Raw genomic sequence first — 55,033 nt, 5'->3', positions numbered from 1 at the left:
TCGACTTGCATGTGTTAAGCACGCCGCCAGCGTTCGTCCTGAGCCAGGATCAAACTCTCCATGATATATGGAAGAGCGTTTGGCTCTTGTTTATTGATTGGTATTACTCATTGTTTGACGTTCTATATAATAGAACCTCGCACGTTGGCGTTCATTCAGTTCATTGTTCAGTTTTCAAAGGACATCGTTGCCATCGCTTCATCGCGACGACTTGTATATCTTACCAAACTCCGAGAAGTCTGTCAAGCCCTGATTTGAACTTTTTTCAATTCAATCAGTGCCGGTCCGCTAAGCGAACTCATACAGACACAACAAAACAAACCTATCGTTTCTTTCGTCCGTCTCAGTACAGCTGGTTCCTATATAATAGCATTTAGCTTGCAAAATGTCAACACTATTTTTCTAACAGGGAAAAATAACGGTGGATATGGCAGGCCAGGAAGACCGTGAACCGCTGTTCCCAGTCAGCCAGATCATAGGGAATGAGTTTCTCCGCCTTGTGGATGCGATAGGCTACGGTATTGCGATGAGTGTAGAGCTGGGCCGCCGTTCCCTTCAGGCTGCCATCGTGGCAGAGATAGGCTTCTAGCGTTTCGTACAAACTGGACCGGTGGCTTTCATCATAAGCCAGCAAGGCTCCCAGGGCCCGGTCGTGGAGGACGCGCAGCACCCGGTCATCGGGCTGGGAAAAGAAGAGGGCATAGGCGCCGAGGGCTCCGAAATAGCACCAGGACTGCTGATGGAGACGGGCCCATACCAAAGCCTGCTGCCCCTGGTGGCAGCTGTCTGGCAGGGATTTCAAGTCAGGCGCCGTCAGGCCCTGGCCCGTCACCAGGCGGTCATGGCCTTTGAGCCAGGCGACGAGTGCTGCCGGCAGCGTTCCCTGCAGGAGCAGGACGATTGTGTCCTTATAAGGAAATATAAAGTATGGCTGGTCCAGCCCGTTGAGGAAGGACTTGCTGTCAGCCAGAAAATCGGCATCGCCATCGGCGCCGGCCAGGACCAGTGCCGTATACGGCCCCTCGTCCTGCCAGCCCGTCAGGGCCAGTTCAGTCAGGACCGACGACCCCTGGACGCCGAAGAGGAATTCCTTCCACGCCGTAATGGCCCGGTATTCTTCACGGTTGGTCAAAAAGAGGGCCGACAAGAAGGATTGGGTAATGTCGGCCAGGCGCACTTCCCAGGGCATGGTGAACAACGGGAAGGCCGCTTCCTCACAGCGTTCTTTCAAGGCTTCCGTAATATCCGACGGCAAGAGGTACTTTCCCGTATTGACGACCAGCCCGGCCGCATCGGCTGCCAGCAGGGCATCAACAAAACGTTCCAGCCAATGCGGGTCGCCGTGGCTGGCCAGGCCCGTCGTGAAGATGAAGGCGTGAGGCCGCAAAAAAGTGCCATAGTCGGCATCTTCCATGACCTGCACCCAGGCCACGTCGCGGCTCAGTCCCTGCCGTCCGGCCAGGAGGTCCAGTTTATATTTGTTTTCATCCTGCCTGTAAAGTTGAGCGATGGATAGAGACATGGGACTCCCTCCTTTGTGTCGTCAGCACAACATCATATTTTTAACTTTGGTTTCCCAGCTTCTTGTTGTTTTTAATAGTAAAACGTATAATAAGCGTATCGTTTAAGATTATCCATACAAAGTCTTTCATAAAGCACTCACCAAGGCTTTGTATCTTGCATTGATAAGGGGGAGACATTATGTTAAAAGATGAATTACCGAAAATCGTTACCCAGACCGTTCCCGGCCCGAAAGCCGCTGCCGTCCTGGCCCGCCGCCGTCAGGCCATCCCGGATGCCATCGGGACCATCTATCCGACAGTCATCCAGCGCGGCGAAGGCGCCATGTTTGAAGACGTAGACGGCAACTATTTCCTCGACTGGGTCGGCGGCGTCGGCGTCCTGAACATCGGCTATTCCCAGCCGGAAGTCGTCAAGGCCGTCCAGGACCAGGCCGGGAAGTATTTCCATGCCATGGCCAACATCGTCACCCATGAAGGCTACGTCGCCCTGGCGGAAAAACTCAACGCCATCGCGCCGGTCAAGGGCGACAAGAAACGCTCCTTCTTCATCAACAGCGGCGCTGAAGCCGATGAAAATGCCGTCAAAGTCGCCAAGGCCTATACGAAACGGCCGAACATCATCGTCTTCTCCGGCGCATTCCACGGCCGCACGCTCATGACCATGGCCATGACGGCCAAGAAAGCCTACGCCCGCGGCATGGGCCCCTTCCCGGACGGCGTCTATCGGGCCGAATTCCCTTATCTCTACCGCAAACCGGCTGGCATGAGCGATGACGAAGCCCTGGAATTTTACCTGAATTCCCTGAAAGAAGTCTTCATGTACGCTTCGCCGGCGGAATACGTCGCCGCTATCGTCGTCGAACCGCTCCAGGGCGAAGGCGGCTTCATCCCGGCTCCTATCCCCTGGATCAAGGCCCTGCGCAAAGTCTGCGACGACAACGGCATCCTGCTCATCGCCGACGAAGTCCAGACCGGCTGGTGCCGCACAGGCCGCATGCTGGCGACGGAATACTGGAAAGAAGCCGGCTGCCCGCCGGATATCATCGCCACGGCTAAATCCATCGGCGGCGGCGTGCCTCTCGGTGCCGTCGTAGCCCGCGAAGAAATCATGGAATCCGTCCCGGCCGGCGTCATCGGCGGTACTTTTGGCGGCAACGCCCTGGCCTGCGCTTCGGCCCTGAAAGTCATCGAAATCATGGAACGGGACCATTTGGCCGACCGGGCTTTGGAAATCGGCCAGAAAGTCTGCGCCCGCTATGAACAGTGGAAACAGAAATACGACGTCATCGGCGACTACCGCGGCTTAGGCGCTATGCTCGGCCTGGAATTCGTCCACGACAAAGCCAGCAAGAAGCCCTATCCGGAACTGGTCACAGCCGTCATCAAAGAAGCGGCCCAGCACGGCCTGATCATGGAAAACTGCGGCATTTACGACAACGTCATCCGCTTCCTCTGCCCGCTCGTCGTCACCGACGCCCAGCTCGATGCCGGCCTGGACATCCTGGAACAGGCCATCATTACCTGCACGAAATAATCAGTATTTCTCTCCCATGACATCGAGGGCGACCATGGCCATGGCCTTGGCGCCCGTCAATGCCTGCATCTTGCCCAGGTCGCTGCCAGCGGCTTGGGCAAATTCTTTCGTATGGGCATTGATGTCGTAGCCGATGCAGATTTCCGGCTGGCTGACCCGCGTAATTTGGCTGACATTGCCTACGTCCGTCGAGCCTTCGGCATAGTCGTCGTCGCGGACGCCGAATTCTTCGTAGAGCTGGTTGAAGGCGTCGGCAAAGTAAACGTCCATCCTGGGGTCATTGATCATATTCTTATAGAGCGGTTCATAATGGACCATTTCCACTTTCGCTCCGTGTGCGTCGGCGACGTCACGGGCGATTTTTTTTATGTCCGGCAGCATCTTGTCTTCCAGGTATTCCACTTTCAGGGCCCGGATGGTCGCCTTGAGGACAGCCTGGTCAGGCACGATGTTCGGCGCCGTACCGCCTTCGGTGATGATGGCGCCGATGATATGGCGTTCGGTCAAGGTCTTTTCATAGGCCTTCAGGCGGCCATAGAAATCGACGAGGGCATCGAGGGCATTGACGCCGTGGTAGGTCGCATCGGCGACGTGGGCCGCCTTGCCGAGGAAGGTGAACTGCATGGGGTGCGTCGCATAGGACGTGCCGCCGATATAGGTCTTATCCGTACCGGGATGGACGATGACCGCCGCGTCCAGGCCGTCGAAGACGCCGTGTTCGCTCATATAGACTTTGCTGCCGACGGTCTCTTCGGCCGGACAGCCGTAGACGTGGACCGTCGCCTTGTCGCCGGCCGCTTTGGCAAAGGCCAGGGCCGCGCCAACGCTCATGGCGGCGATGAGGTTATGGCCGCAGCCGTGGCCGATTTCCGGCAGGGCATCGTATTCGGCCAAAAAGCCCATCTGAAAAGGACCGTGGCCGCAGACAGCGTGAAAGGCCGTCGGGAAAGCGTCGGCGACGGGATTGTCGATGGCAAAGCCGCGGTCCTGCAGGATTTTTTTCAGCGTCGCCGATGCGAAGACTTCGTTCATGCCCGTTTCCGGGTGGTCGTGAAGGCTTTCGGCAATGCCGTAGATGACCGGTTTCAGTTCATCTACATAGCGGCAGGCCTGGTCTTTCAAATCTTTATATTCCATGAGAATCTCTCCTATCCAAATTACAGCAGCGTAAAGCGTACGCCGTCCAGGCGGGCTTCGAGACCGGCCATCTGGCCCAGGGGCAGCCAGGCGTTGTCGGCACCGTGGCCGAAGGGCAGGCCCATGACGGCCGGTTTGCCCCACTTGCGGGCATAGGCCTGGAGGACTTCTTTCACCGTCCATTCATAACGGGCGCCTTCGTCAGGGCCGCAGTGGTGGAATTCGCCGAAGGCGATGGCCTGGACGCGGTCGATGAGGCCCGATTCCTCGAACTGGCAGAGCATGCGGTCCAGGGCATAGGCCTCTTCCCCGACTTCTTCCAGACAGAGGATGGCTCCGTCTGGCGGATCGATGGCATAAGGCGTGCCCATGAGGACCGACAGGAGCATCATATTGCCCCCGGCCAGCGGACCCGTGACGGCACCGGGGACGAGGGTTTCCGGCTGGCAGCCCGGCGGCAGCGGCAGTTCCCGCGCTTCATAGGGATGCTGCAGGCCGTAGGCGAACTGCTCTTTCGTATATTCCGAGGCATTGCGGCCCAGGGACATGACCATAGTCCCGTGGATGGGACAGAAGCCGCAGCGCTGGAGGAAGGCCGTATGCAGGGCCGTAATATCGCTGAAGCCGACGAACAATTTGGGATGGGCCGCAATGAGCTTATAGTCCAGCAGCGGCAGGATGCGCGTCGCCCCATAGCCGCCGCGCAGGCAGACGATGGCCTTGACGGCGTCGTCGGCAAAGGCTTCGTTGATATCCCTTGCCCGCAGCCGGTCGGGGCCGGCCAGATAACCGTCAAAGGCAGATACGGATTTCCCGATTTTCAATTCATAGCCGAGGGACCGCAAGAAGGTGAGGCCCTTGGTCACATCGGCACCGGCCAGGGCTGACGACGGGGCAACGACGGCGATGGTGTCGCCAGCTTGCAAAGGTTCTGCATAGGTATACTCCATAAGGCTACTTCCTTTCTGATTCATCGATATAGGCTTTCTTGAAATCGACCAGTCCCAGCGGCGACCAGTGGTAGCCCCTGATATAGGGCTGGGCCACGTAGGGCTGGGTCGTGTAGTACAAGGGGATGATGACGCAGTCGTCGAAGAGCATCTGTTCCGCTTCGTGGAGATAGGCCATGCGCTGTCTTTCGTCGTTGCTGGCCTTGGCTTTGGCAATCAATGCATTATACGCCGGGTTGTGGTACTGGGCGTCATTTTCGTCATCGGCAAAGACGTCGAGGAAGGTCATGGGGTCGATGTAATCGGCGATCCACGACGCCCGGGCCAGCTGGTAGTCGCCTTGGGCGCGGGTGGCCATGAAGACTTTCGATTCCTGGTTGGTAATATTGACGTCGACGCCGAGGTTTTCTTTCCACATGGCCTGCAGGGCTTCGGCTATAGCCTTGTGCATTTCATTGGTATTGAAGAGGAGCGTCACTTCCGGCAGCGGGTGCTGGTCATCGTAACCGGCTTCCTTCAGGAGCTGGCGGGCTTTGGCCGGGTCTTCGGCGATGAGGTTCCCCCCTTCCTTACGGAAATCACGGCCTGTGGCCTTGTCCTTCAGTCCCGGCGGGACCCAGGCGTAGGCCGCTTCCTTTTCACCGCGGACGATGTACTTCATCAGTCCCTGGCGCTGGACGGCCAGGGCAAAGGCCTTGCGGACGCGGACGTCGTCAAAGGGCTTCTTCTGGACGTTGAAGACGTAGTAATAGGCGCCGAGATAAGGTGCAATCTTATAGAGGCCCATCTGTTCCAGCCGTTCCTGGTCGGCCGGCGGCGGTTCGACGGTCATGTTGGCCTGATTGCTTTCGACCAGGGTCAGGCGCGTCGCCTGGGAATCGCTGATGGGGAAATCGAGGTGGTCCAGGATGACCGAACCGGCATCCCAGTAGCGGTCGTTCTTGACGACTTCGATTTCACTGGAATGGTTCCAGGAAACGATTTTATAGGGGCCGCTGCAGACCATGCCGTCCGCATCGGCAGCCCACGTATCGGGCTTGGCTTCGACGAGCTTCCTGGGGACGGGATAATAGCAGTGGAACGCCGTCAGGTTGAGGAAATACGGCGTCGGTTCCTTCAGGCGGACGACCAGGGTCCGGTCATCGACGGCTTTGACGCCGACGGCATCGGCCGAGGCCTTCTTATTGAAATAGTCTTCGGCCTTGTCGATACAAAAGAGCATATAGGCATTTTCCGAAGCTACGTCGGGATCGACGACGCGCTTCCAGGAATATTCGATGTCGCCTGCCGTAATCGGCGTGCCGTCGCTCCATTCGATGCCCGGCCGCAGGTGGAAGGTATACGTCTTGCCATCCGGTGAGATATCCCAGCTTTCGGCCAGGGCCGGCTGGGGTACATCGTCATCGTCGAGGCGGGTCAGGCCTTCAAATATCTGCAGTTCCACATTGCTTTCGACGAGGGCCGTCGTCATGGCCGGGTCCAGCCGCGACGGTTCCGCTTCCAGGACGTAGCTGACCGTATCGGGGTGCTGGATGCCGCAGCCGCTGAAGAGGACGGCCGTCAGCAGGCAGCTCAGGAGTAAGAGTAATTTCTTCATCGTCTGCCTCCTCTCGCATGATGGCAGGCGACGAAGCGGTCGTCTGCGACCTGCCGGAAATGAGGCACGTCGATGCGGCAGACTTCATCGGCGTAGGGACAGCGGGGATGGAAGACGCAGCCCTTGGGCAAGTCGAGGGGGCTCGGCACTTCGCCGCAGACGATGGTCCGGCGCCGGTAGTGCGGGTCCGGCCGGGGCACGGAGGCGATGAGCATCTGAGTATAGGGGTGGAGCGGGTCGTGGAAGACGGCGTCGCCCGGCCCCAATTCGACGAGGCGGCCTAAATACATGACGCCCATGCGGCGGCTCATGTGATGGACCATGGCCAGGTCATGGGCGATGAACAGATAGGACAGGCCCCGTTCCTGCTGCAGGCGCTGCATCATGTTGACGATCTGGACCTGGACGGACACGTCGAGGGCCGAAATAGGTTCATCGCAGAAGACACATTCCGGGTCGACGGCCAGGGCCCGGGCGATGCCGATGCGCTGGCGCTGGCCGCCGCTGAATTCATGGGGATAGCGCTGGGCCGCTTCAGGCCGCATGTCGACCTGTTCCAATAAGGACGCCACGCGCTGACGCCGCTGGCTGTCGTCCTGACAGAGATGGTAGTTGCGCAGGGGCTCGCTGATGATGTCCTCGACGGTCATGCGCGGGTCCAGCGAGGCATAAGGGTCCTGGAAAATCATCTGGACGTGGCGGCGATAGTCGCGGCCCACAGCGCGGTCGGCAATGTCCCTGCCCTTATAGGCAATGGATCCGCCGGTCTTGGCATATAAGCCCAGCAGGGTCCGGGCAAAAGTCGATTTGCCGCAGCCCGATTCGCCGACGAGGCCGACCGTCTCGCCCTGGCCGATGGTCAGGGACAAGTCGTCGACGGCGGTCAGGGTCTTCTTGGGCCGTCCCAGCCAGTCCCGCTGGACGACGAATTGTTTACTGATATGTTTGGCTTCGATGAGGTTCATGGCAATGCCTCCTTGGCCGCGGCGGCCTGGGCCAGCCAGCACGTGTAATGATGGCCCGGTCCGGCTTCTTCCCGCGGCGGCGCCGCCGTCATGCAGGCCTTCATGGCCTGGGGGCAGCGCGGATAGAAACGACAGCCCTCGGGCATGTGGAAGAGGTCCGGCGCCTGGCCGGGGATCCCGGTCAGGGCTTTATCCTTCTGGGCCGGGTCCGGCAGTGACGCCAGGAGGCCCTGGGTATAGGGATGGGCCGGGCGGTAGAAAATATCATCGGCCGTCCCCTCTTCGACGATGGCGCCGGCATACATGACATAAATGCGGCGGCACATCTGGGCGATGACGCCGAGATTATGGGAAATGAGGACGACGGCCATGCCCAATTCCGCCTGGAGGCGCTTGAGGACATCCAGGACCTGGGCTTCTGTCGTCACGTCAAGGGCCGTCGTCGGTTCGTCGGCAAAGAGGAGCCGCGGCGAACAGGACAGGGCCATGGCGATGAGACAGCGCTGGCGCATGCCGCCCGATAATTCATGGGGATATTGATGGAGCCGCTTTTCCGGCGACGTCAGTCCGACGGCTCTGAGCAGTTCCAGGGCCTTGGCTTCACAGGCTTTACGGCCCAGGTGCTGGTGCAGGGCGATGCCCTCGCAGAGCTGGTTGCCGATGGTCAGGACGGGATTGAGCGACGTCATGGGGTCCTGGAAAATCATGGCCATGTCGCGGCCGCGCAGGCGGTTCATCTGCGTTTCCGACAAGGGGATGACATCGCGGCCGTCCCAGAGGATCTGGCCGCCAGTATATTCCGTCGCTTCAGCCGGCAGCAGCTTCATGGCCGCCTGGGACGTGACGGATTTACCGCAGCCCGATTCGCCGACGATGCCGACGGTTTCGCCGGGATTGACGGTCAGCGATACGTCGTGGACGGCTTCCAGCAGTCCCCGGTAAGTATGGAAAGAAATGGTCAGATGGCGTACATCTAATAAGGCTTGCATTAGCGTCCCTCCTTCTGGTTCTGCGGGTCCAGGGCGTCGCGCAGGCCGTCGCCGAGGAACATGAAGCCCAGCATGGTGATGCACAGGGCCAGGGCCGGGAAGACGAGCTGGAACGGGAAGGAGCGCATACTATTGATACCTTCTGAAGCCAGGACACCCCAGCTGGCCATGGGCGCCGATACGCCGAGGCCGATGAAACTCAGGAAGGCTTCTGTAAAAATCGCGTCGGGAATGGACAAGGTCAGGGTGACGATGATCGGCCCGACGCAGTTGGGAATCATATGACGGCAGAGGATATGCCACGTCGACGTCCCGCAGGAGCGGGCGGCCATGACGTATTCCTGCTGCTTCAGGCTGAGGATCTGGCCGCGAACGATGCGGGCCATGTTGAGCCAGTAGGCAATGCCCAGGGCCAGGTAGATGTTGAGCAGGCCCGGCTTGAAGACGACCATGAGCAAAATGACGTAGAGCAGCATGGGAATGGAATAGAGGATGTCGACGATATGCATCATGATCTGGTCCGTCCGGCCGCCGACGAGGCCGGCAATGCCGCCGTAGATGACGCCGATGAAGACGTTGATCAGGCTGGCGACGAGGCCGATGGACAGGGAAATGCGGGCGCCGTAGAGGACGCGGACGAAGAGGTCACGGCCCAGGGAATCCGTACCGAACCAGTGCGCAGCCGACGGCCAGGCATTGGCTGCCGTCAAATCCTGGTCGGCATAAGTATAGGGCGCCAGCCAGGGGCCGGCAATGGCCAGGAGGCTCATGACGACGACGATGGCCAGGCCCCATAAGGCCAGGCGGTTCTTCTTCATCTGCCGCCAGCCCCGGTCGCGCAGGGTCTGGGGCGGTACATAGGGTTCCGTCCGGTCAGCAGCCGTAAGCGGTGTAAAATCCATCATCAGCCCTCCTTCTTTCCATCCATGGTGATCCGCGGGTCCAAGAGCGGATAAATGACATCGATGAGTAAATTCATCATCATGATGAGGAAACTGTAAAAAATCGTAATGCCCAAGATGACCGTATAGTCGCGGTTATAAATGCTGGTGACGAAGTGGCGTCCCAGGCCGGGTATGGCGAAAATCGTCTCGACGATGAAGCTCCCCGTCATGAGGGCCGCTGCCAAAGGGCCGATATAACTGACGACAGGCAGCAGGGCGTTGCGCAGGGCATGGTGGCAGATGAGGGACCGCGTGCCGATGCCCCGCGACCGGGCCGTGCGGATATAGTCCTGTCCCAGGGCATCGAGCAGGCTCGACCGGGTCAGGCGCATGATAAAGGCCGTCGGCTGGGCCGCCAGGGCCAGGGCCGGCAGGATGACGTAAGCCGGCCCCTTCCACAGGGCCGCCGGCAGGATGGGCCAGGTAAAGGCGAAGAGCTGGATGAGGACCGCTGCCAGGATGAAACTGGGCACAGAGACGCCCAGGGTGGCGCCGACCATCATGGTGTAGTCGATCCAGGTATTCTTATACCAGGCCGCGGCCATGCCGGCCAGGACGCCGGTACCGATGGCCAAAAAGAGGCTGATGAGCCCCAGCTGGGCCGATACGGGAAAGGTTTCGGCAATGATATCGTTGAAGGTCTTGCCGGGATACTTATAAGAAGGCCCCAAGTCGAGGACGGCTGCATGGCGGACGTAATCGACGTACTGGGACCATAAGGGCTCGTCAAGGTGATATCGGGCTTCGACGGTTGCCATGACGGCCGGCGGCAGCTTCTTTTCCTGCGTAAACGGGCCGCCTGGGATGGCATGCATGAGGCCAAAAGTAATGGTGATGATCGCCCATAAGACGACACAAGCGCCGGCCAGGCGCTTTGCAAGGTACATGGCCAATTCAGGTTCCTTCCTTTCCAACATAGATATTATTCATTATAAGGCTGTGTTCCCATCGTGACAAGTTGTAATTCCCGAAAAGGCGGCGTATAATAAGAAGTTAGCACGTTAACAATCCATACGAGAAAGGTGATCGCCGTGAACTGGAAATTCTGTCTGGCCATTCTGACCTGCAACGTCGTCTTCATGTCTTCAAGCTATACCATGCTCATCCCCTTCCTGCCCATGTACCTGACGCGGGAACTGGGCGTCGATGCGGCCTCGGTCAACATCTGGTCCGGTGTCGTCTTTTCGTCGACCTTCCTCATCAGCGCCATCATGGCGCCTATCTGGGGACGCATGGCCGACCGGCGGGGCAAGCGGCTCATGGCCATCCGCGCCAGCCTGCTCTTATCGATCAGCTATTTTCTCGGCGGCATCGTCACGTCGCCGCTGCAGCTGACGTTCATGCGCATGTTCCAGGGCTTCGCGTCGGGCCTGTGGCCGATGGAACTGGCCATCATGACCATCTATGCACCGCCGAAGAAATTGGGCATCTGCCTGGGCATCATGCAGGGCGCCCTGACGGCAGGCGGCATCATCGGCCCCCTCTTCGGCGGCATCCTGGCCGAAGCCTTCGGCATGCGCATGTCCTTCTTCCTGGCAGCCGGCGCCCTGTTCCTCAACTTCGTCGTCCTAGTCTTCTTCATCAAAGAACCGCCGACGGATACAGCCGCAGCGGATACGGCCGCAGCCGGGGCAGAAGGCGAAAAGGTCAGCCTCTGGAAGATTCCCGTCATCCGCCTGATGCTGGTCAGTGCCGCCCTGGTCCAGGTCGTCATCCTCATCGTCCAGCCCATATTGACGACATACATCTCCCACCTGGCCGGCGAGCTGGACAACCTGGTCTTCATTTCAGGCCTCATCTTCTCACTAGGCGGTTTTTCCAGCGCCATTACGGCACCGCTCTGGGGGCGCTTCGGCCAGCATCACGGTTTCGTCAAGGCCCTGCGCCTGTCCCTGGTCCTGGCGGGGATCTTCTTCTTCGTCCAGGCCATCCCGGACACGCTGTACGCCTTTGCGGCCAGCCAGTTCGCCATCGGCCTCTTCTTCTCCGGCATCTATCCGTCTATCAACGCCATCCTGGCCGAAAAGACCAGTGCCAGCATCAAAGGGCGCGTCTTCGGCCTGATGTTCTCAGCCCAGCAGGTCGGGGCCATGGGCGGCCCCATCCTGGGCGGCGTCATCGCCACCTTCCTGGGCATGAAATACGTCTTCCTGGCAGCCGGCGCCCTGCTGCTGTTCATCAGTATCGCTGTCCAGCGCAAAGCCCGCCAGCTCCACGAAGCCTAGCCCCGCGTGCCGCGGTTATGGGTGTAATTGGGCAGGAGCTTCGGCGACAGGATGTCGTCATCGACGCGGGCTTCTGCCCGTTCTTCGTCGAAACGGCGGACGTGGTCCAGCGTCCCTTTCCCAGTATGGGCCGTCTGGCTGTAAGAAGCCGCTTCCGTCCCGGCAATGCGGCCGAAGACGATGATATCCAGGAGACTGTTGCCCATGAGGCGGTTCGTCCCGTGGATGCCGCCGACGTCTTCGCCGGCAGCGTAGAGGCCGGGTATCTTCGTTTCGCTCTTGGCGCCGATGCAGATGCCGCCATTCTGGTAATGCAGGGTCGGATAGACCAGGATGGGCTGCTTGCGGATATTGATGCCGAATTTTTCATACATGTGGATCATGGCCGGCAGGCGCTTTTCCATGGTCCCTTCGCCGTTGATGAGGTCGACCATGGGCGTGTCGAGCCAGACGGCCGGCCCGTGGAGGGCATAGACGCCCTTGTCCCGTTCCTGACATTCGCGGATGATGGCCGCAGCGACGACGTCACGCGTTTCCAGGGGATGGAGGAAGGCTTCGCCGTTCTTATTGACCAGCATGGCCCCGAGGGAGCGGACCTTTTCCGTCACTAAAGCGCCGTAGATCTGCGGCGGATAGGCGGCGCCTGTCGGATGGTACTGGATGGCGTCGGCATAGATGAGGGGCACGCCGGCACGGTAGGCCATGACCAGGCCGTCGGCTGTCGAACCGTAGTGGTTGGACGTCGGGAAGCCCTGGTAATGGAGACGGCCGGCGCCACCGGTTGCGATGATGACGCTCTTGGCGCGGACGACGTGGTATTCCCGGGTATCGAAATCGTAGAGGACGGCACCGGCCGCCTTCCCTGCTCCGTCGAGGAGGAGTTCCACAGCCGGTGAATATTCGACGACGTCGACGCCGGCATTGCGCACTTCGTCGCGGAGGACGCGCATGATTTCCGCCCCTGTATAGTCGCCGCAGGCGTGCATACGCTTGCGCGACGTGCCGCCGCCATGGGTCGTGACCATGGAGCCGTCGCTGTTCTTGTCGAAGAGGACGCCCAGCGAGCTGAGCCACTGGATGGCTTCCGGCCCGTGGAGGACGAGTTCGGCCAGCAGTTCAGGCTTGTTCTTATAATGGCCGCCGCCGATGGCGTCGAGATAGTGGGCCGCCGGCGAATCGCTTTCCTTGTCGGCTGCCTGGATGCCGCCTTCGGCCATGCCCGTATTGGCATCGCCTATGCGCAGTTTCGTCGCCATGAGGACCTTGGCGCCGTGCCGGGCCGCTTCGATGGCAGCCGCCGCACCGGCGCCGCCACCGCCAATGACCAGGACATCCGTTTCGAACTGGATATGGTCCAAGTCGACGTCGGCCGTATCCATGCGGCTCTTGCCCAGCAGCAGGGCGGCCAGTTCCTTCGGCACTTTATCGCCTTTATTGGGGCCGACAGTCAGGACGGCAAAGCCTTCTTCATGGTAATCCGGATGGTACTGGCGCAGGAGTTCCCCCTTCTCTTCTGCCGTAAAGCGCGGCAGTTCTTCAGATAAACGGATATTCCGCGTAGCTTCGACCCGCGCCTGGGAAGCCCGCATTTCTTCTGTATAAATCATGATCGTCCCCCTATTTCTCAATATCCCGCGATTCATATAAGCGGCGCAGTTCATCGTCACCGGCTGCCATCAGATGCTGGACGTCGGCCACGAACTGGCCTTCCCGGATGGCCTGGACGCGCTGGTCCAGGTGCTTGCTCTTCTTGGCGATGTACTTGCCCATGAGGCGCCGTGCCAGGAGGCCGACGGCACCGTGACTGATCTTGGCCGGGCAGCTGGCAGCGCAGATGTTGCAGCAGACACAGCGGAAGGATTCCTTGGCACAGCCGGCATAATCACCGCGCTGGGCCAGGGCGATGTACTTCATGACCTGGATGCCCTGGGGACAGTTCCGCGTACAGGCGTTGCAGTGGATGCAGTTGTAGATTTCCGGATAGAGCTGGCCGACGACGTTGCCGGCTACGGGCAGGTCGTCCATATCGTAGGTTTCTTTCTTGATGGGAAACGATTCCAGGCGGCCGACGCACATGCCGTCTTCGACCTTCGTCTGGCAGGCCAGGGCCGAATGAGTCTCCGTCTGGCCCTGCAGGCGGTAAACGACGGCACAGGCCCCGCAGAACCCGCTGCGGCAGCCGCAGCCGCGGACCAGGCGGAACCCGGAATATTCCATGGCCCGCATGATCGTCAGATCTTCAGGGACCGAAAACTTCTTGCCCAGTAAATAGACCGTTACCATTTTCATAATGATAAAAACTCCTTTGTGAATGAATGGCAAAAGGGCTTGTCGTACACGACAAGCCCTTTTTTAGTTGCTAGTGGCTAGTTGTTAGCGATTACTCCAGTACTTCCAACAGGCAGTCACCGCTGATGATGGCCTGGCCTTTGGTGGCGTAGATTTCACCGACTGTGCCGTCGATAGGCGACGTGATGGTCGTTTCCATCTTCATGGCTTCGGTAACGACTAAGGGTTCGCCTTTCTTGACTTTCTGGCCCTTGGTGACCAGGACTTTGACGACAGACCCGGACAGGGTTGCGCCGATGTCGCCGGCTTTGTCGGGGTCAGCCTTGCGGCGGGTGACGGTCTTCATGTCGACGCTCTTATCCTGGACCTGGATTTCGCGTTCAGCACCGTTGAACATGAAGGTAATCGTGCGGACACCACTGTCATCGGGATCGCTGATGTTGATGAGGGTGATGATGAGGTCCTTCCCTTCTTCGATTTCAACGTGGACTTCTTCGTTCTTCTTCATGCCGAAGAAGAAGGTCGGCGTATCGAGGACGCTGACATCGCCGTATTTCTTGACCGTTTCGTTGAAGTCCTTGAAGACTTTCGGATACTGGCAGTACGCGTTGATGTCTTCGTCTTCGTGTTTATAACCGGCATCGGTCAATTTCTTGCGGATAGCTTCGAAATCGACAGGAGCCAGGCTCTTGCCCGGGCGTTCCGTAAGGGGTTTCTTGCCTTTCAGGACGATCTTCTGGAGTTTTTCCGGGAAGCCCTGATAAGGAATGCCGATGCGGCCTTCAAAGAATTCGACGACAGACTGCGGGAAGTCGAGGACGTCGCCTTTATCATAGACATCCTGTTCCGTCAGGTTGTTCTGGACCATGAACAAGGTCATGTCGCCGACGACTTTCGACGACGGCGTAACTTTGATGATGTCGCCGAACATCATGCTGACCGTGTGGTACATCTTCTTGATTTCGTTCCAGCGGTCGCCGAGGCCGACGGCTTTGGCCTGCTGGCGCAGGTTGGAGAACTGGCCGCCCGGCATTTCATGCTGGTAGACTTCCGTGTTCGGATACGCATCGGCTTTGTCGACGCCCTTATAGTACGGACGGACAGTAGCCCAGTAACGGGACATTTCTTCCATGGCATCGACGTCGATGTCGGGCTGGCGGTCCTTGCCGCTCAAAGCGTAGTACAAGGTGCTCATGCTCGGCTGGCTCGTGCCGCCGGCAAAGGCGGAATAAGCGACGTCGACGATGTCGACACCGGCGTCGATGGCGCGGTCATACGTGCAGATGGCGTTGCCCGAACCGTCGTGGGTATGGAGATGGATAGGCAGGTCGACGGCATCTTTCAGGGCCGATACCAGGCGGTAAGCGGCTTCCGGTTTTAAGAGACCGGCCATATCCTTGATGGCGATGATATTGGCGCCGGCATCCTGCAATTCCTTGGCCATGTTGACGTAGTATTTCAGATCGTATTTATCGCGGGCCGGGTCGAGGATATCGCCAGTGTAGCAGAGGGCGACTTCGGCGAGCTTGTTGTTTTCGCGGACGGCCTGGATCGTGCCATACATGTTGTCCAGGCTGTTGAGGCTGTCGAAGACGCGGAAGACGTCGATGCCGTTCTTGGCCGACAGGTCGATGAAGTTCTTGACGACGTTGTCGGGATAGCTCGTGTAGCCGACGGCATTGGCACCGCGGACGAGCATCTGCAAGAGGATGTTCGGCGCTTTCTTGCGCATCTGGCGCAGGCGGACCCACGGGTCTTCATAGAGGAAGCGGTAGGCTACGTCGAAAGTAGCGCCACCCCAGCATTCATAGGAGAAGAGGTTCGGCAGTTTCTTGGAAGCTGCTTCCAGGACGCGGAGCATATCGATGGAGCGGACGCGTGTCGCAAACAGGGACTGATGGGCGTCACGCATGGTCGTATCGGTAAAGAAGACTTTCTTCTGGTCTTTGATCCACTGGGAGAATTTTTCCGGTCCCATGGCATCGAATTTCTGCTTCGTCCCATCCGGATACGGGCCGGCAACAGGCGTCGGCAGTTCCAGGGCTTCAAATTCCGGTTTGTCCTGATGGCCAGCGTCGGCATAACCGTTGATGGTCGTATCGCCGATGTATTTGAGGAGCTTCGTGCCGCGGTCCTGGACGACGGGCAGGTTGAACAGTTCCGGATGGTCGTCGATGAAGCTGACGTTATACGTACCGGCGATGAATTCCGGACTCTTGAGGACGTTGATCAAGAAGCCGATGTTGGTCTTGACGCCGCGAATACGGAATTCCTTGAGGACGCGGAGCATCTTTTCAGCTGCTTCCTTATGGGTCCGGCCATAAGTCGTCGTCTTGACCAGCAGCGAATCGTAGTACGGCGTGATGATGGCGCCGGTGTAGGCATTGCCGCTGTCGAGGCGGACGCCAAAGCCGCCGCCGCTGCGGTATACCATGATTTTGCCCGAATCAGGCATGAAGTTGTTCATTGGATCTTCCGTCGTGATACGGCACTGGATGGCGTCGCCCAGGCAGCGGACGTCGTCCTGGGACTTGATGTCGATTTCGTCGCTGTCGAGGGCGTAGCCTTCGGCGACTTTGATCTGGGTCTGGACGATGTCGATGCCCGTGATCATTTCCGTAACGGTATGTTCGACCTGTACGCGCGGGTTGACTTCGATGAAGTAGAATTCGCCGTCCGGCGTAACCAGGAATTCGACCGTCCCGGCGTTGACGTAATGGACGTTCTTCATCAATTTCAGGGCAGCGTTGCAGATTTTCTGGCGCAGTTCGACAGGCAGGGCCGAAGCCGGAGCCGTTTCGACGACTTTCTGATGACGGCGCTGGATGGAGCAATCCCGTTCAAAGAGGTGGATGACGTTGCCGTGTTCGTCGCCCATGATCTGGACTTCGACGTGTTTCGGATTGACGATGCATTTTTCCAAATAAATTTCATCGCTGCCAAAAGCCAGTTTGGCTTCCGATTTGGCGCGGTCATAAGCATCGCGAAGGTCTGCCATGCGGTCGACCATGCGCATGCCGCGGCCGCCGCCGCCGTTGACGGCTTTGAGCATGATTGGGAAACCGACCTGCTTGGCGAATTTTTCGACTTCCGCATAGTTCATGACCGGGCCGTCGCTGCCAGGGATGTACTGGATACCGGCCTTCTTCGCCTGGATACGGGCGTTGATCTTATCGCCAAACATGATGAGGTGTTCGACTTTAGGCCCGATGAAGATAATGCCTTCTTCTTCACAGCGTTTGGCCAGGTCCGCATTTTCAGACAAGAAGCCGTAGCCCGGATGAATGGCATCGACGTCGTGTTCGTGAGCAATGCGGATAATATCTTCAATATCTAAATATGCATCTACCGGTTTTTTACCTTCACCGACGAGATACGATTCATCTGCACGGAAACGATGCAGGGACAACGAATCTTCTTTGGAATAAATAGCTACAGTACGGATTCCCAGTTCATTACAAGCCCGAAAAACACGAATAGCAATTTCTCCGCGGTTGGCAACTAAAACCGAACGAATTTTTTTCATGAAAATACCCTCCTGCTTAGAAATATTAAGTCAAGACCGGTAAACGCACAGATGTCCACTCCCATACATTCACCGCTTTCTTCATTATAACAAAATAGGAAAACATTACAAGGGACGGCACACTTTGTCTTTATAAAAATACTGTATACAAGTCATGTTTCTCCGCCCTTTTCGTCGTTTTCCCGGCTTCCCCTGTTTGTCACTTTCATGACGATGCTTGTTCCTTCATATAAGACAATCATGGGGACGGCAATGCACGTCTGAGTGAAGATATCCGTCGTCGGCGACACGACACCGGCAAAGACGAAAGCCAGGAGGACGAAGACGCGGCGCTTGGCCCTGAGCATAACCGGCGTCACCAGGCCCAGGCGGGACAGGACCAGGAGGACCAGGGGCAGTTCAAAGCCCAGGGCGAAGGGCAGCAGGAAGGCGATGAAGAAAGACAGGTACGACGCCAGGGAGAACATGGGCTGCAGGGAAGCCGTGGCAAAGCCCATGAAGAACTGGACCGCCGCCGGCAGGACGAAGAAAAAGGCAAAGGCCGAACCGCCATAGAACAGGAGCAGTGCCGACGGAATGAACCACAAGGCCGTCGTCACTTCCCCGCCACGCAGGGCAGGCCGCAGGAAGCGCCAGAACTTGAAGCAGTGGATGGGCAGGGTCCCGATGAAACCGGCAAAGGCGGCGATCTCTATATAAGAAAAAAAGACTTCTGCCGGATTGAGGAAATACAATTTCCCGGCAGGAGCCGAAATGACGGCGATGATATCTTCAGCATATATATAGGAAATAATACTGCCCACCAGCCAGGCCACGAGGCAGACGATGATGCGCCGCCGCAATTCCTCCAGATGGAAAGTAATAGGAGCTCGTTCTTCAGACATGGGATTTTCCTTTCAGGTGTATAAAAGGGCTTGTCGTATGACGACAAGCCCTTTTAAGTTGGTAGTAGTTAGTTGTTAGTGGTTAGCGGATGGCTTTAAATTTAAACCTTTCTCTGCAAACTACAAACTCTGTACTACAAACTAATCATACATAATGTACGCGCGACGGGTCGTAGCGGTCTTCGCGGGGTTTTTCTTCGGCCGTAGCCTGGGGATAGCCCATGGCGACGATGGCGAACGGGGTCAGGCCCTGAGGAACGCCGAGGGACCGGCGGACGAGGACTTCGCGGGCCTTATACGGGGCGACGCCGAGCCATACGGCACCGAGGTCGAGGTGTACTGCTTCGAGCAGGATGTTTTCGACAGCTGCGCTGAGGTCGAGGTTGATAAAAGCCGGAAAACGCATGTTTTCATCGCGGGAACAGACGACGATGGCCAAAGAAGCACCGGCAGCACAGCCGGCATAGGGACTGCAGTGGGACAGGTCCTGGATGACCCGTTTGTCGCGGACGACGTAAAATTCCCAGGGCTGCTGGTTCCCAGCCGAAGGAGCGGCCATAGCGGCGCGCAGTAACTGTTCTATCTTTTCATCTTCTACCATGGTCGGTAAAAATTTACGGATACTCCGTCTGGCAAAGATTTCGTTCATGTGAATCGACTCCCTCCTATAATCATATGTCTATCTCATTATAACATATCTAGATAGAAAGAAAAAGAAGTTGGAGAGGTTAACCTCTCCGGCCTTTCAGGCCACCTCTCCTATCAGGAGAGGCTTACATCACGAAGACAAAAAAAGGCTTGCCGCTATGCGACAAGCCTCTTTGCTTGGTGCCGAGGGAGGGACTTGAACCCTCACGGTGTTACCCGCCTGATTTTGAGTCAGGTGCGTCTGCCATTCCGCCACCCCGGCATATCTCTTGTGCCCGGCACATAGTATTTCAGTGCTTGGCACAAGAAGAATTATACCATAACTAACGGAATCGTCAAGTATTTTTTTTGAAAATTTTTACGACTTAATGGCCAGCCGGTACTTTTTCTTCCGAATCTTCGGCTACGACCATTTCTTCTTCTTTCAGATGAGCGAAGTATTTCTTCGTTTCGGCGACGACGACGCCAGACAGGCCGATGAGGGCGATGAGGTTCGGGATAGCCATGAGGCCGTTGACGATATCAGCCAGGACCCAGATGACGTCGAGTTTGATGAACGCGCCGCAGGCGACGAGGGCGATGAAGATGATGCGGTACGGCATGATGCCTTTGACGCCGACGAGGTATTCGACGCAGCGTTCACCATAGTAGTTCCAGCCGAGGATGGTCGTGAAGGCGAACAAGGTCAGGCCGACGCAGAGGATGATGCTGCCGTAGGTCGGGAAAGCCATGGTGAAAGCCGCATTGGTCAGGGCTGCGCCATTGACGTCGCCCATCCAGGCACCGCTGACGACCAGGACCAGACCGGTCAAGGTGCAGATGATGATGGTGTCGATGAAGGTACCGGTCATGGAAATGAGGCCCTGTTCAGCCGGCCATTTCGTCTTGGCCGCAGCGGCTACGATAGGCGCACTGCCCAGGCCCGATTCATTGGAGAAGACGCCGCGGGCGACACCGTTGCGCATAGCAACCAGTACCGTGGCACCGAGGAAGCCGCCAGCTGCAGCCGTCGGGGTAAAGGCGCTGACGATGATCTGTTCGACAGCAGCCGGGATCTGGTCGGCAAAGACGACGAGGAAAGCGACCGTAGAAACGACATAGATGACAGCCATGGCCGGGACGATCTTGGAAGCGACACGGGCGATGGACTGGAGGCCGCCGATGGTGATGGCAGCGACGAGGATGGTCAGGACGATAGCCGTGTATTCGACGGGGATGCTCGTCGTCAGGCGCGTGATTTCAACGATGGAATTGACCTGAGCGAAGGTCCCGATACCGAAGAAGGCGACGAGGACGCCGAAGAAGGCGAACAAGAAAGCCAAGGGCTTGTATTTCTTGCCCAGGCCGTTTTCGATGTAGTACATCGGACCGCCGGCGATATCGCCGTTCTTGTCGACCGTGCGGTATTTGACGGCCAGACAGCCTTCGGCGTATTTCGTGGCCATGCCGACGAAAGCAGCCATCCACATCCAGAAGATAGCGCCCGGGCCGCCGGCATGGACGGCCGTAGCGACGCCGACGATGTTGCCTGTCCCGACCGTAGCGGCCAGGGCCGTGCACAGGGCCTTGAAGCTATCTACGTCGCCTTCACCCTGGTTCTTGGCCGTGAAGATGAGCTTCAGCGCTCTCGGCAGGCGGAAGACCTGGAGCAAATGGAGGCGGACAGTCAGCATCAGGCCGGTGCCGATGAGCAGCACCAGCAAGGGCGGACCCCAGACAAAACTATCAATGGCATTCAACGTTTCTAACATCTTTCATACTCCCCTTTTGTTATGGTAATTATAATGACATGAAAAAAGACCTATCATCATCACTCTGAAGATAGGTCCTAAGGGTCGCAGAAAAAGAAAGGTCGTTCTGCCAGCTCTGTCCTTTTGCCTGAGAGATTAGGAATCGCTTCCTTGCACCTTCGGCGCCCAAACGGGACTCTCCAGAGTCGTGTCCACACACGGTCCCACCCCTTTGCGGGGGCACCTGAGAGTTTGACTCCGTCGGTAGGCATTGCCTTCTCCCGTGTGTTTCGTTCACGCAATATGTATGATGTGATTGTTATTATAAACCGGCTTCTTAAAAAATGCAAGCCCTTTACGGAAATTTGTCCGTATTCAGCGAACTTTCTTTACAAATCTGTGTCAGAAAAGGCGTACGGCAGGAGCTGATTCATCGTGACGACGCACCATTCCCCTTTCAGGTTGGCCATGATGACCTTGGGGATATGGAATTCGGCCATGACCTGCCGGCAGGCGCCGCAGGGCGAACAGGGGCCGGGCGTATCGGCGACGATGGCAATAGCCGTAAAGTCCCGCTCCCCTTCGGATACGGCCTTGAAGATAGCCGTCCGTTCGGCACAGTTGCCCAGGGGATAACTGGAATTCTCGATATTGCAGCCGCCATAGACTTTCCCCGACGCGGCCAGGACGGCGGCGCCGACGGGAAAATGAGAATACGGGCTGTACGAATGAGCGCGGTAGGCTTTCGCTTTTTCTATGAGTTCTTCATCAGTCATAGTGACAGCCATCCTTTCAAGTGGTCCATGACCCGGTCGGCCGTCTGCTGCCATTTGAGCGGCGTCAGGGCGATATGACCCTGGCGGATGCAGGCGACATCGCTGTCGTCGGGAGCCGTCGTCATGTCGATATCGCCGACGATACGATAGCAGACGCTGCCGTCGAGGTCGCGTTTCTCAGCGATGACATTGTGGTAAATCTGGACCGTCTGGGGCACGACGCGGACGTTGTCCAGGCTGACATCCCCTTCTGGCGGCACGTTGATGTTGGCGATGCCCGGGAAGCGACCTTTGACGACGAGCTTCTGGACCAGGTCCCAGACGAGGTGAGCCGTCTGGGCGCAGCGTTCATCGGTCATGCCCAGCATGGATACGGCAAAGGCCGGCAGGCCGTAATACGGCCCTTCCATGGCCGCCGACACGGTCCCGGAATAGAGGACGTCGCTGCCCAGGTTATAGCCGTCGTTGATGCCGGAAATGATGAGGTCCGGTTTATCTTCTTTGAGGAAATATTCCATGGCCATCTTGACGCAGTCTACAGGCGTACCGGATACGGCGATTTCCCGGATTCCCGGTACCGTCGATTCGTCGCGGCAGTAGAGGGACTTGTTGATGGTCATGGAATGAGACGCCGCACTGCGCTGGCCATTGGGCGCAACGACAGTCAGGCGGCAGTCATGGGATGCCAGTTCCCGCTTCAGCGTCTGAAGGCCCGGCGCCTTCAATCCGTCATCATTGGTCAACAAAATATGCATAGTCTATCTCCTTACTTCTTATTTTCTTTACGCAATAAGGCCGCGCTTTCATAAGACAGGGCCCGCGTGTGCAGGGTGTGGCTCCATTTCATCTTGTGCCGGTCTTTGAAACCGAGGAAGTTGACAGGAATCCAGCTGTACATGAAAATCGGATAAATAATGAGGTATGCCCATGATTTCGGCGGCACCTTGATCTGCAAGAGGACGATGACCGGAATGAGGTACTGGCCAACACCGATGATGGTCCAAATCTGGACGGGCACGATGGCATTGAGGATATTCGTATAGAAAGGCAGGTACGAATTAATCGAAGCCAGGACGGCGTAAATGGTCGAAGCCATCATGAAAAATGGCTGGGACAAGGTGACGATGCCGTCGAGCATGCGGATGTTGCCGGTCTTGATGCCCCGGGCGAAGAGCTTGGGAATGAAGCGTTCGCCGCAGTCACACTGGCCCTGGGCCCAACGCTTGCGCTGGCGGCAGGACTGCATGAAGCCGACGACCTTTTCGTCGTAAATGATGGCATCATGGGCCCAGCAGGTGCGGACGCCTTCGAGGAGGACTTTCATGGAAAATTCCATGTCTTCCGTCAGGCAGTCGCAGCCCCAGCCGTACTTGCGGACGATTTCCGTGGCGATGCACATGCCCGTGCCGCCCAGGGCCGTGGACAAGCCGATGTTGTACTTGGCCAGGTGCCACATGTGGTTGATGAGCCAGAAGGCGATGGAAAAGGTGCCGGCAATCCACGAGTCCGTCGGATTCTTGGAATCCATATAGCCCTGGATGACCTTTTCCCCCTTGCAGAGGTGGTTGTTCATTTCCCGCAGGAATTCCGGATGGACCAGGTTGTCCGCATCGAAGACGACGAAGGCGTCATACTGCTTCTCCTGGGCCAGCATCTGCGAGAACATCCAGTCCAGGGCATAACCCTTGCCGACCTGTTCCTTGTTGGTCCGCACCTTGACGATGGCCCCGTGCTCGCGGCAGATGTCGGCCGTATGGTCCGTGCAGTTGTCGGCGACGACGTAGATGTCGTACATATCCTTCGGATAGTGGAGCTGTTTCAGATTGTCGATGAGCTGCCAGACGACTTTTTCTTCATTATGCGCGCAAATAACGGCAGCGAAGGTATTCTTAGGCGCTACCGTAATGCGTTCCCGCCGCTTCATGAGGCCGAAGCAGGCGAGGATGAAATAATAGAGGGAATAAAAAACGATGATGACCTGTATGGGTATCATGATGATATCCAAGATGTGTTCCATATGCGACTCTCCCTAAAGACTTAGCGAGCAGCTGCGACGTTCATGGCCGTATTGACTAACCCGAAGACGATATACAGTAAGAAAGGCATGGTGATGATCAGATGGAAGTCAACGAAGACCAGGACCAGAACGCCGAAGATGAGAGAAATGGCCAGGGCCGATTTGTGGAGCACGTCCGGGCTGGCCCCTTTGAAATCGGGGTTGTGGACCTTGCTGACCAGATGGTAGCCCAGGAGGACGACGAAGATGGCCAGCAGCCATGCCGGCAGGACGGCGCCGGAAATGACGTACGTCGCAATGAGGCAGCCGCCATTAGGAATCGGCATGCCCTGGAAATAGCCGTGGATGACGCCGGTGTTGAGGTTGAACCGGGCCAGGCGGATACCGCCGAGAGCGGCGTAGATGATGGCCGGGATGGCGCCAATCCAGCCCAGGGACTGGAGCGAATAAGAATAGATCAGGAAAGCCGAAGCGGCCCCAAAGGATACGACGTCGGATAAGGAGTCGAGTTCCTTGCCGAAATCACCGGCGACGCCAAGGGCGCGGGCCGAGCGGCCGTCGCAGGCGTCGCAGACCATGGCCAGCAGGATGCAGACACCGGCCCAGGTATAGAGCCCGTGGAGGGTCATGATCATACTCAGGACCCCGAAGCTGAGGTTTCCTGACGTAAACAGACATGGTATTACATTTTTCATTAGACTATCCTCCCTATGACGGATTCACCAGCACGGACCTTCTGGCCCTTCTTGACGGTGATTTCCACATTGTCGCGGACATAGATTTCTGCACACGACCCGAATTTGATCATGCCGTAAAGCTGGCCGTGCTGCAGTTCATCGCCCAAGGTGACCCAGGAGACGATGCGCCGCGCCAGGATGCCGGCAATGATGGTGACCAGGATATCCGTATGGGCTGAATGGATGCCGATGGAATAGCGTTCGTTTTCATAGCCGACGCCTTCTTTATAAGCCGGACGGAAGCGGCCGCACGTATACTGCTGGAAATCAATGGTCCCCGGCAGCGGTGCCCGGTTGACATGGGCATCGAAGATGGACAGGAAAATGATGATTTTCCGGCACTTCTGGTTGAGATAGGCATCTTCTTCCACTTCTTCGACGCCGACGACAGTCCCGTCAGCCGGCGACACCAGGAGATGGTCGTCTGTCGGCATGGTCCGGCTGGGGTTGCGGAAGAAATAGGTGAAATACGCAGCCAGCAGCAGCAGCGGAACCACGGCGTAGGCGTTGATGAAATAGCCTGCTGCCACAGCCAGTAACAGAGGCACGATAATGAAGGGGTATCCGTCTTCTACGATATAAGGTTTGTTCAAGACATCACTTTTCAACTCATCACCTCATCACTTAGGCCGGCCGCCCAGCTTGACAGCCGCGACGAATTTCGGCAGCGCCAGCATGCGTTTGAACCGCGTCGGCTCCTTCAACAGGCGATAGAGCCATTCCAGGCGGTTGTCCTGCATCCATTTCGGAGCCCGGCCGGCTTTGCCAGCCAGGACGTCGAAGGTCCCGCCGACGCCCATACAGACGCAGGGGCCGAGTTCGTAGAGATGCTCAGATATCCATTTTTCCTGTTTCGGCACGCCGAGGGCGACCAAGAGGATGCGCGTCCCCTTGCTGCGGATATCTTCGATGATACCCTGTTCTTCGTCAGCCGAAAAGAATCCCGAATGAGTCCCTACGATGTTCAGGGACCCCAGTTGCTGCTGCACATTGGCCGCAGCCTGTTCGGCAATGCCCGGGGCACCGCCAAAGAAGTAGACAGCCGTTTGGCGTGCGGCTGCTTCTTGGAGCAGACTGCACGCCAAATCGACACCTGTCACGCGTTCTTTAAATTTCTTGCCCTGCTGTTCTGCAGCCCACAGGACGCCGGCCCCATCGGGAACTACCAGGTCGGCATGCTGGAGGATATGGGCCAGTTCGCGGTCCGTCTGGGCCCGCATGACCATTTCTGCATTGGCCGTCGCAATGGAAGCGGCCCGGCCTTCGTCGATGCACTTAAAGGCCAGGTTCCGGGCTTCTTCCATAGTGACGTTCCATATGGGGATGGACAAGATATCGATTGTACTAATCAACGTATCCCTCCGCCCTGCTTAGTTTACGCTGTAGTTCGGAGCTTCTTTCGTGATGTTGACATCGTGAGGATGGCTTTCACGAAGACCGGCTGCGGTGATCTGGATGAACTGCGTATTTTCAATCATTTCTTTAATGTTGTGGCAGCCACAGTAGCCCATGGATGCGCGGAGACCGCCGACCATCTGATAAATCGTATCAGCTGCCGGTCCTTTGTACGGTACACGGCCTTCGATGCCTTCGGGGACGAGCTTCTTGGCATCTTCCTGGAAGTAACGGTCCTTACTGCCACATTCCATAGCGGCCAGGGAGCCCATGCCGCGGTATTCTTTGTAGCTGCGGCCCTGATAGATGACCGTTTCGCCCGGGCTTTCTTCCGTGCCGGCCAGGAGGTTGCCCATCATGACGACGTTGCCGCCGGCAGCGATGGCTTTGGCCATATCACCGGAATACTTGATGCCGCCGTCGGCGATGATGGGGATACCATAGCGCTGAGCGACTTTAGCACATTCATAGACGGCCGTGATCTGCGGTACGCCGATACCAGCGACGATACGGGTCGTGCAGATGGAGCCAGGGCCGATGCCGACTTTGACGGCGTCGACGCCGCATTCGATGAGGGCTTCCGTAGCGGCACCCGTAGCGACGTTGCCGGCGATGACCGGGAGATGCGGGTACATCTTCTTAATTTCTTTCAGCGTATTGAGGACGCCCAGGGAATGGCCGTGAGCCGTATCGATGACGACGACGTCAACTTTGGCAGCGACGAGAGCGTCGAGGCGGTCGGTCATGTCATGGGTTACGCCGACAGCAGCAGCGACCAGGAGACGGCCGTTGCCATCTTTGGCAGAATTCGGGTATTTCGTAGCCTTTTCAATATCCTTGATGGTGATGAGGCCCTGGAGGTTGCCTTCTTTATCGACAAGGGGTAATTTTTCAATGCGGTGCTTGCGGAGAATTTCTTTGGCTTCTGCCAGGGACGTGCCGACAGGAGCAGTGATCAGGTTTTCTTTGGTCATGATGTCACCGATGCGGCGGCTCATGTCTTCTTCAAAGCGCATATCGCGGTTGGTGATGATGCCGACGAGTTTGCCGTCGACCGTGATAGGTACGCCGGAGATGCGGTATTTTCCCATTAATTCATTGGCATCGGCCAGGAGATTATCGGGATGAAGGAAAATCGGGTCGATGATGATGCCGTGTTCCGACCGCTTTACTTTGTCGACTTCCCGCGCCTGGGCGGCAATGGACATGTTCTTATGAATAACGCCGATGCCGCCTTCGCGGGCTACGGCAATAGCCATAGGAGCTTCTGTAACGGTATCCATACCAGAGCTCATAATAGGAATATTCAGTTTGATATCGCGCGTCAGGTTCGTCGAAACGTCGACTTCCTTCGGGAGTACGTCCGATTTTGCCGGAACCAGGAGAACGTCATCAAATGTCAAACCTCTCATACCAAATTTATCAGATCTCATATTTGCACCTCTATTTTGAAAAATATAAGAAACTAAGGGGAAATACCCCTAAATAGCTTATCCCTTATTATAACTGAAATCAGCTCTTATGTACATATATTACAGCAAATTTCTATCAGTTATTTAAAAGGCCGGCAAAAGTATGGCCAAAGCGTCTCTTTAATGCCGCTTCTGCTTTCCCCAGGTCTTCGTGGCCCAGCCACCATTGCCGGGCCGCATCGCGGGCCGCCGCCAGGAGAGGTACATCGTTTATAATATCGGCAGCTTTCAAATCGGGCAGGCCATGCTGCATATAGCCGAAGAGCTGTCCCGAACCGCGCAGGAGCAGGTCTTTTTCAGCCAGCGTGAAGCCGTCGTGTATCTGTTCCATCCATTTCAGGCGCTGCCGCGTCTCATCGCTGCCGCCTTTGGCCATGAGGATGCAATAAGCCTGCAGATCGCCGCGGCCGACGCGGCCCCGCAGCTGGTGGAGCTGGGCCAGGCCGAAGCGTTCGGCGCCGTCGATGAACATGACCGTCGCGTTGGGGACGTTGACGCCGACTTCGATGACGCTCGTCGCGACCAGGAGCTGGATATCCCCTTTCTGGAAGGCTTCCATGACGGCTTCCTTCTCTTTGCCGGCCATACGGCCGTGGACGAGGCCGCACGTGCGCTTTTTGAAGACGCGGGACCGCAGTTCTTCGTAGAGGTCCGTCGCCGCCTGCAAATCGACGCTTTCCGAGGCCTCGACGAGGGGACAGACGACGTAGCACTGCTGGCCCTGGGCCATGAGCTTGTCCATGAAGATATAGACCCGCCGGCGCAGGGCTTCGCCGACGGCATAAGTCTTGACCCGTTTCCGCCCTGGCGGCAGCTCGCGGATAGACGACACGTCGAGGTCGCCGTAGAGGGACAAGGTCAGCGTCCGGGGAATGGGCGTGGCCGTCATGAACAGGGCATGTGGCTCCCTCCCCTTTTGTTCCAGCGCCGACCGCTGGCGGACGCCGAAGCGGTGCTGTTCGTCCGTGACGACCAGGCCCAGACAGCGGAAGGCCACGTCGTCCTGTATCAGGGCGTGAGTCCCGATGAGGATGTCAATGCCCCCCTGGGCCAGTTCTTCCAGGAGCTGCTGCCGTTCCTTAGCCGTCGTCCGGCCCGTCAGCAAGGCGATGTGGACGTCCAGGCCCTGAAAGAGGCGGCAGAATTCTTCATAGTGCTGGGCTGCCAGGATGCCCGTCGGCGCCATGAGGGCCCCTTGATAGCCGTTCTCTACGATCTTGGCCAGGGCCAGGGCGGCGACGACGGTCTTGCCGGAGCCGACATCGCCCTGGACCAGGCGCTGCATGGGCACTTCGCTCTCCATATCGGCCTGGATATCGAGGAAGGCCTGGGTCTGGCCTTTCGTCAGGGTAAAGGGCAGGTGGTCATAGAAGGCCTTGAGCAGATGGCCGTTAGGGCCGCATTTGATGCCCTGGCGCTTGCCTTCATGGCGCCGGCGCAGGAGCAGGCCGAGCTGCATGTCGAAGAGCTCTTCAAAGGCCAGCTGGCGCCGGGCCTGTTCCCGTTTCTCCATAGAATCGGGGAAATGCATCTGCTCATAGGCTTCGAGCGTCGGCATGGCGGCAAAAGGCGACTGACGGCATCCGTCCCATCCGGGCAGGATGTCTGGATGTTCCCTGGCCAGGTCCAGGGCCTGGCGCACGGCCTTGCGGATATCCTGCTGACGCAGGCCGTCGGTCAGGCCGTAGACGGGGACGAAGCCATCGCCGCCAGCCCGCCCTTCTTCCGTGTCGGGCGTATTCATCTGACGGCGGCCGTAAGCCCATTCCATCTTACCGAAAGCCGTCAGGGTCAGGCCGACATGGAACTGGCGTTTCTTGAAGGCCTGGTTAAACCAGACCAGTTCGGCCGCCCCCGTGCCGTCGCTGACCATGACCTTCAAGATGGAGAGGCCCCGGCGGGGCCGCATTTCCTGGACAGAAGCCACGGTCCCGCAGACCAGGACGGCCTTCCCCGTCCCGCACGGCGCCTGGCCGATGGGCCAGATGTGGCTGCGGTCTTCATAATCGCGGGGCATATATTGTAATAAGTCGGACACCGTCGCCAAATGGAGCCGGGCAAACAGGGCTTCTTTGCGCGGTCCGATGCCTTTTAAATCGCGAATGGAAAAATTCATACCAAAAACTCCTTGTCAAATATTCGTTTTTATTGTATCATATTTCGTAGGCTTTTTTAAAAAATAAAACTTGCTTTACCTAATAATCTGTGATAAGATTTATATGTTGTACTGTGATGGTGCAGGGAGGTGTAACCAATGGCAAACTTTTGCGAAATCTGTGGTAAAGGAACAATGAGCGGCATGAATGTCAGCCATTCCCACTTGAAAACGAAAAAAACCTGGAAACCGAATATCCAGCGTGTCCGCGCTGTCGTCGACGGCGAAGTAAAACGAGTTAATGTTTGCACTCGTTGCCTTCGTTCCGGTAAAGTCCAGCGTGATGTTTAAGGATGATAAAAAAAGCGTTGTCTGTGAAGACAACGCTTTTTTTAGTGGCTCGTGGCTCGTAGGGGTCGCCACGTGGGCGACCCGTTGGGAATTTGTGTGATTCCCCCAACGAAATGAACGGGGAATCGCACATATCCCGGAGCGGGCTCGCCACGTGCGAGCCCCTACATGCATATGTATTTTGCCAAGCGGGCCGCCCTGTCTTCGATGCCGGCGTTCTGGAGGATGCTCTTGGGGTCGTTGGCCGTTTCGATGAGGGCGAAGTACGGCGGCAGGATGAAATTCTTGTTGCAGTTCATGGCGTCCAGTATCTGTTCGGCCACGATGTCGCCGCCGCTGTAGCCGGAGACGACCAGGGCGTAGACTTCCTTATTGGCAAAGGCCGCTTCTTCCTTGCGGAACAGGGCCGTCAGCCTGTTGAAGAAGGCCGTGATATTGGCGCTGACGGCGTCGTTGTAGTTCGGGCAGACCAGGACGATGACATCGCCCTGGCGCACAGCGGGATAGACCTTTTCGACCATGACGCCGCCGTAGAAGCAGTCCCCTTTTTCGCCGAAGTGGAGGCACGTTTCATAGCTGCAGCCCCGGCAGTCGACGACGCTGCCGTTGCGCAGGGAAATCTCCGTGACCTTCGCCTTCCCCTGCAGATGGCGGCGGACCATCTCCCAGAGGAGGAGCGTATTCGACGTGCGGCGGCTGCTGGCGTGGATGACGACGATATCTTTGACCTTCCCTGACCCGGACGGGCGGACGAAGGACAGCAGCTTGTTGACCAGGCGGCCGGCACTGACGGCATAGGCCTCTTCATTAGAGAGGCCCTGGATCTTGGCCTGGGTATTAAAATTATAGAGAGAGCCCGTAGCCTCGACGAGAGGCTTCCCGGGAAAGATACAGCCGGCCTGATTGGCAAAGAAAATCAGCTCCCGGCCTATTTTTTTTGTAAAAAATTCCCCCTGCCCGTCGACGAGGACGGCACCGCGGCAGCCGGCCAGGCAGTGACGGTGGCGGACCAGGCAGGATACGAGGTGGACATAGGACAGGCTGACGCCGGCCCTGGGCAGGGCGACGGCAAAGAGGACGTCTGTCCCCTCTTTTTCCGCCGGCGTGCGGACGCACCAGCGCAAAAAGGCCTTTTCCCGTTCGATGACGGTATACGTCCGCCCGGCCAGGGCCCGGTCGAGGACGCGCCGGATGCGTTCCGTGTGGCCTGCTTCCTCCCAGCCGACCTTGACGACCAACAACATGGCAAGGCCCCCTTCCTATACGAGGCGGCTCAGTGCCGTATAAGCCCGTTTCCAGCGCGCATAGAGGGCCGGGCAGGCACAGACGTCTTCATAGGTCACGCAGCCGCCGGCGACGCGGTTCTTGACGCCGAAGAAAGCGCCTTTCGATGCATCGCCGAGGTAGACCGACCCGTAATGCCACTGGCCGCGCAGGGTCAGGATGATCGACAAGGCCGCCGACGACAGGGCCGGGGCGATGTAGGGCTTGTAGCCCAGGTCGCGGACGGCGACGTTGGCATGGACGACGAGGTCCGTCAGTTCCCTGGACAGCGCGTCATCATAGCCGTCGAGGCGGTCGGCGATGACCAGGTCTGCCCCGTGGGGTCCAAAGGCGCGGCCTTCTTGCAGATAATGGGCGAAGCGCGGATCCTTCTTCGCATAGTAGCAGGCCCGGGCATGCATGACGCCCAGGCCGTAGCCCTGGATCTGCGACGGATGGAGGCCGGAAGCAGTCAAAAAGGCGCGGCACAAGGGGTCGACCGGGTCCGATACGATGCAGACCTGGCCGCCGAAGCCGGCCTGGCGGGCCAGGGCCGCATAATGGGCGACGAGGCTGCGGTTGGCTTCGAGCTGGGCCATGCGCACGTCGCCGCCGGCGCCGACAGGCGGTACGCCCTTGCTGGCACAGAAAATGAAGACATCGCAGTCGAAGACGTCTTTTTCCGGGACGATGGTCACGGCCGGCAGGACCGGGTCGTCACAGCCATCCAGGCCGGCAAAGGGGTAGCGTATCTGGTTCATCTCCATTTCCAGGCGGGCCAGGTTCTTCTCGTTGATATCGCACATGCCGACAGAACCGATGACGTCCTGGCCGGCCAGGAGCAGGCCGATGAGCATGGTCGTGCCCACATCGCCCAAGGCGACGATATGGACGCGGGCCTTCCCGGCCAGCTGCGGTGCCCTGTCTAGGGGCATGGCAGAGGCTCCGATTTCTCCGGGCAGATCATGTATCCATTTATTCAAGTTCTCCATCTCCTTCCCCCCAGCGCAGGCGGATGAGCCGTTCGATATCGTTCTTGATGAAGCGCGTCGGATCCATGTTCTCATCGAACTTGACGCCGACGTCGATATCGGGGATGCGCGGGTAGGTAATGACTTCGCCGAGCCGCTTCAGGGTCAGGCGTTTTTCAAAGGTTTCCTGGTAGACGTCCTGCAATGTCTCCATGATAGATGCGGCATTTTGCAGACACGTCAGGGAGTATAAGTAGTCGGCGTCGCTGTTGCCCTTGCCGATGAAAGCCGGCTTGACATAGGGCAGGACCAGGTTGATCGACGGATTGCGGCCGTAGCCGCTGTAGTTATGGGCATTGTCCAGGCTGTCGCCGCCGATGAAGGGATAGCAGTCCCTTTCGTTGAGCCAGACTTCCAGGCTTGGCAGGAAATAAGCGCTCTCGGCGCGGATGTCCTTTTCTTCCATCATGTCCATGGCCTGACCGGTCATGACGCCGACCAGGACTTCCTTGATTTCGACGCCGTTCTGTTCCAGGTAGGGCGTCAGCATGCGCATGCGGTGGCCTTTGTGCAGGAGGTCGTCGATGAGGATGACCGGCCTGTCGAAGGACTTGATGGTCTTGACCTGATTGTCGACAGACGAATAGTGCTGACATTCGGCGATGGTAAAAGACTTGACCGTGCGGTCGAAATACTTATCGATGTGCAGGCCCTTGGTCACCGTGTTGGGCACGAGGACGTCGCTCAGGGCCTTGCCAAAGGGAACGGTCATGTACGGGCCGCGGCGCTTCTTCTTGTCTTCGACGATGGAAACGCCGTTGATTTCAGCGACTTTCTTGATGATCTTATTATAAAAGGCACTCATGTTGAAGGACAGGATGAGCTGGCCCGGATAAATGTGGTTCATGACCGACAACAGATTGTTGTGGGCCTCGTAGATGGCCCGGCGGACGCGGGGATTCTTGTTGAAGGGGTTCTTGATGGTCGTTTCGACGTCGCGGAAAATGACGATGGGCGATTTCATGTTGACTGCATAAATCGGCGTCTCTTCCGGCGGCGCAATGTTGACGAACCCCTGGCGGCGCAATGCGTCGATGACGGGCTGCTCGCAGCCGGCCGGATCGACGGGATGGTAAACAGCGTAGGCGTAGTCGCGGGCAATGAGCTCTGTCAGGATTTCCGTAATGATGATCTGGCTGACATTGGCAATGCCGGCCATGTCGTCGGCATAGAGAAAGCCGATGCAGGCAATGCCTCCGTCAGCGGCATCGCGGATGTGCGAGGCAATGGCCGAGTCGTGGAACTCGCGCAGCAAATCGCGGGAGCCCACGCGGTGGACGGCGGCGTAAGCGATCATCTTGCGCTCCTGGCTGGCGTCGTCGATGTACAGCGTCCAGACGTAGTCCTTTTCGACGTAGCTGTCGACGGTCTCCGTATGGTAGCCTTTATCCCAGAGGGCGCTGCAGATGGGCCACAGGCTTTCGGCGCCGCGCGGCTTGAAAGAGCCGATGCCGATTTCCCGGGCTTCCAGGACGTGCTTGTACGCCGGTTCGCGCAGGTAGAGGTTGTTGTCGTAAATGAAGTTCTGGGCCACGGCGTCGATGAGGTTGGAAATATCCCGGTTGAGGTCGATGTTCTCGCGTATCTTCGTCGAGCTGATGTCTTCGTAGAACTTGTCCAGCGTCAGGCGGATGACCTTGGCCTGGATGCCGTAGGTCTTTTCATGCTGGTCCGGTTCGGCATTTTCCCGCGTCTCCCTGGCGAAGGCGATATGGTTGACCGTATGGATCGAGTCCGGCGTCGGTACGGCCCGGTAAGCCGATGCATTTTCGATGACGTCCGTGCCGACGGCGATGTACAGGTCCCGGCCGGCAAAGATGTCCTTGAGCTCCTTGATGTCCGCCGGATTGGCGATGTTGATGGGGATATCGTCCGGGAAGGGATACATGTTCTCTTCATCGGCGACGGACATGTTCATGATCTTGCGGCGCATGAGCCGCGGCTGGGTGTGCTTGGACCAGGAAAATTCATCGAGGGCCAGGTAAATGTCGAAGCCCAGGTCGCGTATCTTGCAGGCCACGGCCTTGTGGCCCAGGCTGAAGGGGTCGAAGGTCCCCGGATAGAAGCAGGGCTTGCGGCCTGTTTCAAAGGTAAAGGGCCCTCTGGCGAATTCGTGCTGGCTGATGTAGCGGTAAATATGGTTGAGCACGGCCGAATTGCTGTAGAAATCCAGGTTTTCTTCGCTGTTCTCATCGAGGAGGACCAGGAGTTTCTTATAGCAGTGGCTGAAGAGGAAATCTTTCCGTTCGTCCGGCATGAGCGGGCTGTGGAAGATGAATTTCCCTAAATCGCGGAAGGCGTCGCGGCTCAGTTCCTTATTGTAATGGGCATAGGCCTTAATCATGATGTACAGCAGGCGGCGCTGGCGCTTTTCGTTGACTGCCGGGTCTTCTGAGAACTCTTTGGCAAATTCGTCGAATTGTTCCAAAATGATGCCCACTGTCTGGACCATGGACGCTGCCAAGGGGATGTTGACCGTCAGCAGCTGGCCTTCGATGGTCTTGACGAATTCGTCGAACTCCCGCGGCGGCAGCTTGAGGATCATCTTGCCCAAAAATTCCGGCACGTATTTAGAAATCTGCGGGTCGCCGATTTCCAAGCCGTTGAACAGTTCGACCGTCAGTTCGTTGCGCTGGGCATAAGTCATGTTCGAGGCGATTTTGAGCAGGCTGTTGCCGGCGGCGCGGCGGACGAAGATGGATTCGCTGACCTTGAGCAGATTGGTCAGATGGGTCCCGAGATGCATGACGCTGCCGGCATCGCTCTGGTCGTCGATGTAGCGCAGCATGAGTTCCAGGTTGGCCACTTTGACGACCCAGTGGGTCCCCATCTTGAGGTCGACCAGGAAGAGGTTGCCTTCCCGTTCAAAGAAGGCGTCCCGCCCTTCAGGCAGGTTCATGACCTTGAGCAGGTCCTTATAGTACAAGTCGTCCGTATAGTCGGCAAAGACGTGGCGGGCGCAGTTCAGGGCGGCCACGCGCAGGTTGAAGGATTCACTCTGCTTGGCCCTTTCGATGAAGGGGCCGGCGGCGGCCATAAAGGCTTCGTCCAGATAGTCCCGGTCCATGTCGGCCAGGACCTTCAAGAGGATGATATACTCTTCTTCACTGTAATTGCGCCGTTCATAATACGGTCCCATGACGGCCGTATAGCGGGGACGCTGGGACCGGGCACAGCGGTGCAGGACGGCCGACACAAAGGTGCTCAGGCAGTAGCCGATCCACAGCTTGTGCTGCTCGGTGAAGCGGATATCCGGGCAGATGATGCGGTCCAGGTAGGTCGTGAACAGGGACAGGTTGGTCACGGCCTTGGCCGGCAGGGAGACGCCTTCGGGCAGTTCCTTGGTATACGTATCGTTGAAATTGGCGATGATGCGTCCCATGAGGGCTGCCGCCTGCAGGCGGATGTCGCCTTCGCGGTGGGACAAGAGCTCGTAGAGGAACTTCAAGGTCATGAGCTTCTGATGCTCCGTCATGTACGTCGAATATTCCTCGAAGATGCCGATATACGTGCGGACATTCTTCCACTGCCGCTCGCTGCGGGCCGCTTCGATGAGGTTGCCAAAATCGCTTTCATCGCGGAAGATGCTCATGAGGCGGATGTTGTGGTCGATGGCGGCATATTTGAGCTGGGCAATGACGTCATTGCCTTCGAGGAGGACCTTTTCCCGATGGATGGGCTGCGGCGGGTCGGCCGGTTCCCAGGCGAAGTCGGCAGGCAGTTCGGTGACGACGCCGTGTTCTTTCATGAAATCTTCAAAGTCCGCCAATTTAGCATAGACTTTCTGATAGCGCTGGCGCTTGGCGTCGTCGACATTATCCAGCTTCCCCAGGATGACGTCGAAGGCCTGGGCCAAGGAATAGAAATGGACGATTTCCTTTCCCTGGGCATCGCGGCTGCTCTTGACGCGGAAATCGGCATAAATGAGCAGCAGCGATTCGACGGACAGGTTTTCCAGTTCCAGGTCCCAGACGGAATGGTTAGCCGCGATGTGGCCGATACCCGGCAGGCCCAGGCGGCGGCAGCACATGCCCGTATAATAATAATGTAAATAAGGGACCCGCTTCTCTTCATTCTTCTTGCAGCCGTACTTGCCGATATCATGGCAGGCAGCGGCGCCGGAAATGAGGGCGACGTCGACGGGGATGCCGTTCCGCGCCAGCTGTCGGGCTGCGTAAACGGCGACGTAGTGGACGCCGCCGACGTGGCCCAGCGTATTGAAAGGCGTAATGTCGACGCCGATGCGCATGAATTCATAAATATAATCGTCGGCAGCCAGTGTACGCAGGCGCAGGTATTCCTTGGTGTAGCCGTGGGCCATGATTTCCTGGACCGATACCATGAGCATGTCCCGCTTGGGGTCGAAGGGCAGAACCTGGCGTTCATAGCGGTAGAGGCCGCGCAGGACCTGCATGAGGATCAGGCAGCCCCGCCGGTAGATGTCGCCATGACTTCCGCGCCCTGTCAGGGCCATGGCCTCCGGGCCCTGGCAGGAACCGGGAAAGAGGCGGGCCAGGACGCGCTGATGGCAGCAGCGCAGCCAGCCGCCGGCCGGTTCGTCCCGGAGGCAGTCCAGATAGGGTTTGGCCGCCGCGACGACAGCAGGCGAAGAAAAGCGCCCTTCCCCGTCGCGGCAGTGCTGTAATTCATCGGCCAGGGACCGCAGGCGGCTGCGGCGTATCCAGGCCGTCATTTCATCTTTTTCCATTCCCAGCGTCGCCAAAAAATGCCGGCTCTCCAGAGCCGCCGACAGGGACGTGAAAATGGCTGTCGTCGAATCTTTCATAGTGCTCCTTCCGAAGTTTGATGTCGTAATGTCAAACCTCACGCAGTGACGCAAAAAGGGCCCTTGCATAATGGTAAGAACCATGATGCAACAAGCCCCCCTCGCCGCCATTGGCTGATTTTATTCTGGATACAGTTCTTTATTGCGTTTGACGATTTCCATGACCAGGTTTGCCGTTTCTTCGATAGCCTTGGACGACACATCGATGATGGGACAATGGAGGCGGCGCATGACACCGCGGGCATATTCCAGTTCTTCATTGATGCGTTCGATATTGGCGTAGCTGGCGTTGGCATCGAGCCCCATGCTGCGCAGCCGTTCCGAACGGATGAAATTCAGCTTGAACGGGTCGATGATGAGGCCGACGATCTTGCGGGCCGGGATCTGGAACAGTTCCGGCGGCAGGCTGACTTCCGGCACCAGCGGCAGGTTGGCCGCTTTGATGCGCTTATGGGCCAGGTACATGGAAAGGGGCGTCTTCGACGTGCGCGAGACGCCGACGATGACGATATCGGCCTTCAAGAAGCCCATGGGGTTCTTGCCGTCGTCGTATTTGACGGCGAATTCGATAGCTTCGACGCGTTTGAAATATTCTTCGTCGAGCTGATGGATCATGCCGGCCTTCAAAGTCGGTTCCGTATCCGTCAGGGTGCCGACACCGGCCAGCATGGGGCCGATGATATCGACGACGGTGACGTTGGCCGACTTAGTCAGTTCCCGCAGTTTCCGGCGCAGGGTCGGCGAAATGATGGTGTAGCAGATCATGGCATTGTGAGCTTCGGCCTTGCAGACCAGCTCCTCGATTTGCTGTTCCGACCGGATGTACGGTACGCGGATGATGTTGAATTCTTGCTTGTCGTACTGGCTGGCTGCTGCCCGGGCGACGCGTTCAGCCGTTTCACCAAGCGAGTCTGAGCAGGCATAAATAATCGGTTTTTCCACAGTTATCTCCTCCCTAACCCACATTCTACAAAGAGACGGGTTATGTTCGTTTTTGATATCCTGCCGAGGATCTTCAATTCCTTCTTGTCGTCTTCATCGGTACTTTCGACCTCGACGACAGGCAGGCAGTCGATTTCATATTCGATCAGGCGCTGAGCGGCGACGATAGCCTTTTCCTCAGGCTGGGCATAGATCACTTTGCTCACTGGCGTCATGACCATGCGCACCGGCAGGGCCCGCAGGTCATTGCTGCCCATAGCCGTTTTCAATAAATCCTTTCGCGATACGACGCCGGCCAGGATATTGTCCGTCCCGACAAAGACGGTCCCCGCATCTTCCGTAAACATGGCGATGATCGCATCGTAAGCACTCGTATGCTCACCGACGATCACAGGCTGTGACAGGCAGGAATCAATGGTGATATCCGTGATGGCCCGCGAGAGCAGGTCTTTTTCTTTATTGCCCGTAAAAAAGTAGCCTAATTTCGGCCGCGCATCGATGAGCCCTAACATGGTCAGGATGGCCAGGTCCGAGCGCAGGGCTGCCCGCGTCACGTGGAGCCGGTTGGCAATATGCTGGCCCGTAATCGGACTGTTTTCCTTTACAATCTGTAAAATCGTTTCCTGACGTTCCGATAACATAGCGTCTTTTCACCCCCTACATAGCAAGCGTTCTCTTATTCACTTATTATCATAACATATATAAAAACATCCCGCGATATAAGATGTATAATATGCAAATAGTGTATAATACAAGGTCCTAGTATGAGAAAAAGGCGGCCCAAAAGTCTGTTTTTCTTTTGGGACCGCCTTTCTATTACTCATAAATCGGATATGCTATTACCACGTATAATCTTCTGTATCAGCACGGCCCTTGCCAGTCAGCGAATCGAGGAGGATACGCTGTTCGACTTGTGCCACGTGTTTCCGTGTCGATACGACGGCATCAGGGTTGACCGAGATGGAATCGATGCCGCTCTTGACCAGGAATTCAGCGAAGTCCGGATAGACGCTCGGTGCCTGGCCGCAGATGGAAACGGTCTTGCCGTCCTTATGGGCTACGGCGATGAGATGGCGGATAGCCCGTTTGACTGCCAGGTTGCGTTCATCGAAGAGCGGTGCTACCGTATCGTTGTCGCGGTCGCAGCCCATGATGAGCATGGTCAGGTCGTTGGAGCCGATGGAATAGCCATCGACGAACTGGTTGAACTGGTCGGCCAGGATGATATTGGACGGGATTTCAGCCATGAGCCAGACCTTGAAGTCCGGACCGCGGTGGAGGCCTTCCTGAGCCATGAGGTCGACGACTTTCTGCATTTCATCGACACGGCGGCAGAAGGGGATCATGACGTTGAGGTTCTTGTAGCCGTATTCTTCGCGGACTTTGCGGACAGCTTTCAGTTCCAGCTTGAAGGCTTCGACGTATTTCGGATCATAGTAACGGGAAGCACCGCGCCAGCCGAGGAGGGCGCTGCTTTCCTGCGGTTCGTATTTGTCACCGCCTGTCAGGTTGCGGTATTCACTCGATTTGAAGTCGCTCAGGCGCAGCGTGACCGGACGCGGAGCCAGTGCCTGGCAGACTTTGCGGATACCTTCGGACAACTGATTGACGACGTGGTCAGCCCGGCCCGTTTCGATGAGGTATAACGGGTGTTCATGAATGAAGGTCGTCCAGATGAATTCTTCGCGCATGAGGCCGATGCCGTCGCAAGGCAGTTTGCCGTATTTTTCAGCCAGATCCGGGTTGCCCAGGTTCATGTAAATCTTCGTGCCCGTAATCGGAGCGGCTTCGGCGGCGACGACGGTCGTTGCAGCCTGGCCGGCCGGGGCTTCAGCAGCTTCCGGTTTGACGATGTCGGCGACGATGCCTTCATAGACGATGCCGTTCGTCGCATCGACCGTGATTTCTGCGCCATCCTGGATGGTCGTCGTCGCTTCGACGCTGCGGCTCTTCGTGCCGACGATGCAGGGGATGCCCAGTTCACGGCTGACGATGGAAGCGTGGCAGGTCATGCCGCCGGCATCGGTGACGATGGCCTTGGCTTTCTTCATGGCCGGTACCCAGTCCGGAGCAGTCATGGTCGTAACCAGGATTTCACCGTCTTTGAATTCAGCGATCTTCGACGGGTCGAGGATGACATGGGCTTTGCCAGCAGCGCTGCCCGGGCTGGCCGGCAGGCCTTTGACGACGACGTTGCGGTCCGTCGTGACAGCGGCCTTTTCGGCAGCGGCTTCTTTCTTTTCTTTATTTTTCTTGGACCATACCGTTTCCGGACGGGCCTGGAGGAGCCATACCTTATTGGTCCGTTCGTCGACGCCCCATTCCATATCCATGTAGCAGCCGTAATGCTTTTCAATAGCTTTGGCGTACGTAGCCAGTTCCTTTACCTGTTCGTCCGTAATGACCTGCTGTTTCTGCAGTTCCGGCGGAACGAGTTTTTCTTCGCAATCGCCGCCCGGTTTGCGGACCAGTTCGATCGGTTTGGTATTGATCATCTTGGAGAGGATGGTCAGGTCATCCTTGCGGACTTTGAAGTTATCCGGCGTAACCGTGCCCTGTACGACATATTCGCCGAGGCCCCAGGCCCCTTCGATGGTAATCGTCGAATCATCGCCCGTGACCAGGTCGACGGTGAACATGACGCCGGCAGCTTTGGAGAAGACCATCATCTGGATAGCGGCGCTCAAAGCGACGGAGAGATGATCGAAGCCCTGTTTCGTGCGGTAGTACGTAGCGCGGTCGGTAAAGGTCGATGCGTAACATTCCTTGACCTTCTGGATGACCATGTCAGCCCCCTGGACGTTGAGGTACGTATCCTGCTGACCGGCAAAGCTGGCGTCCGGCAGGTCTTCAGCGGTTGCACTGGAGCGGACGGCGACGAAAGGATTGGCTTCGCCGACTTTCTTGCCCAATTCTTCGTAACTCTTGCGGATATCGGCTGCCAAGTCGGCCGGCATTTCTGCATCACAGATGGCCTTGCGGATCTTTGCCGTCACATCGCGGAGCTGGACAGCATCTTCGACGTCGGTCAGGCCTTTCAGTAATTCCGGGATCTTGACGTCCATGCCCGTTTCATGCATGAAATGGCGATAGCCTTCGGCTGTCGTCGCGAACCCATAGGGAACGGGAACATCCGTCTGAGACGTCAATTCACCGAGGGAAGACGATTTACCGCCTACGAGAGCTACATCGGCTCTGCGCAGTTCATCGAACCACAATACAAATGCTTTTTCTCTGTCCTTTGCCATAATCCTTACCTCCTTCTATTATAACCAAGCGTGTACGCTAAATTGTCTGCTTGTTACGTTTATAGTACGCTATTTCTCTGCGATTGTCAATGGCATTTCTAAAAAAGCTACATGATACTCTTTTAAAGAGTATACTACATATGAAATATTTTCGGATTCCGTGTAGCGTAAAACGATTTAATCACCAAAAAGACTTTAAATTTTTTCAACCTGTCCCGCCTATATAGGATAATGATGTATGATGTGATATAATAAGAAATTAGTAATGTCTCATTACCTGCTCATCTTGAACGATTACGTCGTCACGTAGGAGGAAAAAATGTATACACCCAGACGCAGAGCAAAAAAAGCCAAAAAAGCCGGTCCCCTTCGCCGCATCCGCCTTTTCATCGCCTTATGCCTTGTCGTTTTCGCAGGCTTAGGGTTTGGCTATATTTTTGCTGCCTATCAAAGTTTGCCTGCTGTAGGCAATAACATGCGGCCTGCCGTTTCATCACAGGTCTTCGATTCCCACGGCCGGCTGATCACGACCCTTCATTCCGATCAGAACCGCTTGCCCATCGACATCAACAAAGTGCCGCAGAATCTGCAGAATGCCTTCATCGCTGCCGAAGACAACCGCTTCTATGAACACATCGGCATCGACCCTATCGGCATCTTCCGCGCCATCTTTGCCAACCTGACCAACCGCGGCATCGCCCAGGGCGGCAGTACCATCACCCAGCAGCTGGCCAAGAACGCCTTCCTGTCCCAGGAACAGACATTGAAGCGTAAGATACAGGAAGCCATGCTGGCCCTGGAAATCGAACACAAATACAGTAAAAAAGAAATCCTGGAAATGTACATGAACCAGATTTACTTCGGCCAGGGTGCCTATGGCATCCAGACAGCGGCCAAAACGTATTTCAACAAAGACGTCAACGAACTGACCCTGACGCAGTGCGCCATGCTGGCCGGCCTGCCTAAGAGCCCGAACTACTACTCGCCCTTCAACAACTTGAACGAAGCCAAGAAGCGCAAGAACGTCGTCCTCGACCAGATGGTCAAATACGGCTACGTATCGGCTGCCGAAGCGGAAGACGCCAAGAACCAGGACCTGGGCCTCTCCAAGAGCCATCAGTCCAAAGAAGCCGACGAATATGCATCCTTCATCGACTACGTCTCCCAGCAGGTCGCCAAGAAATACGGCGACGATGCCCTCTATAAGGAAGGCCTCAAGATCTACACGACCATGGACGTCGACAAGCAGCACGCCGCCGTCCGGGCCATGCGCAACCTGCCCAACAACTACACTGACGAAAACGGCCTGACTCAGCCGCAGGCAGCCATCGTCTCCATCGACCCCAAGACGGGCCACATCCTGGCCATGGTCGGCGGCCGCGGACAGGACAGCTTCAACCGCGCCAGCATGGCTGTCCGCCAGCCTGGTTCGGCCTTCAAGCCCTTCGTCTACCTGACGGCGCTGCAGCACGACATGACGCCGGATACGACCATGAACGACCAGCCCGTCACCTACGGCAGCTGGAGTCCGAAGAACGCCGGCGGCTCCTACAGCGGTACCATGACCCTCAGCGATGCCCTGGCCCACTCGGTCAACACCATCGCCGTCCAGCTGGCTGACCAAGTCGGCACGAAGAACATCATCGCCAATGCCAAGAAGATGGGCATCACCACCCTCGACGCCAAAGACGACAACCTGGCCATGGCCCTGGGCGGCCTGACCAAAGGCGTCACGCCGCTGGAAATGGCCAGTGCTTATGGCACCTTTGCCAATAAGGGCGTCCACGTCAAACCGACGGCTATCGTCAAAATCCTCGACCGCAACGGCAACGTCCTGGAAGACGCATCGACGTTAGAAAAAGAAGAAACGAAGACCCGCGTCATGTCCGAACGGGAAGCCTATGAAATGACGACCATGCTCGAAGGCGTCATCGACCACGGCACAGGGACAGCCGCCGCCATCGGCCGTCCGGCTGCCGGCAAGACCGGTACGACAGACGACAACAAAGACGCCTGGTTCGTCGGCTACACGCCGGATATCGTCACAGCCGTCTGGATTGGCGACGATACGGGTTCGCACAGCTTAGGCGAAATCTACGGCGGCACGATCCCGGCAGAAATCTGGAAGGATTACATGTCGTCGGCTACGTCCGATGAATCGGGTGGCGACTTCTCCGCCCCGTCAGGCATGGAACGCCGTAAAGAAACGACGTCGTCTTCATCTTCCAGTAACAGCGTCCGCAGCGACGACCGGGAAGAACCGAAGAAAAAATCGGCTACGACCGAAAAAACGACGACCAAAGAAAAATCCAAACAACAGACCCAGCAGCCGGCCAGACAACAAGCCGACCGCAATAATAAGGAATAGTGAAAAAGGGCTTGTCGCATATGCGACAAGCCCTTTTTAGCCGTTAGCAGCTAGCAGTTAGTGGCTCGTGGCTCGTGGCTCGTAGGGCCCCGCTCTCTTTCTTTCATCCGCCCATGACGGCGATGGTTTCGGGGACGATGAAGTCTGCTTCCGTGCAGGCCCGGATATCTTCTACTGTATAGCCCGGTGCCAGTTCCCGCAGGACCAGGCCCTGCGGTGTGACTTCAAAGTAGCAGCGTTCGGTTACGATATCGGTGACGCAATGGGCTCCCGTCAGGGGCAGCGTACATTTCTTCAGTATCTTGGAATGGCCGCTCTTTTCGCAATGGTCCGTGGCGACGATGATTTTCTTGACACCGGCACAGAGGTCCATGGCCCCGCCCATACCGGGAGCGAATTTCCCAGGAATGGTCCAGTTGGCGATATTCCCTTCCTGGTCGACTTGCAGCGTTCCCAGGACAGTCGCGTCGATATGACCGCCGCGGATGAAGGCAAAGGACGTTTCGTGGTCATAGACGCTGCCGCCGGTAATGACCGAGGCCGGCTGGCCGCCGGCGTCGATGACGTCGATGTCGACATGGTCCCAATCCGGCGACGGGCCGCTGCCGACCGTGCCTATTTCCGCTTCCAGCCAGAGGTCTACGCCTTCAGGCAGATAGTTGACGCACATCAGGGGCAGGCCGATTCCTAAATTGACGAAATCCCCATTTTTGAAGAATTGGGCACACCGCCAGGCAATCAAAGCTCTTCCTTTCCGTTCGACCATGACCTCATCCCCTTTCCTGCCGTTCCCGCGCTTTAGCTTCGGCACGGGCCCTGGCCTTTTTCCACATCGGGCAGACATAGCGTTTTTCGCCCTGCCGTTCATAGACCATATCGACGACGGGCGCCGGAATGGCGATTTCTTCCGGCGAAAGCTGGCCGACAGGGACGATTTCTTCGACTTCGGCAGCGACAAAATCAGCAGCATAGGCAATGGTACTGTTCGTCGCCCGTGAATTCATGCGGAAATAGAGATTGCCTGCCGTATCGGCTTTGGTCGCTTTGACCAGGGCCACGTCGGCATGGAGCGGCAATTCCAGGAGGTATTCTTTCCCGTCGATGACCAGCTTCTGTTTCCCTTCTTCGACACTCGTCCCGACGCCCGTCGGCGTGAGGACGCCGCCCAATCCGGCACCGCCGCAGCGCACCCGTTCGGCCCAGGTCCCTTGGGGAACGAATTCGACGGCCAGTTCACCGGCCAGCATCTGTTTCAGTGCTTCCGGGTTGAGGCCGATATGGGTCGTAATGATGGACGATACGCGATGGGCCACGATGAGTTTGCCTACGCCTTGGCCGGGATAGCCCGCCGATACGGCGATAGCTTTGATATCCTTGACGCCTTTTTCCAGCATGCCGTCGATAATCTCATCGGCTGCAAACTGGCCGTGCCAGTCGCCGAACATGATGGTCTGGCCATCGTGGATATGTTCCAGGATATCTTGGAGAGAAGATACTTTCGATAACACCGTACTCACTCCCTTCACAAAGCAGCCTTACTGGCCGGTAAAATGGGGACGCCGTTTTTCCATGAACGCGCAGACGCCTTCGGCGAAATCCTTGGTCCGGGCACATTCGCGCTGGCACGGGACTTCGATATTTTCCAGGTAGTGCTGGTATTCGGCAAAGGCGGCTGCATAGATCTGGCGCTTGATATTCTTGTAGGAAATGATCGGCCCTGACGCCAATTTCTTGGCAAATTTCATCGTTTCACCGTCGAGGTCCTCGTTGGGCACGATGCGGTAGACGATGCCCAGGTCCTTGGCTTCCTGAGCGCTCACCGGCCGGCCGGTCGCACAGATATCCATGGCCCGTTTCGGCCCCAGCTGTTTGACCAGCAGATACGAACCACCCGTATCGGGGACCAGGCCCAGGTTGACGAAGGCCATGATGAACTTGGCGTTTTCACTGCAAATGATAAAATCTGCCGTCAGTGCCAGGCTGGCACCGGCACCGGCTGCGGCACCGCTGACCGAGGCGATGACCATCTTGCTCATCTTCTTCAGGCCGTCCGTGACCTTGCCTACCTTGCCGATGAGGCCGTCCATATTGACGTCACCGCCGGCCTTGATGAGCTGGTAGAAGTAGCCGATGTCGCCACCAGCCGAAAAAGCACGGGGAGAACCTTTGAAGACGACGACTTTCACCGATTCATCGGCTTCAGCCGCCTGGACGACGTAGAGCAGTTCATCGGCCATTTCTTCATCGATGGCATTGAGATTCTTGGGATAATCGAGCTGAACGACAGCAATACCGTCCTCGACAGTATAGTGCAATTTTTTGAGCTTCATATGAATCCCTCCTCGCAACTATAACAAAACGGAAAGTTAAGCTTTCTTTATATTCATATTATAACATATATTTTAGTAAAAAACCTATACTTGAAAGGCATGAAAAAGGCGCTGTCTCGCGACAGCGCCTTTTTAGTGGCTCGTGGCTCGTGGCTCGTGGCTAGTGGCTCGTGGGGCTCGTGGTTCGTAGCTCGTAGGGGCGACCACGTGGGGCGCCCGCTTCAGATAAATGGGTCACGGGATTCCTGCATATCCCCGCATGTGCAAGCCCCTACGGGGTTAAACCTCTCCGGCACATTTGGGCCACCTCTCCTAGCAGGAGAGGCTAAATCCTTTCCATCCGCTAGCCCCTAACCGCTAGCTGCTAACAACGTAAAAGAGGCTGTCGCATGAAGACAGCCTCTTTTTGAGTTTTAAGTTTATAGTTTTTAGTTTGCAGCGAATCCCCTTAAATTTAAAACCATCCGCTAACAACTAGCCACTAGCCACTAGCTTTTTATCAATCGATGCAATACTGGCAGAAGATGCCACGGAGGTCGAATCCGCGGTTTTCTTTTTCCTGACGGGCCGTTTCTTTCGGCTGGTTCATGGAAGCGACGAGTTCCTGACCGCGGCAGTAGATGCCTTCGCCGTTGGCGTTGCCGTTGATGGGCAGGGGCATCATGGTATTGATCATATCATCGAAAGTAAAGTGTTTATCCATCTGAAAAGCCTCCTCTTAAGACTTCAATCATTATTATCTTGCTTGAGCATAAGTTTACGCTTTTCAATGTCTTTTTGTCAATGCTAATTGCGAATCATTTTTGCATTTCATCAATTCAATATTAGAATCTCTTTATGCTTTATTCAATACCTTATGGACCAAAGCACTGATGACCATGAGGATGACGACGACAGGGACCGTAATACCTACCGGTGTGTCGACATTGAGCAGGAAGCGGTACAAGATGACGCCCAGGACCCAGAGGACCAGGTTGAGCCAATTGACGCTGTCTGCCGTGTGGTCCTGCTTGAGGATGAAGAAATCCGACAAGAGGATGGCTGTCATCGGCGCAAAGACCGAGCCGATGAGGTAGAGGAAGTCCTGGAACTGGTCCGGCGCGGCGAAGATGGCCAGGATGACGCCCAGGACGGTGGCAATGAGAGCCAGGACCTTATCCGAAACCTTGGGAACCAGGCTCTGGCAGCTGACGCCGGCTGAAAAGGCATCGAGGAAGGTCGTCGTTACCGTCGACAAGAGGACGACGAGGATCCCGGCCACGCCCATGCCGGCCTGGACCATGATGGCCGCAATATCATCCTGACCGGTGAACAGGGCGGCGCCCATGCCGATGAGGAACATCCACGAGCTGGCGATGAAATAGGCACGACAGCGGCATGGCGACGGCCAGTTCGACAGCGCCGCCGAAGGTCAGGTCGCCTGCCGGTACCTGGGGCGTACCACCTTTGAAGACGACCAGGCTGAGGACGATGGTCAAGATGAACAGCGCCGCCATGACGACGACGTTGACCTTGCTCAGGTTCTTCAGGCCCATGATGATCCACAAGGCGATGAAGGCTCCGATGATGAGGCTCCACCAGGACACGCCAATGGCGGCGATGGTATTGGCTGCCAAGGCGGCACTGGCGACCATGACGGCCGTCCAGCCGACGAGCTGGATGACATTCAGCCCGGCAAAGAGCTTGGCGCCCTGGGTGCCGAAAGAAATGCGCACCGTTTCCATGGCGCTGCCGCCGGTCCGCCCGCCGATGAGGCCGGCCAGATACATGACCGTCCCGCCGATGAGGTGGCCCAGGATGATGGCCGCAAAGGCTTTGGCAAAGCCCAGCGGCGCCAGGAGCATGCCCGTCAGGATTTCAGCGATGGAAATACCGGCGCCGAACCATAACAGGCCGTTAGAAAAGACAGATGTCTTACGTTCATTCACAATATGATACCAACCTTTCTGCATATAAATCATTAACTCTATTAGTATAGCACATCTGCCGGGAAAACCCTATGCAGGACAGTCACTTTGTCACAATTTCAACTCACTTTACTAAGAAAAAGGGCATTTACCTTTATTCCCCTTTATGGTCATGCTATACTTAGCTAACAATATAATAACTATATGGTCTTTTTTTTAATTTATACGTTTGGAGTGATACCATGAAAATTGACAAGCGCCTGAAAATCGTCATTGCCGCTGTCATCCTAGCTGCCTGCGCCTTTGGCGGCTATACATATTACCAGTCCCAGCAAACGGCAAAGCAGGCCAAGGCCATCGAAACGGCCGACGTCGTCCGCAAAGACCTACGCTCGACAGTCTCGGCGACGGGTACCATCAGTCCTGTCGATTCCGTCGAAGTCTCACCGAAAATCACGGCCCGCATCAGCCAGGTCCTGGTCAAAGAAAATGACCGGGTCACAGCCGGCCAGACCGTGGCTATCCTTGACGGCAAGGACTATGAAGCCAAGCGCGACCAGGCTCAATATAAAGTCACGAATACCAAAGTCGAATACGACCGGGCCCAGCAGCTCTACGACCTCGGTGCCGGCACAAAACAGGCTTTGGATACGGCCCAATTCAACTATGACACGGCCGTCAGTACCTTAGCCCAGGCCGAATCGGATGTCGCCGAAACGGTCATCACAGCGCCCATGGACGGCGTCGTCGTCGGCGAACCGAAGACCGTCGGCACCATGGCCGTCCAGGGTAACAGCAACCCGACGGTCATCATGCGTATCGCCGACACGTCGACCAAGCAGATTCTGGCCAAAGTCGATGAAACGGATATCGGCAAGATTCAAGTCGGTCAGGATGCGACCTTCACGGTCGACGCCTTTACGGACCGGACCTTCACGGCCCACGTCTCGAAAATCGCCAAGACCGATACGAGCAACACCTGGGATACGAATGGCACGAGTTCGACATCGAGCTCCTCTTCAAACTCCTCGGCCAGCGTCATCTACTATTACGTCACCCTCGACGTCGATGACCCGGACGACGTCCTGAAACTGGGCATGACAGCCCGCGTCGACATTACGACATCGCAAAAAGACGATGCCCTGGTCGTCCCCATCGCCGCCTTGAAGACCAACGATTCCGGTTCCTATGTCATCCGCGTCGACGCCAACGGCCAGACCGAACAGGTCCCGGTCACGACGGGCATCTACAGCGATGAATACGTGGAAATCCTTTCAGGCCTGACCCAGGGTGACAAGGTTTCCATCACCTATACGGCCTCCAGCAAATCTTCGTCATCGAACAACAACCGGCGCCAGGGACCGCCGCCCATGTAAAGGAAGCATCGCCATGAAGCATGTCATCGAATTGAAAGATATCAAAAAGATATACCACATCGGCGGTGAAGATTTCGCCGCCCTGGCCGGCATTACCTTGAACATCGAAGAAGGCGAGTTCGCCGCCCTCATGGGGCCGTCGGGCTCCGGGAAATCGACGCTCATGAACATCCTGGGCTGCCTGGACCGGCCCACGTCGGGCTCGTACAAGCTCGGCGGCAAGGAAGTCGCTCACCTCAGCGACGATGAACTGGCCGTCGTCCGCAACCAGCACATCGGCTTCGTCTTCCAGAACTTCAACCTCTTGTCCCGCATTTCCGCCCTGGACAACGTCGCCCTGCCCCTGGTCTACGCCGGCGTCGGCCGCAAGGAACGGGCAGAACGGGCCATGGAAAAGCTGAAATCCGTCGGTCTGGAAACGTGGGCCCACCACAAGCCCAACGAACTGTCCGGCGGCCAGCGTCAGCGCGTCGCCATCGCCCGGGCTCTGGTCAACAACCCGCATATCATCATGGCCGACGAACCGACAGGCAACTTGGACACGAAATCGACGAAAGATATCATGCGCCTCTTCGAGGCACTCCACGAAGAGCACAAGACGATCATCCTGGTCACGCACGAACCGGAAATCGCCGCCTGTGCCAACCGCCAGCTCCTGCTCTCGGACGGCATGATTACCAAAGACGCCGGAAAGGGGGTCGTCATGGATGTTATTTAGTGAAAGCGTACAGATTGCCGTCACGGCCCTGTTGTCCAACAAACTGCGCTCTATCCTGACCATGCTGGGCATCATCATCGGCGTCGGTGCCGTCATCGCCATGATTTCCATCGGCATGGGCGTCAAGCAGAACGTCACCAACTCCATCGCCAGCCTGGGCAGCAACATGCTCATCGTCATGCCCGGCTCGACCAATCAGGGCGGCGTCCGCTCGGCAGCCGGGTCGAACCAGAAATTAAAATACGACGACGCGACAGCCATCAAGAACAAGATAAAGAACATCGACTATGTATCGCCGACGGTCAACAGTTCCTATCAGATCGTCAACGGCAACCAGAACTGGAATACATCGGTCTACGGCGTCACGCCGGAATACCTACACATCCGCTCCCTCGTCGTCCAGTCGGGCTCCTTCATCACTCAGAGCGACCTCAACTCGCGCAACCGCGTCGCCGTCATCGGACCGACGGTCGCGTCCAACCTCTTCGACGAAGCCAACCCGGTCGGCAAGAACATCCGCATCAACAACCAGCCGTACAAAATCATCGGCGTCCTGGAAAGCAAGGGCCAGTCCTCCATGGGCCAGGACCAGGACGATATCGTCATCGTCCCCTTGACGACGGCCCAGGAACGCCTCATGGGCATTACCTACGTCCGCTCCATCAACATCCAGGTCTCCAGCGCCGATAAAATCGAACAGGTCCAGTCCGAAGTCGAAACGCTGCTGCGCCAGCGCCATCACATCATGAACGGCAAAGAAGACGACTTCAACGTCCGCAACCTGACGAGCCTCATGGAAACCATGACCAGCACGACGACCATGCTGACCCTCTTCCTGGGCAGTATCGCCGCCATTTCGCTCATCGTCGGCGGCATCGGCATCATGAACATCATGATGGTCTCCGTCACTGAACGGACGCGGGAAATTGGCATCCGTAAAGCGCTGGGCGCGACCTTCCAGAACATCATGATGCAGTTCCTCATCGAATCCGTCGTCATCGGCGTCATCGGCGGCCTCCTGGGCATCGCCTGCGGCGTCGGCATCGCCCTGGCTATCGCCAAGTCGGGCCTCTTCCAGACAGTCATCACGGCGGCACCGATCATCATCTCCTTCAGCTTCTCCGTCGGCATCGGCCTCTTCTTCGGCATCTACCCGGCCCGGAAAGCAGCCAAACTCGACCCTATCGAAGCCTTGCGGTATGAATAAAAAAAGGGCTTGTCGCACGTGCGACAAGCCCTTTTAAGTTGTTAGTGGCTAGCAGTTAGTGGTTAGCAGATGGCTTTAAATTTGAAGGTTTTCTCTGCAAACTACAAACTCTGTGCTACAAACTATAAAGTAAAAGGGACCTTGCATGATGGTAGAAGCCTTCGTGCGACAGCCCATTTTTAGTTGTTCGTGATTCGTGGTTCGTGGTTCGCAGGGGATGTGCCCAAAGCCTTTTGGGCCCGTCAGGTGCCGACCCTCGGAAGGCACAGAACGGTTGCCAGAACGGACAGCTGTAGCGGGCGTCCCGGCTCTCCTGCCAGGAGAGCTGTCAGCGCAGCTGACTGAGAGGTTGCTTTTGAATCGTCGTACGGTTCATGGGATTCTTATAGGCGAGTCTGGAAATTCAACCTCTCCGGCCCGTTGGGCCACCTCCCCTATCAGGGGAGGCTTGGCGCTCTGCAATCGGCGGGCCGCCCCTACGAACCCCTAGCCACTAACCACTAGCCACGAACCCCTAATCTCTCAGCCAGCGACGGATGTCGTCTTCGGCATCTTCGATGGTCGTGCCCAGGAGGGCCAGGCTTTTACCGAGTTTGGCATCCGGGCAGAGGGCGTGGATGTCTTCCAGGCTGTGGCCGACGCCGCTGCCTTCGTGGGTGCAGAAGGGATAAATCGTCTTGCCGGAAAAATCATGGTTTTCCAGGAAAGTCCACAATGCCATGGGCATGGTGCCGCACCAGTTGGGATAGCCCAGGAAGATGACGTCGTAGTCGTCGATGCTGGGAAGATCCTTTTCCAGGGCCGGCCGGGCATTGTCGGCCTTTTCTTTCCTGGCGATCTTGACGACTTCCTGATAGTCATTGGGATAGACCGAAGCCGTGCGGATATGGAAGAGGTCGCCGCCCGTGAACAGGCGCAGCATCTGGGCTGCCCGTTCCGTATTGCCCACGGGCAGGTCGACGATCTTGCCGCTGACATAGTTCATGCCGGCGTGAGAAAAATATGCAATGAGGCATTTCTTACCTTGATAATCCATAAGTCAATCAAACCTCCCTGATATGTTTGACCTAAAAAGTCCCGATACAGTTTTCATTATACGGCAAAAATCGCCGCCATTCAATCACTATCATGAATGACGGCGATTTTATTTTATCATGCCTGCCAGGCGCCCTGTATCTTTCCAAGGCCCATAGAATGTAGTAAAATAGAGTTTGTCAATAGATTACAAAGCTAAGCAATACAAGGAGGTCCCTTTATGGCTCATGTAAATGAAAACTATTTAAAACTCCCCGGCAACTATCTTTTTGCAACGATTGCAAAAAAAGTTGAAGCGTATTCCAAAGCGCATCCGGAAGCCAATATCATCCGCCTCGGCATCGGCGACGTCACCCGTCCCCTGGCCCCGGCTATCATCGACGCCATGCACAAAGCCGTCGACGAAATGGGCAAAGCTGAAACCTTTCGCGGCTACGGTCCGGAACAGGGCTATGATTTCCTTCGCCAGGCCATCATCGATGGCGACTATAAGAAGCGCGGCATCGACCTCGAATTAGACGAAGTCTTCGTCGGTGACGGCGCCAAGACCGACGTCGCCTGCATCCAGGAAATCTTCGGCGACGACCTCAAATTCGCCGTAGCCGATCCGGTCTACCCGGTCTACCTCGACTCGAACGTCATGTTCGGCCACACGGGCGACTGGAATGCCGAAAAAGGCATCTACGACGGCGTCGTCTACCTCCCGTGCACACCGGAAAACGGCTTCAAAGCCGAACCGCCGAAGGAAAAAGTCGACATCGTCTACCTCTGCAACCCGTCCAACCCGACTGGCACGGCCATGAGCAAAGAAGAATTGACCAACTGGGTCAAAGCTGCCAAAGAAAACAACTTCATCATCATCTATGATTCGGCTTATGAAACGTACATCACCGAACCGGACGTTCCCCACAGCATCTTTGAAATCGAAGGCGCTAAAGAAGTGGCCATCGAACTCCGTTCGTACTCCAAATGCGCCGGCTTCACCGGGACGCGCTGCTCGTACGTCGTCGTTCCCCATGCCTGCGTCGCTTACAAGAAAGACGGCACGGCTGTCGAACTCAACCCCTTGTGGAACCGCCGCCAGTGCACTTTCTTCAACGGCACGCCGTACATCGTCCAGCGCGCAGCCGAAGCCTACTACAGCCTGGAAGGCCAGAAACAGTGCCTGGCTGACGTCGAATACTACATGGAAAATGCCCACATCATCCGCGACAGCCTGACCGAAGCCGGCTTCACCGTCTACGGCGCTACCAACTCGCCTTATGCCTGGGTCCAGACGCCGAACGGCATGAAGAGCTGGGACTTCTTCGACCTGCTCCTGGAAAAAGCCCACGTCGTCACGACACCGGGTTCGGGCTTTGGCCCCCACGGCGAAGGCTACCTCCGCCTGACCGCTTTCGGCACCAAAGAAAACACGGTCGAAGCCGTCAAACGCATTGCTGATTTAAAATTATTCAAATAAAGGTGGTTTAACCATTGAGTACCAATCTGGAAGTAGGCATCGTCGGCCTGCCGAATGTCGGTAAGAGCACACTGTTCAACGCGATTACCAAGGCCGGCGCAGAAGCGGCAAACTACCCCTTCTGCACGATTGAACCGAATGTCGGCGTCGTAGAAGTCCCGGATAAACGCATCCAGGTCCTGACCGACATGTATAAACCGAAAAAAACAATCCCTGCTGTCATGCGCTTCGTCGACATCGCCGGCCTCGTCGCCGGTGCATCCAAAGGCGAAGGCCTGGGCAATAAATTCCTCAGCCACATCCGTGAAACCGATGCCATCGCTGAAGTCGTCCGCTGCTTCGAAGATTCGAACATCACCCACGTCGACGGCTCCATCGACCCGATCCGCGACATCGAAACGATCAACACGGAACTCTGCCTGGCCGACCTGGAATCGGCACAGAAACGGGCTGACCGCATCGCCAAAGTCGCCCAGTGCGGCGACAAGGAAGCCAAAGTCGAATACGCAGTCCTGAAAAAAGTCCTGGCCTGCCTGGAAGAAGGCGAACCGGCCCGCAAAGCCGGCCTGACCAAAGATGAACTGCCTCAGGTCAAAGACCTCAATCTCCTGACCTTGAAGCCGATCATCTACATCGCCAACGTCGCCGAAGATGAAGCCGGCAATCCCGACGCCAACCCCAACGTCAAACGCGTCGAAGAATACGCCGCCAAGGAAGGTGCCCAGGTCGTCGCCGTATCAGCCAAGATCGAAGCGGAAATCGCCGAACTGCCCGACGACGAAGCCGAAGTCTTCCTGGAAGAACTGGGCCTGCCCGAATCGGGCCTGGATAAACTGATCAAAGCCAGCTATTCCCTCTTGGGACTGATCAACTTCTTCACTGCCGGTGCTGACGAAGTCCGCGCCTGGACCATCGTCAACGGCACGAAAGCCCAGAAAGCGGCCGGCAAGATCCACACCGATATCGAACGCGGCTTCATCCGCGCCGAAATCGTGTCCTACGACGACCTCATCGCCTGCGGCAGTGAACAAGCTGCCAAAGAAAAAGGCCTGGTCCGTCTGGAAGGAAAAGATTACATCATGCAAGACGGAGACGTCACGTACTTCCGTTTCAATGTATAGAAAAAAGGCTTGTCGCATATGCGACAAGCCTTTTTAAGTGGTTAGTGGCTAGCGAATGGGTTTTAATCGTAAGGGCCTCTACAGGCTCGTATCGTCCTCCCGACGTTTTGGGCGGGGCTCCCGTTCATCTGTCAGTCCGGCAATGTAATCGAGTGAGGTGTGGTACAGCCTTGCCAGCTGGATCAACTTTTCTACGGGGATCTTCCGTTTCCCCAATTCATACATGCCGTATCCAACTTGTGAACACTTCAAGATTTTGGCCACGTCGGCCTGAGAGAGCCTTGCTTCCAATCGAAGCGTCTTTAAGCGGCTGTAGTATTTCATTTCATCACCTGTTTTCATAGACAGCAGTTTACAACTTTTTGAACAAATAAATATCGCGTAACCACACCTTTGAAGTATAATGAATCTGCTAAAACACATCATCTCAAAGGAGTTACGCGATGAATTCATTA

The 55,033-nt window shown here is 56.9% G+C and carries 43 protein-coding genes, 1 tRNA gene, 1 rRNA gene, 1 pseudogene and 1 riboswitch; of the genes and pseudogenes, 9 read left to right on the top strand and 37 right to left on the bottom strand.

Going from position 1 to position 55,033, the window contains the following annotated elements; all coding sequences use genetic code 11:
- Positions 1-65 (bottom strand): 16S ribosomal RNA (locus ACFCTO_RS09380); the annotation flags it as partial.
- Positions 66-394: 329 nt separating this feature from the next.
- On the bottom strand, positions 395-1,522 hold the full coding sequence (locus ACFCTO_RS09375; protein ID WP_292302304.1) for a PucR family transcriptional regulator: 1,128 nt from the start codon (positions 1,520-1,522) through the stop codon (positions 395-397).
- 179 nt (positions 1,523-1,701) lie between these two features.
- Between ACFCTO_RS09375 and ACFCTO_RS09370 the strand changes: the two genes are divergently transcribed.
- Positions 1,702-3,057 (top strand): aspartate aminotransferase family protein, encoded by a 1,356-nt coding sequence (locus ACFCTO_RS09370; RefSeq protein ID WP_292261125.1) that lies wholly within the window; start codon positions 1,702-1,704, stop codon positions 3,055-3,057.
- Here the strand turns inward: ACFCTO_RS09370 and ACFCTO_RS09365 are convergent, their stop codons facing one another.
- Genes ACFCTO_RS09365 through ACFCTO_RS09335 form a run of 7 tightly spaced genes read right to left on the bottom strand, consistent with a single transcriptional unit; the run spans position 3,058 to position 10,532 of the window.
- Positions 3,058-4,194, bottom strand: coding sequence for an amidohydrolase (locus tag ACFCTO_RS09365; RefSeq protein ID WP_292300078.1), 1,137 nt, complete (start codon positions 4,192-4,194; stop codon positions 3,058-3,060).
- A gap of 20 nt (positions 4,195-4,214) precedes the next feature.
- The gene (locus ACFCTO_RS09360; RefSeq protein WP_292300080.1) at positions 4,215-5,144 is read right to left on the bottom strand and encodes a S66 peptidase family protein; all 930 of its coding nucleotides are present in this window, start codon (positions 5,142-5,144) and stop codon (positions 4,215-4,217) included.
- Positions 5,145-5,148: 4 nt separating this feature from the next.
- On the bottom strand, positions 5,149-6,741 hold the full coding sequence (locus tag ACFCTO_RS09355) for a peptide ABC transporter substrate-binding protein (RefSeq protein ID WP_499876782.1): 1,593 nt from the start codon (positions 6,739-6,741) through the stop codon (positions 5,149-5,151).
- A complete protein-coding gene (locus ACFCTO_RS09350; RefSeq protein WP_292261113.1) occupies positions 6,738-7,706 on the bottom strand; it encodes an ABC transporter ATP-binding protein in 969 nt (322 codons plus the stop codon). Before ACFCTO_RS09350 ends, ACFCTO_RS09355 begins: the two co-directional genes overlap by 4 nt.
- On the bottom strand, positions 7,703-8,695 hold the full coding sequence (locus ACFCTO_RS09345; RefSeq protein ID WP_020310691.1) for an ABC transporter ATP-binding protein: 993 nt from the start codon (positions 8,693-8,695) through the stop codon (positions 7,703-7,705). Before ACFCTO_RS09345 ends, ACFCTO_RS09350 begins: the two co-directional genes overlap by 4 nt.
- A complete protein-coding gene (locus ACFCTO_RS09340) occupies positions 8,695-9,597 on the bottom strand; it encodes an ABC transporter permease (RefSeq protein WP_036200954.1) in 903 nt (300 codons plus the stop codon). The genes ACFCTO_RS09345 and ACFCTO_RS09340 overlap by 1 nt, the downstream gene beginning before the upstream one ends.
- Before the next feature lie 2 nt (positions 9,598-9,599).
- Positions 9,600-10,532 (bottom strand): ABC transporter permease, encoded by a 933-nt coding sequence (locus tag ACFCTO_RS09335; RefSeq protein ID WP_499876783.1) that lies wholly within the window; start codon positions 10,530-10,532, stop codon positions 9,600-9,602.
- Positions 10,533-10,670: 138 nt separating this feature from the next.
- Here ACFCTO_RS09335 and ACFCTO_RS09330 point away from each other — a divergent pair, with 138 nt between their 5' ends.
- A complete protein-coding gene (locus tag ACFCTO_RS09330; RefSeq protein WP_292261106.1) occupies positions 10,671-11,864 on the top strand; it encodes an MFS transporter in 1,194 nt (397 codons plus the stop codon).
- On the opposite strand, the gene ACFCTO_RS09325 is transcribed toward ACFCTO_RS09330, so the two are convergent.
- The 15 genes from ACFCTO_RS09325 to recG form a co-directional block, all read right to left on the bottom strand.
- A complete protein-coding gene (locus ACFCTO_RS09325; RefSeq protein WP_499876781.1) occupies positions 11,861-13,471 on the bottom strand; it encodes an FAD-dependent oxidoreductase in 1,611 nt (536 codons plus the stop codon). The genes ACFCTO_RS09330 and ACFCTO_RS09325 overlap by 4 nt on opposite strands.
- A 10-nt stretch (positions 13,472-13,481) precedes the next feature.
- A complete protein-coding gene (locus ACFCTO_RS09320; RefSeq protein ID WP_292261100.1) occupies positions 13,482-14,153 on the bottom strand; it encodes a 2Fe-2S iron-sulfur cluster-binding protein in 672 nt (223 codons plus the stop codon).
- Positions 14,154-14,244: 91 nt separating this feature from the next.
- Positions 14,245-17,679: a pyruvate carboxylase gene (locus ACFCTO_RS09315; protein WP_418519279.1), complete on the bottom strand. Its 3,435-nt coding sequence runs from the start codon at positions 17,677-17,679 to the stop codon at positions 14,245-14,247.
- A 152-nt stretch (positions 17,680-17,831) separates the two neighbouring features.
- The gene (gene tatC, locus ACFCTO_RS09310) at positions 17,832-18,563 is read right to left on the bottom strand and encodes a twin-arginine translocase subunit TatC (protein ID WP_499876780.1); all 732 of its coding nucleotides are present in this window, start codon (positions 18,561-18,563) and stop codon (positions 17,832-17,834) included.
- A gap of 145 nt (positions 18,564-18,708) precedes the next feature.
- Positions 18,709-19,212, bottom strand: coding sequence for a nitroreductase family protein (locus tag ACFCTO_RS09305; RefSeq protein ID WP_020310683.1), 504 nt, complete (start codon positions 19,210-19,212; stop codon positions 18,709-18,711).
- Positions 19,213-19,389: 177 nt separating this feature from the next.
- Positions 19,390-19,473, bottom strand: a tRNA-Leu gene (locus ACFCTO_RS09300).
- Between the two features lie 103 nt (positions 19,474-19,576).
- Positions 19,577-20,962 (bottom strand): alanine/glycine:cation symporter family protein, encoded by a 1,386-nt coding sequence (locus ACFCTO_RS09295; protein ID WP_292261523.1) that lies wholly within the window; start codon positions 20,960-20,962, stop codon positions 19,577-19,579.
- Between the two features lie 105 nt (positions 20,963-21,067).
- A riboswitch (glycine riboswitch) is annotated at positions 21,068-21,155 on the bottom strand.
- 175 nt (positions 21,156-21,330) lie between these two features.
- Positions 21,331-21,717 carry a cytidine deaminase gene (locus ACFCTO_RS09290; protein ID WP_302485643.1) on the bottom strand — a complete coding sequence of 129 codons (387 nt, stop codon included), beginning with the start codon at positions 21,715-21,717 and terminating at the stop codon, positions 21,331-21,333.
- Positions 21,714-22,472 carry a 5'/3'-nucleotidase SurE gene (gene surE, locus ACFCTO_RS09285; protein WP_499876779.1) on the bottom strand — a complete coding sequence of 253 codons (759 nt, stop codon included), beginning with the start codon at positions 22,470-22,472 and terminating at the stop codon, positions 21,714-21,716. Before surE ends, ACFCTO_RS09290 begins: the two co-directional genes overlap by 4 nt.
- An 11-nt stretch (positions 22,473-22,483) precedes the next feature.
- Complete coding sequence (locus ACFCTO_RS09280) at positions 22,484-23,734, bottom strand: glycosyltransferase family 2 protein (RefSeq protein ID WP_020310679.1); 1,251 nt, start codon at positions 23,732-23,734, stop codon at positions 22,484-22,486.
- A 20-nt stretch (positions 23,735-23,754) separates the two neighbouring features.
- Entirely contained in the window at positions 23,755-24,429 is a 675-nt protein-coding gene (locus tag ACFCTO_RS09275) for a CDP-alcohol phosphatidyltransferase family protein (protein WP_020310678.1), read from the bottom strand.
- Complete coding sequence (locus tag ACFCTO_RS09270; protein ID WP_292105825.1) at positions 24,429-25,079, bottom strand: phosphatidylserine decarboxylase; 651 nt, start codon at positions 25,077-25,079, stop codon at positions 24,429-24,431. Before ACFCTO_RS09270 ends, ACFCTO_RS09275 begins: the two co-directional genes overlap by 1 nt.
- A 12-nt stretch (positions 25,080-25,091) precedes the next feature.
- A complete protein-coding gene (locus tag ACFCTO_RS09265) occupies positions 25,092-25,823 on the bottom strand; it encodes a WecB/TagA/CpsF family glycosyltransferase (protein WP_418293168.1) in 732 nt (243 codons plus the stop codon).
- A gap of 18 nt (positions 25,824-25,841) precedes the next feature.
- Positions 25,842-27,299, bottom strand: coding sequence for an IMP dehydrogenase (gene guaB, locus ACFCTO_RS09260; RefSeq protein WP_014014993.1), 1,458 nt, complete (start codon positions 27,297-27,299; stop codon positions 25,842-25,844).
- A 115-nt stretch (positions 27,300-27,414) separates the two neighbouring features.
- The gene (gene recG / locus ACFCTO_RS09255; RefSeq protein ID WP_499876778.1) at positions 27,415-29,454 is read right to left on the bottom strand and encodes an ATP-dependent DNA helicase RecG; all 2,040 of its coding nucleotides are present in this window, start codon (positions 29,452-29,454) and stop codon (positions 27,415-27,417) included.
- A gap of 138 nt (positions 29,455-29,592) precedes the next feature.
- Here recG and rpmB point away from each other — a divergent pair, with 138 nt between their 5' ends.
- Positions 29,593-29,784 carry a 50S ribosomal protein L28 gene (gene rpmB / locus ACFCTO_RS09250; RefSeq protein WP_014014995.1) on the top strand — a complete coding sequence of 64 codons (192 nt, stop codon included), beginning with the start codon at positions 29,593-29,595 and terminating at the stop codon, positions 29,782-29,784.
- 164 nt (positions 29,785-29,948) lie between these two features.
- Here the strand turns inward: rpmB and ACFCTO_RS09245 are convergent, their stop codons facing one another.
- The 6 genes from ACFCTO_RS09245 to ppsA all read right to left on the bottom strand — a co-directional run bounded on the left by ACFCTO_RS09245 (position 29,949) and on the right by ppsA (position 41,054).
- A complete protein-coding gene (locus tag ACFCTO_RS09245; RefSeq protein WP_499876777.1) occupies positions 29,949-31,028 on the bottom strand; it encodes a flavodoxin family protein in 1,080 nt (359 codons plus the stop codon).
- Positions 31,029-31,043: 15 nt separating this feature from the next.
- Positions 31,044-32,039 carry a Rossmann-fold NAD(P)-binding domain-containing protein gene (locus tag ACFCTO_RS09240; protein WP_292260565.1) on the bottom strand — a complete coding sequence of 332 codons (996 nt, stop codon included), beginning with the start codon at positions 32,037-32,039 and terminating at the stop codon, positions 31,044-31,046.
- Positions 32,023-36,864 (bottom strand): nucleotidyl transferase family protein, encoded by a 4,842-nt coding sequence (locus tag ACFCTO_RS09235; RefSeq protein ID WP_499876776.1) that lies wholly within the window; start codon positions 36,862-36,864, stop codon positions 32,023-32,025. The genes ACFCTO_RS09240 and ACFCTO_RS09235 overlap by 17 nt, the downstream gene beginning before the upstream one ends.
- Positions 36,865-36,984: 120 nt before the next feature.
- On the bottom strand, positions 36,985-37,806 hold the full coding sequence (locus ACFCTO_RS09230; RefSeq protein ID WP_292260570.1) for a pyruvate, water dikinase regulatory protein: 822 nt from the start codon (positions 37,804-37,806) through the stop codon (positions 36,985-36,987).
- Between the two features lie 2 nt (positions 37,807-37,808).
- The gene (gene ccpN / locus ACFCTO_RS09225; protein WP_020310667.1) at positions 37,809-38,447 is read right to left on the bottom strand and encodes a transcriptional regulator CcpN; all 639 of its coding nucleotides are present in this window, start codon (positions 38,445-38,447) and stop codon (positions 37,809-37,811) included.
- Positions 38,448-38,645: 198 nt separating this feature from the next.
- The gene (ppsA, locus tag ACFCTO_RS09220) at positions 38,646-41,054 is read right to left on the bottom strand and encodes a phosphoenolpyruvate synthase (protein ID WP_499876775.1); all 2,409 of its coding nucleotides are present in this window, start codon (positions 41,052-41,054) and stop codon (positions 38,646-38,648) included.
- Between the two features lie 319 nt (positions 41,055-41,373).
- Between ppsA and ACFCTO_RS09215 the strand changes: the two genes are divergently transcribed.
- A complete protein-coding gene (locus ACFCTO_RS09215) occupies positions 41,374-43,422 on the top strand; it encodes a transglycosylase domain-containing protein (protein ID WP_292260576.1) in 2,049 nt (682 codons plus the stop codon).
- Between the two features lie 103 nt (positions 43,423-43,525).
- On the opposite strand, the gene ACFCTO_RS09210 is transcribed toward ACFCTO_RS09215, so the two are convergent.
- From ACFCTO_RS09210 to ACFCTO_RS09190, 5 genes and pseudogenes are all read right to left on the bottom strand, one after another.
- The gene (locus ACFCTO_RS09210; protein ID WP_292105791.1) at positions 43,526-44,188 is read right to left on the bottom strand and encodes a 3-oxoacid CoA-transferase subunit B; all 663 of its coding nucleotides are present in this window, start codon (positions 44,186-44,188) and stop codon (positions 43,526-43,528) included.
- 4 nt (positions 44,189-44,192) lie between these two features.
- Positions 44,193-44,930, bottom strand: coding sequence for a CoA transferase subunit A (locus ACFCTO_RS09205; RefSeq protein WP_292300752.1), 738 nt, complete (start codon positions 44,928-44,930; stop codon positions 44,193-44,195).
- A 27-nt stretch (positions 44,931-44,957) separates the two neighbouring features.
- Positions 44,958-45,752 carry an enoyl-CoA hydratase/isomerase family protein gene (locus ACFCTO_RS09200; RefSeq protein ID WP_020310662.1) on the bottom strand — a complete coding sequence of 265 codons (795 nt, stop codon included), beginning with the start codon at positions 45,750-45,752 and terminating at the stop codon, positions 44,958-44,960.
- A 499-nt stretch (positions 45,753-46,251) separates the two neighbouring features.
- Positions 46,252-46,455, bottom strand: coding sequence for a hypothetical protein (locus tag ACFCTO_RS09195; protein WP_292302152.1), 204 nt, complete (start codon positions 46,453-46,455; stop codon positions 46,252-46,254).
- A 132-nt stretch (positions 46,456-46,587) separates the two neighbouring features.
- Positions 46,588-47,713: pseudogene (locus ACFCTO_RS09190) on the bottom strand (cytosine permease).
- 188 nt (positions 47,714-47,901) lie between these two features.
- Here ACFCTO_RS09190 and ACFCTO_RS09185 point away from each other — a divergent pair.
- Genes ACFCTO_RS09185 through ACFCTO_RS09175 form a run of 3 tightly spaced genes read left to right on the top strand, consistent with a single transcriptional unit; the run spans position 47,902 to position 50,960 of the window.
- Positions 47,902-49,035 (top strand): efflux RND transporter periplasmic adaptor subunit, encoded by a 1,134-nt coding sequence (locus ACFCTO_RS09185; protein ID WP_303147600.1) that lies wholly within the window; start codon positions 47,902-47,904, stop codon positions 49,033-49,035.
- Positions 49,036-49,048: 13 nt separating this feature from the next.
- Positions 49,049-49,753, top strand: coding sequence for an ABC transporter ATP-binding protein (locus tag ACFCTO_RS09180; protein WP_292262676.1), 705 nt, complete (start codon positions 49,049-49,051; stop codon positions 49,751-49,753).
- Positions 49,743-50,960 carry an ABC transporter permease gene (locus ACFCTO_RS09175; RefSeq protein WP_020723928.1) on the top strand — a complete coding sequence of 406 codons (1,218 nt, stop codon included), beginning with the start codon at positions 49,743-49,745 and terminating at the stop codon, positions 50,958-50,960. The genes ACFCTO_RS09180 and ACFCTO_RS09175 overlap by 11 nt, the downstream gene beginning before the upstream one ends.
- 514 nt (positions 50,961-51,474) lie before the next feature.
- On the opposite strand, the gene ACFCTO_RS09170 is transcribed toward ACFCTO_RS09175, so the two are convergent.
- Entirely contained in the window at positions 51,475-51,996 is a 522-nt protein-coding gene (locus ACFCTO_RS09170) for a flavodoxin (protein WP_292302317.1), read from the bottom strand.
- Positions 51,997-52,215: 219 nt separating this feature from the next.
- On the opposite strand from ACFCTO_RS09170, the gene ACFCTO_RS09165 reads away from it, so the two are divergent.
- Together ACFCTO_RS09165 and ychF are read left to right on the top strand one after the other, a co-directional pair.
- Positions 52,216-53,457, top strand: a complete 1,242-nt coding sequence (locus ACFCTO_RS09165; RefSeq protein ID WP_499876774.1) for an LL-diaminopimelate aminotransferase — start codon at positions 52,216-52,218, stop codon at positions 53,455-53,457.
- 14 nt (positions 53,458-53,471) lie between these two features.
- Positions 53,472-54,578: a redox-regulated ATPase YchF gene (ychF, locus tag ACFCTO_RS09160; protein ID WP_292302102.1), complete on the top strand. Its 1,107-nt coding sequence runs from the start codon at positions 53,472-53,474 to the stop codon at positions 54,576-54,578.
- 78 nt (positions 54,579-54,656) lie between these two features.
- Here the strand turns inward: ychF and ACFCTO_RS09155 are convergent.
- A partial coding sequence (locus ACFCTO_RS09155) for a helix-turn-helix domain-containing protein (RefSeq protein WP_499876773.1) occupies positions 54,657-55,033 on the bottom strand: 377 nt, incomplete at its 5' end.

It is taken from the genome of Megasphaera indica (assembly GCF_046614755.1).
GTDB lineage: Bacteria > Bacillota > Negativicutes > Veillonellales > Megasphaeraceae > Megasphaera > Megasphaera intestinihominis.
This window is presented reverse-complemented; position numbering and strand designations above follow the sequence as displayed.

What these genes read in the sequence shown, in the direction of transcription:
- ACFCTO_RS09375 (WP_292302304.1), bottom strand. Translation starts at nt 1,522, where the DNA reads ATGTCTCTATCCATCGCTCAACTTTACAGGCAGGATGAAAACAAATAT.
- ACFCTO_RS09370 (WP_292261125.1), top strand. Translation starts at nt 1,702, where the DNA reads ATGTTAAAAGATGAATTACCGAAAATCGTTACCCAGACCGTTCCCGGC.
- ACFCTO_RS09365 (WP_292300078.1), bottom strand. Translation starts at nt 4,194, where the DNA reads ATGGAATATAAAGATTTGAAAGACCAGGCCTGCCGCTATGTAGATGAA.
- ACFCTO_RS09360 (WP_292300080.1), bottom strand. Translation starts at nt 5,144, where the DNA reads ATGGAGTATACCTATGCAGAACCTTTGCAAGCTGGCGACACCATCGCC.
- ACFCTO_RS09355 (WP_499876782.1), bottom strand. Translation starts at nt 6,741, where the DNA reads ATGAAGAAATTACTCTTACTCCTGAGCTGCCTGCTGACGGCCGTCCTC.
- ACFCTO_RS09350 (WP_292261113.1), bottom strand. Translation starts at nt 7,706, where the DNA reads ATGAACCTCATCGAAGCCAAACATATCAGTAAACAATTCGTCGTCCAG.
- ACFCTO_RS09345 (WP_020310691.1), bottom strand. Translation starts at nt 8,695, where the DNA reads ATGCAAGCCTTATTAGATGTACGCCATCTGACCATTTCTTTCCATACT.
- ACFCTO_RS09340 (WP_036200954.1), bottom strand. Translation starts at nt 9,597, where the DNA reads ATGGATTTTACACCGCTTACGGCTGCTGACCGGACGGAACCCTATGTA.
- ACFCTO_RS09325 (WP_499876781.1), bottom strand. Translation starts at nt 13,471, where the DNA reads ATGATTTATACAGAAGAAATGCGGGCTTCCCAGGCGCGGGTCGAAGCT.
- ACFCTO_RS09320 (WP_292261100.1), bottom strand. Translation starts at nt 14,153, where the DNA reads ATGAAAATGGTAACGGTCTATTTACTGGGCAAGAAGTTTTCGGTCCCT.
- ACFCTO_RS09315 (WP_418519279.1), bottom strand. Translation starts at nt 17,679, where the DNA reads ATGAAAAAAATTCGTTCGGTTTTAGTTGCCAACCGCGGAGAAATTGCT.
- tatC (WP_499876780.1), bottom strand. Translation starts at nt 18,563, where the DNA reads ATGTCTGAAGAACGAGCTCCTATTACTTTCCATCTGGAGGAATTGCGG.
- ACFCTO_RS09305 (WP_020310683.1), bottom strand. Translation starts at nt 19,212, where the DNA reads ATGAACGAAATCTTTGCCAGACGGAGTATCCGTAAATTTTTACCGACC.
- ACFCTO_RS09295 (WP_292261523.1), bottom strand. Translation starts at nt 20,962, where the DNA reads ATGTTAGAAACGTTGAATGCCATTGATAGTTTTGTCTGGGGTCCGCCC.
- ACFCTO_RS09290 (WP_302485643.1), bottom strand. Translation starts at nt 21,717, where the DNA reads ATGACTGATGAAGAACTCATAGAAAAAGCGAAAGCCTACCGCGCTCAT.
- surE (WP_499876779.1), bottom strand. Translation starts at nt 22,472, where the DNA reads ATGCATATTTTGTTGACCAATGATGACGGATTGAAGGCGCCGGGCCTT.
- ACFCTO_RS09280 (WP_020310679.1), bottom strand. Translation starts at nt 23,734, where the DNA reads ATGGAACACATCTTGGATATCATCATGATACCCATACAGGTCATCATC.
- ACFCTO_RS09275 (WP_020310678.1), bottom strand. Translation starts at nt 24,429, where the DNA reads ATGAAAAATGTAATACCATGTCTGTTTACGTCAGGAAACCTCAGCTTC.
- guaB (WP_014014993.1), bottom strand. Translation starts at nt 27,299, where the DNA reads ATGAGATCTGATAAATTTGGTATGAGAGGTTTGACATTTGATGACGTT.
- recG (WP_499876778.1), bottom strand. Translation starts at nt 29,454, where the DNA reads ATGAATTTTTCCATTCGCGATTTAAAAGGCATCGGACCGCGCAAAGAA.
- rpmB (WP_014014995.1), top strand. Translation starts at nt 29,593, where the DNA reads ATGGCAAACTTTTGCGAAATCTGTGGTAAAGGAACAATGAGCGGCATG.
- ACFCTO_RS09245 (WP_499876777.1), bottom strand. Translation starts at nt 31,028, where the DNA reads ATGTTGTTGGTCGTCAAGGTCGGCTGGGAGGAAGCAGGCCACACGGAA.
- ACFCTO_RS09240 (WP_292260565.1), bottom strand. Translation starts at nt 32,039, where the DNA reads ATGGAGAACTTGAATAAATGGATACATGATCTGCCCGGAGAAATCGGA.
- ACFCTO_RS09235 (WP_499876776.1), bottom strand. Translation starts at nt 36,864, where the DNA reads ATGAAAGATTCGACGACAGCCATTTTCACGTCCCTGTCGGCGGCTCTG.
- ccpN (WP_020310667.1), bottom strand. Translation starts at nt 38,447, where the DNA reads ATGTTATCGGAACGTCAGGAAACGATTTTACAGATTGTAAAGGAAAAC.
- ppsA (WP_499876775.1), bottom strand. Translation starts at nt 41,054, where the DNA reads ATGGCAAAGGACAGAGAAAAAGCATTTGTATTGTGGTTCGATGAACTG.
- ACFCTO_RS09215 (WP_292260576.1), top strand. Translation starts at nt 41,374, where the DNA reads ATGTATACACCCAGACGCAGAGCAAAAAAAGCCAAAAAAGCCGGTCCC.
- ACFCTO_RS09210 (WP_292105791.1), bottom strand. Translation starts at nt 44,188, where the DNA reads ATGGTCGAACGGAAAGGAAGAGCTTTGATTGCCTGGCGGTGTGCCCAA.
- ACFCTO_RS09200 (WP_020310662.1), bottom strand. Translation starts at nt 45,752, where the DNA reads ATGAAGCTCAAAAAATTGCACTATACTGTCGAGGACGGTATTGCTGTC.
- ACFCTO_RS09195 (WP_292302152.1), bottom strand. Translation starts at nt 46,455, where the DNA reads ATGGATAAACACTTTACTTTCGATGATATGATCAATACCATGATGCCC.
- ACFCTO_RS09185 (WP_303147600.1), top strand. Translation starts at nt 47,902, where the DNA reads ATGAAAATTGACAAGCGCCTGAAAATCGTCATTGCCGCTGTCATCCTA.
- ACFCTO_RS09180 (WP_292262676.1), top strand. Translation starts at nt 49,049, where the DNA reads ATGAAGCATGTCATCGAATTGAAAGATATCAAAAAGATATACCACATC.
- ACFCTO_RS09175 (WP_020723928.1), top strand. Translation starts at nt 49,743, where the DNA reads ATGTTATTTAGTGAAAGCGTACAGATTGCCGTCACGGCCCTGTTGTCC.
- ACFCTO_RS09170 (WP_292302317.1), bottom strand. Translation starts at nt 51,996, where the DNA reads ATGGATTATCAAGGTAAGAAATGCCTCATTGCATATTTTTCTCACGCC.
- ACFCTO_RS09165 (WP_499876774.1), top strand. Translation starts at nt 52,216, where the DNA reads ATGGCTCATGTAAATGAAAACTATTTAAAACTCCCCGGCAACTATCTT.